Origin of the sequence: Sphingobium sp. B10D7B (assembly GCF_025961955.1) — a bacterium.
In the GTDB taxonomy this organism is placed as follows: Bacteria; Pseudomonadota; Alphaproteobacteria; order Sphingomonadales; family Sphingomonadaceae; genus Sphingobium.
Map to the genome: position 1 here is coordinate 1,072,002 of NZ_JAOQOQ010000001.1, position 56,437 is coordinate 1,128,438.

General features: G+C 65.5%; 53 protein-coding genes and 2 tRNA genes (2 of these 55 only partly in view). 28 read left to right on the top strand and 27 right to left on the bottom strand.

Going from position 1 to position 56,437, the window contains the following annotated elements; genetic code table 11:
* On the bottom strand, positions 1-271 hold the 5' portion of the coding sequence (locus tag M2331_RS05030) for a MarR family winged helix-turn-helix transcriptional regulator (RefSeq protein WP_181559262.1). Its footprint begins 230 nt before the window's first position; only the first 271 of its 501 coding nucleotides appear in the window; its start codon is at positions 269-271; its stop codon lies off the left edge, out of view.
* Positions 272-451: 180 nt separating this feature from the next.
* Between M2331_RS05030 and M2331_RS05035 the strand changes: the two genes are divergently transcribed.
* Positions 452-526 (top strand) — tRNA-Gln (locus M2331_RS05035).
* Between the two features lie 92 nt (positions 527-618).
* Here M2331_RS05035 and M2331_RS05040 read toward each other — a convergent pair.
* From M2331_RS05040 to M2331_RS05055, 4 genes are all read right to left on the bottom strand, one after another.
* A complete protein-coding gene (locus M2331_RS05040) occupies positions 619-1,512 on the bottom strand; it encodes an ROK family protein (protein ID WP_181559263.1) in 894 nt (297 codons plus the stop codon).
* A gap of 3 nt (positions 1,513-1,515) precedes the next feature.
* Positions 1,516-2,631, bottom strand: a complete 1,116-nt coding sequence (locus M2331_RS05045; protein ID WP_181559264.1) for a glycoside hydrolase family 68 protein — start codon at positions 2,629-2,631, stop codon at positions 1,516-1,518.
* Between the two features lie 253 nt (positions 2,632-2,884).
* Complete coding sequence (locus M2331_RS05050; protein ID WP_264569950.1) at positions 2,885-3,895, bottom strand: LacI family DNA-binding transcriptional regulator; 1,011 nt, start codon at positions 3,893-3,895, stop codon at positions 2,885-2,887.
* 116 nt (positions 3,896-4,011) lie between these two features.
* The gene (locus tag M2331_RS05055; RefSeq protein WP_264569951.1) at positions 4,012-5,280 is read right to left on the bottom strand and encodes an MFS transporter; all 1,269 of its coding nucleotides are present in this window, start codon (positions 5,278-5,280) and stop codon (positions 4,012-4,014) included.
* 262 nt (positions 5,281-5,542) lie between these two features.
* Here M2331_RS05055 and M2331_RS05060 point away from each other — a divergent pair, with 262 nt between their 5' ends.
* Both M2331_RS05060 and M2331_RS05065 read left to right on the top strand, forming a co-directional pair.
* Positions 5,543-6,553, top strand: coding sequence for an alpha/beta hydrolase (locus tag M2331_RS05060; protein ID WP_181559266.1), 1,011 nt, complete (start codon positions 5,543-5,545; stop codon positions 6,551-6,553).
* Positions 6,554-6,708: 155 nt separating this feature from the next.
* Positions 6,709-7,299, top strand: a complete 591-nt coding sequence (locus M2331_RS05065; RefSeq protein ID WP_181561369.1) for a PAS domain-containing protein — start codon at positions 6,709-6,711, stop codon at positions 7,297-7,299.
* A gap of 45 nt (positions 7,300-7,344) precedes the next feature.
* Here M2331_RS05065 and M2331_RS05070 read toward each other — a convergent pair whose 3' ends face one another.
* From M2331_RS05070 to M2331_RS05095, 6 genes are all read right to left on the bottom strand, one after another.
* Positions 7,345-7,938 (bottom strand): superoxide dismutase family protein, encoded by a 594-nt coding sequence (locus M2331_RS05070; RefSeq protein ID WP_181559267.1) that lies wholly within the window; start codon positions 7,936-7,938, stop codon positions 7,345-7,347.
* A 92-nt stretch (positions 7,939-8,030) separates the two neighbouring features.
* Entirely contained in the window at positions 8,031-9,122 is a 1,092-nt protein-coding gene (locus M2331_RS05075; RefSeq protein WP_181559268.1) for a YihY/virulence factor BrkB family protein, read from the bottom strand.
* Positions 9,119-9,349 (bottom strand): hypothetical protein, encoded by a 231-nt coding sequence (locus M2331_RS05080; protein WP_181559269.1) that lies wholly within the window; start codon positions 9,347-9,349, stop codon positions 9,119-9,121. The genes M2331_RS05075 and M2331_RS05080 overlap by 4 nt, the downstream gene beginning before the upstream one ends.
* Positions 9,349-13,611, bottom strand: coding sequence for a translocation/assembly module TamB domain-containing protein (locus M2331_RS05085; RefSeq protein ID WP_181559270.1), 4,263 nt, complete (start codon positions 13,609-13,611; stop codon positions 9,349-9,351). The genes M2331_RS05080 and M2331_RS05085 overlap by 1 nt, the downstream gene beginning before the upstream one ends.
* The gene (locus M2331_RS05090) at positions 13,611-15,767 is read right to left on the bottom strand and encodes an autotransporter assembly complex protein TamA (protein WP_181561370.1); all 2,157 of its coding nucleotides are present in this window, start codon (positions 15,765-15,767) and stop codon (positions 13,611-13,613) included. Before M2331_RS05090 ends, M2331_RS05085 begins: the two co-directional genes overlap by 1 nt.
* A gap of 221 nt (positions 15,768-15,988) precedes the next feature.
* The gene (locus tag M2331_RS05095) at positions 15,989-16,429 is read right to left on the bottom strand and encodes a hypothetical protein (RefSeq protein ID WP_264592299.1); all 441 of its coding nucleotides are present in this window, start codon (positions 16,427-16,429) and stop codon (positions 15,989-15,991) included.
* A 251-nt stretch (positions 16,430-16,680) separates the two neighbouring features.
* Here M2331_RS05095 and M2331_RS05100 point away from each other — a divergent pair, with 251 nt between their 5' ends.
* Both M2331_RS05100 and M2331_RS05105 read left to right on the top strand, forming a co-directional pair.
* Complete coding sequence (locus tag M2331_RS05100) at positions 16,681-18,120, top strand: FAD-binding oxidoreductase (RefSeq protein WP_181559272.1); 1,440 nt, start codon at positions 16,681-16,683, stop codon at positions 18,118-18,120.
* An 86-nt stretch (positions 18,121-18,206) separates the two neighbouring features.
* Positions 18,207-18,986, top strand: coding sequence for a SapC family protein (locus M2331_RS05105; RefSeq protein WP_181559273.1), 780 nt, complete (start codon positions 18,207-18,209; stop codon positions 18,984-18,986).
* A 258-nt stretch (positions 18,987-19,244) separates the two neighbouring features.
* Here M2331_RS05105 and M2331_RS05110 read toward each other — a convergent pair whose 3' ends face one another.
* Complete coding sequence (locus M2331_RS05110; protein ID WP_264592300.1) at positions 19,245-20,054, bottom strand: N-formylglutamate amidohydrolase; 810 nt, start codon at positions 20,052-20,054, stop codon at positions 19,245-19,247.
* A gap of 234 nt (positions 20,055-20,288) precedes the next feature.
* Between M2331_RS05110 and cpdR the strand changes: the two genes are divergently transcribed.
* Together cpdR and M2331_RS05120 are read left to right on the top strand one after the other, a co-directional pair.
* Positions 20,289-20,666, top strand: a complete 378-nt coding sequence (gene cpdR, locus M2331_RS05115) for a cell cycle two-component system response regulator CpdR (protein WP_181561372.1) — start codon at positions 20,289-20,291, stop codon at positions 20,664-20,666.
* Between the two features lie 53 nt (positions 20,667-20,719).
* Positions 20,720-20,794: transfer RNA gene (locus M2331_RS05120), tRNA-Val, on the top strand.
* A gap of 93 nt (positions 20,795-20,887) precedes the next feature.
* Here M2331_RS05120 and M2331_RS05125 read toward each other — a convergent pair.
* Positions 20,888-21,319, bottom strand: a complete 432-nt coding sequence (locus M2331_RS05125; protein WP_181559274.1) for a DOPA 4,5-dioxygenase family protein — start codon at positions 21,317-21,319, stop codon at positions 20,888-20,890.
* 187 nt (positions 21,320-21,506) lie between these two features.
* On the opposite strand from M2331_RS05125, the gene M2331_RS05130 reads away from it, so the two are divergent.
* The 3 genes from M2331_RS05130 to bioB are packed head-to-tail and all read left to right on the top strand — an operon-like array spanning position 21,507 to position 24,679.
* Positions 21,507-22,781: an O-acetylhomoserine aminocarboxypropyltransferase gene (locus M2331_RS05130; protein ID WP_264584772.1), complete on the top strand. Its 1,275-nt coding sequence runs from the start codon at positions 21,507-21,509 to the stop codon at positions 22,779-22,781.
* A gap of 31 nt (positions 22,782-22,812) precedes the next feature.
* Positions 22,813-23,631 (top strand): heme-dependent oxidative N-demethylase subunit alpha family protein, encoded by an 819-nt coding sequence (locus M2331_RS05135; RefSeq protein ID WP_181559276.1) that lies wholly within the window; start codon positions 22,813-22,815, stop codon positions 23,629-23,631.
* A gap of 16 nt (positions 23,632-23,647) precedes the next feature.
* Positions 23,648-24,679 (top strand): biotin synthase BioB, encoded by a 1,032-nt coding sequence (gene bioB / locus M2331_RS05140; protein WP_181559277.1) that lies wholly within the window; start codon positions 23,648-23,650, stop codon positions 24,677-24,679.
* 27 nt (positions 24,680-24,706) lie between these two features.
* On the opposite strand, the gene M2331_RS05145 is transcribed toward bioB, so the two are convergent.
* On the bottom strand, positions 24,707-25,390 hold the full coding sequence (locus M2331_RS05145) for a CDP-alcohol phosphatidyltransferase family protein (protein WP_181561373.1): 684 nt from the start codon (positions 25,388-25,390) through the stop codon (positions 24,707-24,709).
* Positions 25,391-25,569: 179 nt separating this feature from the next.
* Here M2331_RS05145 and M2331_RS05150 point away from each other — a divergent pair, with 179 nt between their 5' ends.
* The 7 genes from M2331_RS05150 to M2331_RS05180 all read left to right on the top strand — a co-directional run bounded on the left by M2331_RS05150 (position 25,570) and on the right by M2331_RS05180 (position 34,071).
* Positions 25,570-26,931 carry an exopolysaccharide biosynthesis polyprenyl glycosylphosphotransferase gene (locus M2331_RS05150; protein ID WP_181559278.1) on the top strand — a complete coding sequence of 454 codons (1,362 nt, stop codon included), beginning with the start codon at positions 25,570-25,572 and terminating at the stop codon, positions 26,929-26,931.
* 129 nt (positions 26,932-27,060) lie between these two features.
* Positions 27,061-28,200 (top strand): glycosyltransferase, encoded by a 1,140-nt coding sequence (locus tag M2331_RS05155; protein WP_181559279.1) that lies wholly within the window; start codon positions 27,061-27,063, stop codon positions 28,198-28,200.
* A gap of 66 nt (positions 28,201-28,266) precedes the next feature.
* Positions 28,267-29,007 carry a methyltransferase domain-containing protein gene (locus M2331_RS05160; RefSeq protein ID WP_181559280.1) on the top strand — a complete coding sequence of 247 codons (741 nt, stop codon included), beginning with the start codon at positions 28,267-28,269 and terminating at the stop codon, positions 29,005-29,007.
* Positions 29,008-29,023: 16 nt separating this feature from the next.
* Positions 29,024-30,364 (top strand): hypothetical protein, encoded by a 1,341-nt coding sequence (locus M2331_RS05165; RefSeq protein WP_181559281.1) that lies wholly within the window; start codon positions 29,024-29,026, stop codon positions 30,362-30,364.
* Entirely contained in the window at positions 30,361-31,545 is a 1,185-nt protein-coding gene (locus M2331_RS05170) for a glycosyltransferase family 4 protein (protein ID WP_181559282.1), read from the top strand. The genes M2331_RS05165 and M2331_RS05170 overlap by 4 nt, the downstream gene beginning before the upstream one ends.
* Before the next feature lie 5 nt (positions 31,546-31,550).
* Entirely contained in the window at positions 31,551-32,315 is a 765-nt protein-coding gene (locus M2331_RS05175; protein ID WP_181561374.1) for an FkbM family methyltransferase, read from the top strand.
* Positions 32,299-34,071, top strand: a complete 1,773-nt coding sequence (locus M2331_RS05180; protein ID WP_181559283.1) for an MFS transporter — start codon at positions 32,299-32,301, stop codon at positions 34,069-34,071. The genes M2331_RS05175 and M2331_RS05180 overlap by 17 nt, the downstream gene beginning before the upstream one ends.
* A gap of 9 nt (positions 34,072-34,080) precedes the next feature.
* Here the strand turns inward: M2331_RS05180 and M2331_RS05185 are convergent, their stop codons facing one another.
* Both M2331_RS05185 and M2331_RS05190 read right to left on the bottom strand, forming a co-directional pair.
* A complete protein-coding gene (locus M2331_RS05185) occupies positions 34,081-34,698 on the bottom strand; it encodes a YceI family protein (protein ID WP_181559284.1) in 618 nt (205 codons plus the stop codon).
* 115 nt (positions 34,699-34,813) lie between these two features.
* A complete protein-coding gene (locus M2331_RS05190; RefSeq protein ID WP_181559285.1) occupies positions 34,814-35,563 on the bottom strand; it encodes a sulfite exporter TauE/SafE family protein in 750 nt (249 codons plus the stop codon).
* Positions 35,564-35,845: 282 nt separating this feature from the next.
* Between M2331_RS05190 and M2331_RS05195 the strand changes: the two genes are divergently transcribed.
* The 3 genes from M2331_RS05195 to M2331_RS05205 all read left to right on the top strand — a co-directional run bounded on the left by M2331_RS05195 (position 35,846) and on the right by M2331_RS05205 (position 37,653).
* A complete protein-coding gene (locus tag M2331_RS05195) occupies positions 35,846-36,025 on the top strand; it encodes a hypothetical protein (protein ID WP_181559286.1) in 180 nt (59 codons plus the stop codon).
* A 3-nt stretch (positions 36,026-36,028) separates the two neighbouring features.
* Positions 36,029-37,030, top strand: coding sequence for a TerC family protein (locus M2331_RS05200; RefSeq protein WP_181559287.1), 1,002 nt, complete (start codon positions 36,029-36,031; stop codon positions 37,028-37,030).
* Between the two features lie 83 nt (positions 37,031-37,113).
* Entirely contained in the window at positions 37,114-37,653 is a 540-nt protein-coding gene (locus M2331_RS05205) for a mismatch-specific DNA-glycosylase (protein ID WP_181559288.1), read from the top strand.
* 58 nt (positions 37,654-37,711) lie between these two features.
* Here M2331_RS05205 and ilvC read toward each other — a convergent pair whose 3' ends face one another.
* The 6 genes from ilvC to miaA form a co-directional block, all read right to left on the bottom strand.
* The gene (gene ilvC, locus M2331_RS05210; protein WP_181559289.1) at positions 37,712-38,731 is read right to left on the bottom strand and encodes a ketol-acid reductoisomerase; all 1,020 of its coding nucleotides are present in this window, start codon (positions 38,729-38,731) and stop codon (positions 37,712-37,714) included.
* Between the two features lie 157 nt (positions 38,732-38,888).
* Positions 38,889-39,401 (bottom strand): acetolactate synthase small subunit, encoded by a 513-nt coding sequence (ilvN, locus tag M2331_RS05215; RefSeq protein WP_181559290.1) that lies wholly within the window; start codon positions 39,399-39,401, stop codon positions 38,889-38,891.
* A gap of 49 nt (positions 39,402-39,450) precedes the next feature.
* A complete protein-coding gene (locus M2331_RS05220) occupies positions 39,451-39,813 on the bottom strand; it encodes a hypothetical protein (protein WP_181559291.1) in 363 nt (120 codons plus the stop codon).
* Positions 39,813-41,558, bottom strand: coding sequence for an acetolactate synthase 3 large subunit (locus tag M2331_RS05225; RefSeq protein ID WP_181559292.1), 1,746 nt, complete (start codon positions 41,556-41,558; stop codon positions 39,813-39,815). The genes M2331_RS05220 and M2331_RS05225 overlap by 1 nt, the downstream gene beginning before the upstream one ends.
* A 243-nt stretch (positions 41,559-41,801) precedes the next feature.
* Positions 41,802-43,007, bottom strand: a complete 1,206-nt coding sequence (locus M2331_RS05230; protein WP_181559293.1) for a collagen-binding domain-containing protein — start codon at positions 43,005-43,007, stop codon at positions 41,802-41,804.
* Between the two features lie 129 nt (positions 43,008-43,136).
* Complete coding sequence (gene miaA / locus M2331_RS05235; protein ID WP_264592301.1) at positions 43,137-44,090, bottom strand: tRNA (adenosine(37)-N6)-dimethylallyltransferase MiaA; 954 nt, start codon at positions 44,088-44,090, stop codon at positions 43,137-43,139.
* On the opposite strand from miaA, the gene serB reads away from it, so the two are divergent.
* From serB to M2331_RS05255, 4 genes are all read left to right on the top strand, one after another.
* The gene (gene serB, locus M2331_RS05240) at positions 44,089-44,997 is read left to right on the top strand and encodes a phosphoserine phosphatase SerB (RefSeq protein ID WP_264592302.1); all 909 of its coding nucleotides are present in this window, start codon (positions 44,089-44,091) and stop codon (positions 44,995-44,997) included. The genes miaA and serB overlap by 2 nt on opposite strands.
* Positions 44,998-45,095: 98 nt before the next feature.
* Positions 45,096-45,803, top strand: coding sequence for a ParA family protein (locus tag M2331_RS05245; RefSeq protein ID WP_181561377.1), 708 nt, complete (start codon positions 45,096-45,098; stop codon positions 45,801-45,803).
* 14 nt (positions 45,804-45,817) lie between these two features.
* A complete protein-coding gene (locus M2331_RS05250) occupies positions 45,818-46,360 on the top strand; it encodes a hypothetical protein (RefSeq protein ID WP_181561378.1) in 543 nt (180 codons plus the stop codon).
* Positions 46,361-46,365: 5 nt separating this feature from the next.
* A complete protein-coding gene (locus M2331_RS05255; protein WP_181559294.1) occupies positions 46,366-47,811 on the top strand; it encodes an SPOR domain-containing protein in 1,446 nt (481 codons plus the stop codon).
* A gap of 21 nt (positions 47,812-47,832) precedes the next feature.
* On the opposite strand, the gene M2331_RS05260 is transcribed toward M2331_RS05255, so the two are convergent.
* The 5 genes from M2331_RS05260 to M2331_RS05280 are packed head-to-tail and all read right to left on the bottom strand — an operon-like array spanning position 47,833 to position 51,972.
* Positions 47,833-49,056, bottom strand: coding sequence for a dihydroorotase (locus M2331_RS05260; protein ID WP_181559295.1), 1,224 nt, complete (start codon positions 49,054-49,056; stop codon positions 47,833-47,835).
* Positions 49,047-50,036 carry an aspartate carbamoyltransferase catalytic subunit gene (locus M2331_RS05265; protein WP_181559296.1) on the bottom strand — a complete coding sequence of 330 codons (990 nt, stop codon included), beginning with the start codon at positions 50,034-50,036 and terminating at the stop codon, positions 49,047-49,049. The genes M2331_RS05260 and M2331_RS05265 overlap by 10 nt, the downstream gene beginning before the upstream one ends.
* 49 nt (positions 50,037-50,085) lie before the next feature.
* Complete coding sequence (locus M2331_RS05270; RefSeq protein ID WP_181559297.1) at positions 50,086-50,376, bottom strand: DUF1294 domain-containing protein; 291 nt, start codon at positions 50,374-50,376, stop codon at positions 50,086-50,088.
* A gap of 7 nt (positions 50,377-50,383) precedes the next feature.
* Positions 50,384-50,860: a Holliday junction resolvase RuvX gene (gene ruvX / locus M2331_RS05275; protein ID WP_181561379.1), complete on the bottom strand. Its 477-nt coding sequence runs from the start codon at positions 50,858-50,860 to the stop codon at positions 50,384-50,386.
* Complete coding sequence (locus M2331_RS05280) at positions 50,860-51,972, bottom strand: DUF3089 domain-containing protein (RefSeq protein ID WP_181559298.1); 1,113 nt, start codon at positions 51,970-51,972, stop codon at positions 50,860-50,862. Before M2331_RS05280 ends, ruvX begins: the two co-directional genes overlap by 1 nt.
* 177 nt (positions 51,973-52,149) lie before the next feature.
* Here M2331_RS05280 and M2331_RS05285 point away from each other — a divergent pair, with 177 nt between their 5' ends.
* The 4 genes from M2331_RS05285 to gatB all read left to right on the top strand — a co-directional run.
* Positions 52,150-53,970, top strand: a complete 1,821-nt coding sequence (locus M2331_RS05285; protein ID WP_181559299.1) for a DUF4153 domain-containing protein — start codon at positions 52,150-52,152, stop codon at positions 53,968-53,970.
* 33 nt (positions 53,971-54,003) lie between these two features.
* The gene (gene gatC / locus M2331_RS05290; RefSeq protein WP_181559300.1) at positions 54,004-54,291 is read left to right on the top strand and encodes an Asp-tRNA(Asn)/Glu-tRNA(Gln) amidotransferase subunit GatC; all 288 of its coding nucleotides are present in this window, start codon (positions 54,004-54,006) and stop codon (positions 54,289-54,291) included.
* Positions 54,291-55,772, top strand: coding sequence for an Asp-tRNA(Asn)/Glu-tRNA(Gln) amidotransferase subunit GatA (gene gatA / locus M2331_RS05295; RefSeq protein WP_181561380.1), 1,482 nt, complete (start codon positions 54,291-54,293; stop codon positions 55,770-55,772). The genes gatC and gatA overlap by 1 nt, the downstream gene beginning before the upstream one ends.
* Before the next feature lie 96 nt (positions 55,773-55,868).
* On the top strand, positions 55,869-56,437 hold the 5' end (the start) of the coding sequence (gene gatB / locus M2331_RS05300) for an Asp-tRNA(Asn)/Glu-tRNA(Gln) amidotransferase subunit GatB (RefSeq protein WP_181559301.1). The gene runs 934 nt beyond the window's last position; 569 of the gene's 1,503 nt are visible here — the first part of the coding sequence; it begins with the start codon at positions 55,869-55,871; its stop codon lies beyond the right edge, outside the window.

Here is a 56,437-nt window from a genome sequence, read left to right on the forward strand (position 1 = left end):
CGCGCTCGATCAGCTCATCGAGCACGCGCCCCAGCGACTGCTTGGTCACGCCAAGCAGCGCGATGAGCGCCGACACGCTGAGATTGGGCCGCCGCGCGATGAAGTAGAGCGCCCGTTGATGCGCGCGGCCGAGCCGATGCTCATCCAAAATCGGGTCCATGGCCTGCGCGAACGCCATATGACCAAATTGCAGCAGTTCGATCCCGCGACGAATCTCCTCCTCGCGCAGGAACAGGGGGGAAGCTGCGGGACTGGATGGGGCGTTGCTCATGCGCCGTTTCATAAGGCCTGCGGGCAGGCGATGGAACTTCGTTCCGCAGCCCGATTACCCCTTTCGCAAGCAAGGCGCACAGGGGGAGCATATTCGCCTAAAGAGATCGCCAAACCACCGTTTCTCCGGCTTGGCATTTGCGCCCGGCCCTGTATATGGGCCGCTCGCAGCGCGCGATGCTGGGGCGTAGCCAAGCGGTAAGGCAGCGGTTTTTGGTACCGCCATGCGGAGGTTCGAATCCTCCCGCCCCAGCCATATTTTCCAGATCAATTCATATGGGAAGCGCCAATGCGGCAGGCGAACGCAGCGCCAGCGTCATTGCGCGGCGCAAGCGCTCCGTCGGAAGCTCAGTCCTGCAGCGCGGCCATGGCGAGCGCGATCGCGCCCAGTGGGCCGGCTTCGTCGCCGAGGCCTGCGAGGCACAGACGTTGCTCGACCGTCTCCTGCGTGAGAAAGGGCAGATAGCCGCCCAGATCCCGCAGCAACGTGGCGCGCACGGCGGGCAGGAGCGCAGCGCGGCTGGTGGCCACAGTGCCACCCAGCAGGATTCGCTCGGCCGCCGTGGTGAGGAACAGCGTGGCGACGAGTTGCGCCAGGTCGGAGCCCACGAAATCCCAGCGCGGATCGTCATCGGCGACATGCTCGGGGCTGGTGCCGAAGCGGGCGGCGAGGGCGGGGCCGCTCACCAGTCCTTCGATGCAGTCGCCATGGAACGGGCAGGCCCCGGCAAAGCTGTCGCTTGCCGCGCGCCGCACATGGATGTGGCCGATTTCCGGGTGCATGGCGCCGTGCACCGGCTTGCCGTCAACGAGCAGGCCGCCGCCGAGCCCGGTGCCGATGGTGATATACCAGAAGCAATCGAGATCGCGACCGGCACCCCAGCGATGCTCGGCCAGGGCCGCGCCGTTGACATCCGTGTCGATGGCCATCGGGCAATCGAGGCCGCGCGTCAGCCCGCCGGCAATGTCGGCGCCCGCCCAGCCGGGCTTGGGGGTGGGCAGCATATGGCCGAAATTATCGGATTTGCGGGACAGAGCGATGGGGCCGAAAGATGCGATGCCGATCGCGGCAATGGGCGCATCCGCGTGCCAGGCGCGCAATTGTGCGTTGGCGGCGGCCAGCGTCTCGTCCGGCTGGGTGGTCGGAATGCGAACCCGCTCGACGATGCGATCACCTTGAGCGAGCAGGACGAAGGTCTTCGTCCCACCCAGCTCGACCCCGGCAAGGCGCGCGCTCGACATGGCTCAGTCGATAATCCGCGTCGTCTCGCCATCTAAGGCGAGGCGAAGGAACGGCGCGAAGGTGCCGGCAAAGCGCTTGGCGCCTTCGGCAGCCTCGCCACGGCCCCAATCGTCCGCGAAGGCGGTGACGGAGAGATCGGGCAGCACCAGCCAGCTATAAGCCTGACGCGGTGCTTCCAGCGGGTTGGCGATGACGAGGCCGGAACCGTTCAAGGGTTTCCACCCGTGCGTGATCTGCTTGGACACCATGCCGTAAAGGCCGGTCGGAGCGCGGGGGGCTTCCGGGTTAAACACATGGGTCTGTGTGGACCAGAACAGATAATAAAGTCCATTGGCCAGCACGATGTGCGGCCGCTCCAGCTCATTGTTGAGGCCATCGGCGCTGATGATCGGCGCGGTCACCTCCCACTGGCCGAGGGCGTCGGGCTTGGCGCGCGCCGCGCCGATCACGCCATTATAGGCAGATTGCGAGGTGGCCAGCGATCCCGTGAACAGCAGCCAATGCTCGCCGGTCGCCGGATCGAGGAGATAGCCGGGATCGCGAAAGGCCTTGATGGTGCCGAGGCCGCCACCGGCTGACAGCGGATCGGCATAAAAGCGCGGGTCGCGCGGGAAGGATTCGCGCAGATTGCGGCAATTCTCGACGGACCAGCCGCCATCCTCGCCGACCAGATCGGCCTCGACCTCGAACAGGCGTTGCTCGAAGCTGAGTTCGCTCTCGCCGCGAAAGCCGGCGGCGGTGAAATAGAGCGTCAACCGGCGCCCGTCATTCTCCAGATAGGCCGAGCCGGACCATTCCCGGCTGCCGGGCGAGAAGCCATCGGGCATCACCGGGCCATAATGCCGCCAATCATCCCCCCGCCGCTCGAACAAATGAATGCGGGCATGACCGTGACGGTCATCCGGGTCGGCAAACCAGGGCGAGGCCAGCGCCATCCACAAATCGGCCGGCGCCGGCGAACCGTCGCGCTGCAGGATGGGCCAGGCGTCCCACACGCACACTTCGTCACTGATCCGCGCCACATCGGCCTCGCCGATGAGCGGCGCCACGCAGGATGGGGTCAGTTTGAGGTGATTAAGCTGTTCGACCGTCCAGCGGGTCGTGCTGATATCGTTCATGGAGAGCCAGTTAGGTCAGAGAAAGAAGAGGGCGCGAGTGCGCAGGAGGCCGGGGCAGGCGATGTCCGGAAAGGAGGCGTTCGCAACTGTGTTGCAAGGCCATTGACCCCTCGCGCCATGCTGCAAATATGCGCGCGATTGCGCCTGAATTTCGATCATTGTCCCCGTTCCTCAAGTCCTCGCAACCAATACGCCATTGGCAATCGATTACAACCATTTTGGAACAGGGCTGTCGCAGCGGAAAATCGGTCCGTCAGGTGGAGCCGCGCACCACCAGAGCGGGGTTGAGAATGATCGAACCGGTCTGTCGGCCCTCGATGCGCTTGAGCAGGCAGTCGACCATCTGCGTGGCGCCGCTGGCGATATCCTGATGGATCGTGGTCAGCGGCGGCACGATGCTCTGAGCAATCGGGAGGTCATCGAAGCCGACGATTCGCACATCGTCGGGGATCGACATGCCCCGGCTGATGACGGTCTGGACGGCGGCGAGTGCGATCATGTCCGAGGCCGCGAAAATGCCGTCAGGCAGTTGATCGACCTGATCGAGATAGGCGTTGATGTCCGGCGCACTGAGCTCCGGCGCGAGGTGGGTCGGCACTTCGGTCAGCATCACCTCTGCCGCATGATCCTGCTGCACCGCGCGTGCGCCCTGCAGGCGCTGGGCGATCTCGATGGCGCGGGGATTGCCGAGGAACGCCACGCGCTTGCACCCGCGTTCGATCAAATGGCGCATCGCCATCTGGCCGCCGAGGAAATTGTCGGTGCCGACCGAGCAATGGCTTTGGCCCTGGGTGAATGCGCCCCAGGCGACCATCGGCAGATAATGGCCGGCGGCGGCGTTGAGCACGGCGGACTGGTCGGACTGGCCGATGATGATCAGGCCATCCACCCGCGCGGTCTTGATGATCCCCTCCAGCCAGTCGTCCCGGTCCGGAATGACCCGCGACAGCATCAGGTCAAAGCCGCGCTCGGTGAGTTCATCGGCCAGGAAACCGATGATCGTCATGAAGAAGGGATCGGAGATATGCTGGGCGCGCTCATGGCCAAGCGGGATGACCACGCCGATCGCCCCGGTCTTGCGCGTGCGCAGGTTGCGGGCGAGCGGGCTCGGCTGAAAACCATGTTGTTGCGCCAGCTTGCGGATGCGCTCGGCAGTCTCGGAATTGACCACGGCCTTGCCGGCCAGCGCGCGGGAGACGGTCGCGGCGGAGACACCGGCGAGCTCTGCCAGATCGTAGATTGTCCGAACCTGCTTGGGTTTCAACGCTCCTGTGTCCTCTCGCATCCAAAGGCCAAACAAATGGCATCTCTAGGGCGCAGGCGGGTTTTGCCAAAGCATTTTTCCGGCGCGGGCCGCAGCGTCGGTGCCGGGAGGGCCCGTCAGGCGGTCGGGCCGGTGTCGCCGATGATGACTTCCTTGCGGTAATCGGCGCTGTTGCGCTCGGCGAGACGGCTCGCAAACGGCTGCTTGCGCCAGTTCCAGATGCACTGGATGGCAAGGCCGGTCGCCATCAGCGCGCCGAGCGCGATGCTGTAGCGCGCGTCGCCGAGCCCGTCGCCGATCAGCGCCATCGCAAGCGGGGCGATGACAGCGCTGAGGCAGGTGAAGAACAGCAGCAGCCCCGCAACCGAGCCGTGGCGCGCCTTCTCGAAGCAGCTGATGCCGGTCGAGTTGATCGTGGGGTAAAGCACGGACATGAACAGGCCGGTGGCGGGCAGGGCGTAGATGGCGACGCCCCGATCCCCCAGCACGGCGATCCAGAACAGGATCGTCATTGCGACGGTGCACACGGCGAGCACGGCGGTCCAATCGTAACGGGCGAGCAGCCACACGCCGAGGAAGCGACCGGCAGCGCGAAGCACGAAGAAGATCGAGACGGCATAGACCGCGAGCCACGCGTTCGAGCCCTCGTAACTGGCGAGGAATGTCGGCGTCCACACGTAGATCGCGGCTTCCGCGCCGACATACAGCATCAAAGCGGTGGCGAAGAACATGGCGGTGGGATCGGTCATCATCCGGGCAGCATCGCGCGGATCGGCAGGCTTTTCATCGGCCCGCACCGGGGTCGGGAAGCGCGCGCCGAATGCGCCCAGCACGAGCAGGGCGCAGATGCCGGCGGCGAGGAAGTAGACCCACTTCCAGCTCAGCCCTTCCTGCAGCGACCAAGCGACGACGGCCGGGCCGACAATCGCGCCAGCGCCGAAGAAGCCCTCGACCAAGTTCATGATCGTCGAATGCTCGCGCGTCGAGCGGGAGATGTCGCCGATCAGCGCGAGCGCGCCGGCCTTGAAGATGCCGATGCCGATGCCGGAGATGAACAGCAAGGCGACGAAGAACAGAAAGTCATGCCCGGCTGCGAAGGCGACAGAACTGAGGCCAAAGAGCGTCAGGCCGATCAGGATCGTCGCCTTACGGCCGATGCGATCTGCCAGAAAGCCGAGCGAAATGGCCGAAATAGCGATGCCGGACATCGTCGCATATTGGAACGATCCCGCCGCCGTCATGCCCAGATTGAACTCGCGGATAATCTGCGGAATCACCGTGCCGACCGAATCGGTGGTCATCGCGAACATCGCGAACATCAGGAAGACCAGCCATTTCAGCAAGGCCGATGCGTTGCTCGGCTGGATGTGGGGGCGTTCCGTCACTTCGCGATCCTCTCGGCCTTATCGTTCCATGGCAGCTTTGGTCGAACCAAGCTGCCTGCAGATTATCATTCCGCAGCAAGGCGCGGCGGACGAAGGCATGGCTGTAATCGATTGCTTTCGCAATGTCGATTGGCTCAACGTCGGCAGATGTGGCGGGCGGCCCACACCAGCAGGGCGGCTTGCAATGCAATCGATTACCGCTAGTGTCCGCGGCGATGTGAACATAAGCCGGCTCAGCGGCGACGATGATGGGACAGGACTGATGGCGAAGGAAGACGGCGCACTGGATCGCAGGGGCTTTCTGGCGGCAGCGGGCATTGCGGCAGCCGTGGCCGGTGCAGGAAGCGTGCCGATGGCCGCTGCCCAGCCGCCGGCTGGGATGCCGCCTCGCGTCATTCCGCCTTCCTGGACTGCCGCGCCGATCATCGACCTGTGGACGGGCGCGCCGCCCGAGAACGGCTTTTCTGCACGTCCTCTGCCGATGGACAAGGCGCCGCCGGTTTTCATGCACAATGTCGACAAGCCCTATCTGCGCGTCTTCCGACCGGCCAAGTCTAATGGCCGCGCGGTGCTGGTCATTCCCGGCGGTGCCTACATCTTCATTTCCATCGATAATGAAGGGGCGGAAGTCGGGCAGGCGCTGGCGGAGCAGGGCTATACGGTCTTCGTCCTCGTCCACCGGCTGCCGGGGGAGGGCTGGACGAACCGGTCTGACGTACCGCTGCAGGATGCGCAGCGCGCCATGCGGCTCATCAAGTCGATGGCCGGGACCTATGGCATCGATCCTGATCAGGTGTCGGTGCTCGGCTTCTCGGCCGGCGGGCATCTAGCGGCGACGCTCATCACCGATTTCGCGCAGCCGGTTTACGCCCCGCGCGATGCCATCGACCGGCTCGATGCGAGGCCGCGCACTGCCGGGCTGATCTATCCGGTCATCAGCATGCGCATGCCGGATACCCACACGGATTCGCGCAAATATCTGCTGGGCGAGAAGCCCGATCCCGCATTGGTCGCCCGGCGGTCGCCGGCCGCCCATGTCGGGTCGCAGACGCCGCCCACGTTCTTGATGCACGCGTTCGACGATCCGGCGGTGCCGCCGTCGAACAGTCTGGAGATGCTGCAGGCGCTGCGTGTCGCGGGGCGGCCGGTGGAGGCGCATTTCTTCGAGGAAGGCGGCCACGGTTTCGGGCTGGGCTGGCCGCAACTGCCGGTCCGCCAGTGGCTGGGGCTTTTCGTGGCCTTTCTGGATCGGCACGCCCGGCCGGAGGGCTGAAGAAGGCTCACAGCTTGGCTCCTCTTCTGAAGAGGAGGGGAACGGGGCTGGCGGGCTAAAAGACTGCGATGAGGCGCGCAATAAAATGCGTCCGGACACCACCATTCTCCCGCCAGACCTTGGCGGTGCCTACCGCTTTTGATATCGCTGCCGGCATGGCGATAAGCGACATCATCGATGCCAGTTCGACCGCAGCGGTGATCAGCAATCCCCGGTTGCCCGATAACCCCATCATCGCCTGCAATGAGGCGTTTCTGCGTCTTACCGGCTATAGCCGTTCGGAAATTCTCGGACGCAATTGCCGCTTCCTGCACGGGGCGGAAACGGAAGCCGCATCAAGCGAATTGCTGCGCTCGGCGATCCGGCAGAAGAAGCCGGCCATTGTGGAGATCACCAATTATCGCAAGGATGGCTCGCCGTTCCGCAACGCGGTGATGATCGCGCCGATGTTCGACAGCGATGGCGGGCTGGAATATTTTCTAGGGTCTCAGGTCGAGGTTGCTGCCGTGGCATCCGCCGGGGCGGACAGCCGCAAGGGCATGGCGACCGCGCGCGTCTCAGCACTCACGGAGCGGCAAAGACGAATCCTGGTGCTGATGTCTGCCGGCAAGCTCAACAAGCAGATCGCATTCGACTTGGGCCTCAGTGAGCGGACCGTGAAAATGCACCGCGCCGCGCTGTTTCAGGCGCTGGGCGTCCGAACCGGAGCGGATGCCATCCGACTGGCTGTCGAAGCCGGTTACTGATCTCGCGATCAGCCCCGGCTTCGAGAAAATCACCTAAATGCGCGGTCAGGCGCCCGCCTGGAAGACGCCGCACGCAATGCGCCCGCCGCTATCGCCAGACGGATCGGTGCGCTGGTCGTCCGTGCCTTCATGCACGACGATCGCCGAGCCATCGGTGTCCATCAAGCCGGCCATCGTGGCGCCCTTGAGCGTGTATTCGAGCGTACCCCGGCCATCCTCGCCAATGTCGATGTTCGGCATGTCGCCGGCATGCTGACCCTGCGGGTTCTCCAGACCATGTTTGGTGCTGGCAGGATTCCAGTGACTGCCCGCCGTGGTGAAGTCGGGCGCATCGCACTTGCCGGTCATATGTACATGGACACCCTTGCTCCCTGAAGGCAGGCCCTGCAGGGCGAGCATGATCTGCAAGCCGCCATCCATGGCGCGGATGGTCGCGGTGCCGGCCGGCGCGCCCTGCGCCGTCTGCAGGGTCGCGGTGGCGCTTTCGCCGCTCGCCATATTGCCCGTGGCATTGCCCATCATGGCATTGTCGGCAACATTATCGGCCGGCACGGCGTTGTTCTGCGTGTGATCGGGGCTGCTACAGGCTGCCAAACCCAGCGTGGCGATTGCGGCCACGGCGTAAATCCTTGCAGTCACGGCATTACTCCCATTGCTTACGGATATAGAGCGAACACGAGAGGGAAGCGGATCGTTCCCGAAAAGATTGGCAGCGTCCCCGGCGACCCCGCTCAATGCGCCTTGTTGGCGGCCCGATCGGCGTCGCGCCTTCGCTTCTTTTCGAGCAATATGCGGCTGGCATCATTGACCGCCAGATTATCTGCCATCACCGCGCCGCGATGGCCGATCGGGCGATCCGGCCCGATGGTGGAATCGACCATTGTCTGCCGCTCCATCTCGCTGTTGACCTCTGCGCCGATCAACACTGCATAAGCCGAGAGGAACAGCCACATGAGGAAGATGACGACGGCGGCAAGCGAGCCATAGGTCGCGTTATAATTGGTCAGATTGGCGACGTAGAAGCCGAAGCCCAGCGTGATTCCTACCCAAAGCAGGGTGGAGAGCACCGACCCCACCGACAGCCAGCGCCATTTCGCGGCTCTGCGGTCTGGCGCATAGCGGTAGAACACGGCGAAGGTGAGGCTGATGAGCACGCCCGCGAAAATCCAGGTCGCCAACTGGATGATCAACGCCGAGCCGCTGCCGATGTAATCGGAGAGCACGCGCCCGGCATAAGTGAACAGCGAGATCGCCAAGGTGCCGATCACGCCCACCGCGACCATGCCGACGGTGATGCCGGCGGCCACGCCGGTGGTACGGAAGAAATTGCGCGTCTCATGCTCTTCATAGATGATGTTGAGGGCCGCGATCATCGCCGTCGCCGAGCGCATGGCGCCATAGATCGAAAAGGCGAGGGCCAGCAGCAGGCCGAAGCCCTGCGCCGCCTTGCTGGTCGTCACGATAGCGAGAAGCTGCTCTTCCAGGATCGTGAGTACCTCCTGCGGCACGAAGCCGCGCAGCAGATTGACATTGCTCGCGACGATCTGCGGATCGCCAATGAGGCCATACAGCAGAACGATTGAGGCGATGAGCGGCACGAAAGCCAGGAAGGAGAAGAAAGCGACCCCGGCGGCGAGCAGGCTGAGATTATGGAAGCCGATCATCACGTAGATGCGCTTGAGGATCGCCCACCACGCTTTGGGCGGCAGAGAGAACGGCGAATCGCCCTTTGCGCCAGGGATTTCTTCGGCAAGCACTTCGAGTTCCTGGGCAGAGATCGGGCGGTCCTCCTTGTCTTGGTCGGTGTCGGTCTGGCTGGTCATGGTTGGGCCGTGGCGTTGTCGGCCACATCATTTTCATCGATGGGGAGGGCGAGGCGGCCGGCCGCGGCAGAGGCATTGAGTTGCTCGTCGAGCTGCGCCTGCATATTGGCCGCCATGCCCTCGATCCGGTTGGATTCGGTAGCGTAGCGCTCATCGAAGCTCGGCTCCTTGCTGCACCCCGCCAGCCCGAGCACTGCCAGCATCGACAGGATCGTCACCGCGCGCATCAATAATCCTTCCGGTAGCGCAGGTTCACGCCGGACCCGCCGAAGTTGCTGACCGAACTCAACACCGAGAGCGCTTTCGAGAGGCTGATTTCCAGCTGCGTGGCGGTATGGCCGCGCGCATCGGTGATGATCTCCACATAGACATCATTGCTGATATACTGACCTACCGCGAGCGACGTGCCCCGGCCCGTCTCCTCGTCAGCCCCGAGCAGGCGCAGCCGATCGATGCCACCGGCCGATTGCAGCACGCCCAGCGGATTGAGGCCGCCCGAGCCGCCACGCAGCGAGTTGAGCGAGGCGGCCAGCTGCACGGCCTGGATGGCGCTCAGCTCGCCCACCGAATTGCCGAACAGGATGCGCGCCATCAGCTCGTCCTGCGGCAGGCTGGGCGTGGAGGTGAACGCGATCTGCGGGTCCTGAGCATTGCCGGTGATCGTGATGGTGATCGTCACGTCCTCGACTTCGCCGCTCGCAACGATGCGCAACTGCGGGTTGGTCATCTCCGGTCCGCTGAAGGTGATCCGGCCTTGCTGAAGCTCGAAGGAGCGCCCGGCAAAGCCCAGCGTGCCGCGCACGAGGTTGACGCCCCCTGTGATCTGTGGCGCTGCGCTGGTGCCAGCGACGCGCAAATCCGCCGCCCATTCGGACTCGAGGCCCATGCCGCTCACATAGATCTGGTTATCCGCCTGTACGCGCAGGTCCAGCCGCCAGTCAGAGGGGATGGTCTTCATCGGCTCCGGCGCGCCGGAGATGCGCTCGCGCTTGAGCGTCGGCTTGCGCCGCACGCCGGTTAGCGTCGGGACTTCCGCGCTGCCCTGGAAGACGATGCGATAGCGCGTCTCGGGCAGGGTGAGGCGCCCCGTGATCGTCGGTGGCTGGTTGGGGCCGTTGACCACCTGGATCTGGCCGGTCGCCCGCGCCTGCAGGCCATCGCTGCGCGCCAGCTGCGCATTGTTCATGTCGATGCCGAGCTGGATGGGGAAACCCTGATCGGAATTGAGCGAGACCGATCCGCTGGCGCTGACCGTGCCATTGCCGGCATTGGCGGTGAGGCTCTCGACCTCCAGCCGGTCGTTGGTGAAGCGTCCGCGCACGGCCATGTTGGTGAGACGGGTGCCGTAGCTGGTGTTCTCATAGGTGAGGTTGCTGGCCCGCACGACACCCGTGAGTTGCGGCGACCGGACCCGTCCGCTGAAATCGGCGGCGACCCCGACTGGACCCTTGAGGCTCTGGTCCGGCAGCGCGGCCAGCGAGAAGAGCACGTCGGCCGGTCCGTTGTAGCGCAAGCCGCCGGACAGAGGCGCGGCGAGCAGGCGGGTCGACCAGCTACCCGCGCCCGGCCCGAGCGGCTGGAGGCTGACCTTCATGCGGCCGATCGCGGCGCCGCGCCGGCGGATGAGCGCATTCGCCTCCCCACCTTGCGGGATCAGCCGGCCGGCGAACTGGATATCGACCGGTTCGGAGACGGCCGCGAGGCTGGTGCGGGTGAAATCGTCGATCGTCAGGCGGGCGTCGGCGGCGGGGAAGGCCGTCTCGCTGGCCTGGGTGAAATCGAGGCTGCCGGTGGCCTTTCCGCCGAGGCCAAGGCCGGGCATGAAGGGGTTGGCGATGGCGAGGTTGAGATCCTGCATCCGCGCCTGCACGGCCATGCCGTCGCCATAATGGCCGGCGAGGTGCAAGGTGCCTCCGCCGACCGTGAGCCGCGTCGGGGCGAGCGTATAGCGTCCGTTCGAGGGCACGATGCGCATCGGCGAGCTTGTCTTGACGTCGACGCCGTTGAAGCGACCGTCCAGCGCGAGCTGCCACAGGTCCCGCGCCATGCGGGCGTTGGCGGCCAGGCGGAACGGATAGCGCGTGCGGCCCTCGACCAACAGCTTCGCCTGACCGCCGCCGTCGCGATAGTTCAGCGTGCCGCGCGCGACCGCGATGGTGAGATCGCCCATCCGCGTGCCGGCAAGCTGCGCATCGGCAACGACCTGCGGCTGCTCGGTCAACAGAATGTCCGCCTTGATGAGCGCCTGCTCCACAGTGAGGCCGGCCTTGCCGGGCAGGCTGGCATTGCGCGCGTTGGCATCCACCAGCGCGCGCTGGACGGCACCCTGCGCGGAGAGTGCAACCCGCCCGTTGATGCCGGACCCATCGGCCAGCAATGTGCCCTCGAACGGACCGGCGCGGCTTTGCGAGACGCGCCCGGAGAGGCCGACGCCGCCGAAGCTCGTGCCTTGGCGCACGTCAACGGTCAAAGGCCCGCGCGCAGTCATTACAGCCAGATTGAGGTCCAGCGGTCCGTAGTCGGAGGCGCCTTCGCCCTGCACCAGATAGGTGCCGTTTTCGCCCCGCACGGTCGCCGTCAGATTGGCCAGGCCAATGCCAAGGCCCGGCCGCTCGGCTGCCAGCCGGACCAGCGGCCGATTGACCGTGCCTGTGACCTCGACGCCCAGCGGGCCATATTGATCCGAGCTTCCGCGCCCGGAGAAGCGCACGCTGCCATCAGCGCCGTAGCGACCGCGCGCGCCGGTCATGCGGAATTGTGGCGCCGAGACGTTCAGCCGCTCGACGCTGGCCACGCCATTGCTGTCATAGCCGACATCCGCGACGATCAATGCATTGCCGCCGAGGAAGCTTTGCAGCCCGTCGTTCAGCAGGCGTGTCGAGCGCGCGGTGACGCGGCCGCCGAGGCGGAAAGAACCGTTCTGGCCGGTTTTGAGGTCCATGTCGGTTTGGAGGTTGAAGATGCCCACGCTCTCGACCTGATAGCCATTCACCCGGCCATTCAGGGCGCCCGTGTAGAGCGCGGTGTTGAGGTCGGCCACGATCACGGCGGTGGCGTCGATCCGGTCGGACCGCAGCCGCATATTGTCCGAGAGGATGCGGCCATTGGCATAAGCCAGGTCGCCGTCCAGGCTGACATTGGTGAGCAGTGGCTCGATGCTGGCATTGACGCCGCTGATCCGCCGGGCGCGTCCCTCGACGGGGATCATCCAGCGGTCCTTATCCAGCGCGGCGCTCCCCGAGACGGCGAGACCCTCGATCAGTGTGGCGCCAAAGCCGATCTGGCGGGCATTCACGCCATAGCGGATCGTCGGCGCGACGAAGGCGCCGTTGAGCGTGGCGTTCATCGCGATGTCCGCGCCGCGCAGGTTTTCGGCGATCACGCTGGGCTTGGTGAGCCGGAAGGCGAGATCGAGATTCTCCATGCGGCTGGCACCCAGATCGATGAGGCCTTGGGCGCCGAAGGTGAAGTTGTCGCTGGCCAGGCCGCCACGAATCTGGGCGCGGCGGTCTGCGAGGGCAGCGGTCATGTCGATTTGCGTCACCGGCTCGAGCATGGCGCGAGCCGGGCCGGTGAGGAAAAGCCCGGGCCGCAAGGGGCCGCGCACCGTGAAGGTGCCGTCGCGGCCCGTGATCGCGACATTGGCGAGGCTTTCGCTGCCCATGCGGCCCGTCAGCTTGCCGGTCCAGCTCTGCCAGTCACCCTTGCCGGCCAGCGCGATGGCTGTCGGCTGCGCGATGCCGGTGTAGCTCGCCAGCAAGCCCTGCGCCGGGGCGGTCACGCGCAGATCGACCGCCAGACGGTTGGATTCCGGTACGGCATCGAGCATCAGCGCGAGCCTGTCGCCACCCGCAACGCCCGGCGCCACAAGGGCGCGCCCGTCCGCCTTGATCCGCGCGCGGCGGTCCGCAATGTGGACCGTCCCGGCGAGGCCGAGCAGGTGCTTGCGGCCGGTCACCGGCGCGTCGATCTGCAGGCGGCCGATGTCGAGCCGGTTCACGTCAATGTCGAGATCGGGCAGCAGCGGCCCATCGCTGGATGGCGTCGGCTTGAATTCCGGCGAGCGATGCAGCCGGGCGGCCGGGATCAACAGGGAGCGGATGTCGACATGGCTGCGCGCATAGGCCAGCGGCCGCCAGTCCATCTCGATGAGCGGCGCGCTCAGGAACACGCCCTTTGTGTCGCGCACCTCCACATTGCGCAGGCGCATGGCACCGAAGATCGAGCCGTCGATCCGCCCAATGCCGATCGACATGCCGTTCTCGAACTTTAGGCCGGTGATCTGTCGGGTGACAAAGCCCCGCCCACTGTCGCTGTTCAGCCAGGCATAGCCGCCAATGATCACGACCAGCAGCAAGGCGAGCAGTGCGCCGATACCGATCAGCACGCGGCGCGGCCAGCTCCGGCGGCGGACGATCACGGTGTCGGCGGTCGTCTGTTCCGGCATGTCCGAGGCGATCGGCGCGGGGGGTGGGGTCGGATCAGCCATCAGAAAGCCTGCCCGATGGAGACGTAGACGGAGATACGGGATTCTCCCGGCTGGCGGTTGATCGGTGTGGCGACATCGAGCCGCATCGGGCCGAAATTGGTGTAGAAGCGACCGCCTATGCCGACGCCGAAGCGCCAATCGTCAAAGCGGGGGACCTGGCTGGTATAGACCTGCCCGCCATCGATGAAGCCGACGATGCCATAATCGCCAAAGCGATAGCGCACTTCCGCGGCGGCCTCGACGAGGCTGCGGCCGCCGATGGGGCGGGCGTCGGGATCCTTGGGGCCGAGTTCCTGATAGCCAAAGCCGCGCACCGATCCGCCGCCACCGCCGTAGAAGCGCCGCGAGGGTGCGATCTGCTCGCGCGCCGCGCCACCAATCATGCCGACGCGCGCGCGGCCGGCCAGCACGAAGCCGTCCGAGATGGGATAGTAGCCCGTGCCTTCCAGCAGGGCGCGGGCGTAGGTCTGCGCGCCGCTGCCGAGCGATGCCTCCGGCGAGAGCCAGGCGGAGATCCGGAAGCCACGGGTCGGGTCGAGCAGGGAGTTGGATGTGTCGAACGTCACCTGACCGGGCAGCGCCGCGACATAATAGGTCCGCCGGCGCAGCTCACCGGCGTCGAAATTATAATCCTGCTCGTTCGAGCCGAGCAGCTCGAAGCCGAAATTATAGGTCAGCCGCTTCTGCCAGATCGGCGTGCTTTCGTAGGCGATGCGGCCATAAAGACGGCCCGTAAACGCCTCGAACGCGTCGAAATTGCTGTGGCGTGCATCGATGCCCAGTTCCACGCTGCGGTCCCGCTTGCCGGCATTCGAGCGACGGAAGGACACGCCAAGGCCTTGCTCCAACGTCCCGGCCGTGCCCTGAACGATCAGCGCGCCCTCGGGCGGGAACATGTTCCGGTGCGTCCAGCTCCCCTCGACCTTGACGCCCTGGCCCGTGCCATAGCCGGCTTGGGCGGCGAGGGTGCGGGCGGGGCCGGCCTCCTGATTGACGATGAGGGTCGCATAGTCCGTGCCGTCGCCCGCGGGCTCGCCGCTCGGGCGGGGCGTCACGGATCCCACGGAGAGCAGGCCGGTGGCGATCAGCGCCTGGCGAAGATCATCGATCTTGCGGCTGTCATACAGCTCCCCTTTGCGGAAGCGGGCGATCTTCTGGATATGGTCCGGCTCAAACACCGGCTTCTCGCCCTCGACCACGATGTCGCCGAAGCTGCTGCGGGGGCCGGGGGTGATCGGCAGCGTGTAGTCGCCAGCCTCCGTTTCCGGATCGAGCACGATATCACGCTGGCCGACATTCACGAACGGATAGCCGTTCTCCGGCAGGGTGACTGCGATATTGGCTTCCGCGCCGAGAATGCGCTCCGCCACGATGGGGTCGCCAGTGCGGGGCCGGAAGGCGCGGGTGATGAGGTCTCCGGGCTGCACCGGCGGCGCATCGAACCGGATCTCGCCCAGATGATAGCGCGGGCCGGGCGTGGCCTGCAGGATGACCGTAATCGGCCCCTTGCTGTCCTGCTCGGGAAGCTCCAGCGAACCCCGCACCGTGGCATCGAAAAAGCCCTGCGAGGAGAGGATATCGACCAGCAATTTCTGGTCTTCCTCCAGCCGGGCATTGATCATGGCGCCATTGTCGGCCTTGCCATCGCCATCTTCGAGGGCGGAGAGCGACTTGAACTGGCTGACAATGTCTCCGCCATCGACGGGCAGCACCGGGCCGGTACCGTCCAGCGCGGAGAGACCCTCGATCTTGTAGCTGTAGCGCAGCGAAGGCGCGGGCCCCTCGTCAGCCTCGGTATACTGGCTCTCGTCGAAGGTTTCGACATCGAAGGCGTTAAGCGGGGTGAGGGGCCGGTCGAGTTCCTTGTCCAGTTCGGGCGGAGCAGGCAGGCCATTATCCTCCGATTGTTCGGTGGTGGTCGGCTCGGCGCTCACGCTGGCATCTCGGCCGGTGCTGGCCGCGCGCCGGTCTGCGTCGGCTTCCCATGCCTGGACGCTGCCAAGGGGCGCGCTTTCATCAATCGGTGGAATGCTGGCGTCGAACTCTTCGTCTGAAATGATCGCCTCAACAGGGGCCGCGTCTGAATTTCGGGTCGGCTGCGTCTGCTCGGTCGCTGGGGCCTGGGCGTGTGCGGCATGCGCGAGAAGGCACAGCATCCCGGCACTCGCCAGCAAGCTTCCACGCCAGGCTTTTCCAAAGTTCTGCGTGCTTGGCTTCAAGCCTGCCTTCAGTAATCTTAGTCGCAACGACGGCTCCCCTGTCGCGATTGACGCGACGTCCGCGAGCCTTGAGGCTCCCCGTCATGATAATGCTGCGGCGGCGATATGGTTTCTGGCCTCGAACGCGGGAAGCGAAATTCCGCCCCGCTTATCGGCAGTTATCGATCAGATCGCGCGCGTCTTTGGTCGTCATCAGGATCGGCGCGCACGACCTGGGGCGTGAGGCGCGAGAAGCGCTCGATCTCGCAGGCAGAGCCATTGCGAGCATGGAGCATGTCCCGCCCGGCGCACAGGACGCCATCCTTGTCGGGCGAGATGTAGAAGCCGGAATAGAAGTCCGCCGCCCGGCAGGCCCGCCCCAGATGCGCGCGGTAGCGCTCGGTGTTGCTCACCACCATCGTCACGCCATCGGCATGCGTCACCACCGCCGCGCGGATCAGGTTGAGCGGCAGGCAACGCGGGCCGCGGCCTTCCTTCCACTGGATGACCGGGGGCGCCGGTGCGGCTGTTCGGGGTTGCGCCGGCATGGTCGGGATGCGGATGATCACTCGCTGTTCGATGGAGAGCTGGGCGAACTGGACCTGTCCCATGCGGGCCATCGGGCTCATCTCTGGGCTCGCCACGCGCTGCTCGGCCTCTACGGCCTGCGATGCTCCCAAAAGCAGGAGCGGCAGCAAAATGGTTGGCGACGATGCTGGCAATGAACTGACCCCAGGGGAGGAAAATGCCCTAACCCTTACCGCTTGAACAGCCGATTAATTGTATGATCAACAACGAAGACGCGCGCTTCGCAAGCATTTTTGCGCGCAGATGGTGGCCATGCGGCGGCGCAGAGGGCATATAGGCGGGCATGATCTCCGAGACAGTTCTGGACGCCTTTCGTGCGATTGCTGGTCCCCGTGGCCTGATAGAGGATCGCGATCTGATCGTGCCCTGGCTGGGAGACTGGCGCGGCAAATATCATGGCGAGGCGGTCGCCATTTTGACGCCACGCTCCACGCAGGAGGTGGCCGCGATGGTCCGCTGCGCGCACGATCATGGCGTCGCTCTGGTGCCGCAGGGCGGGAATACCTCCATGGTCGGCGGCGCCACGCCCCCGGCCGATGGCAGCGCCCTCATCCTTTCGCTCCGCGCGATGAACCGGATTCGCGCGATCGATCCTGCCGCCAATCTCGCCGTGTGCGAGGCAGGTGTCATTCTCTCGACCCTGCATGAGGCGGCAGCGGCGGTCGGCCGGCGGTTTCCGCTGAGCCTCGGCGCCAAGGGGTCGGCGACAGTGGGTGGGCTGGTCTCCACCAATGCCGGCGGGACGCAGGTGCTGCGGCACGGGACCATGCGCGCGTTGGTGGAAGGTATCGAGGCAGTGCTGCCGGATGGCACGATCCATGATGGGATTGCCGCGCTTAAGAAGGACAATCGCGGTTACGATCTCAAGCAGCTGCTCATCGGGGCGGAAGGAACGCTGGGGATCGTGACGGCCGCGAGCCTTCGTCTGGTGCCGGCGATCGCCGATCGGGCCGTGGCCTGGGCCGGCGTGGAAGACCCCGCGCAGGCGCTGGCGCTGCTACGATTTCTCGAACGGCGCCTCGGGTCCGTCGTCGAGGGGTTCGAGGTGATGGCGCGCGACACGCTCGGCCATGTGCTCGATGTGATTCCCGACACCCGCGCGCCAATCGAGACCCGCACGCCGTGGAATGCGCTGATCGAGGTGGATCTGGACGCGGCCGACGAGCAAGAGAGCGCGGCTGCCCGGCTGGAGGCCGCTCTGGCCGAGGCCTTCGAACAAGGTCTGGTCGTCGATGCGGCCATCGCCGCCAGCGAGGCGCAGGCCGAAGCGTTCTGGAAACTGCGGGAAAGCGGATCGGAGGCGGAGCGGGCGCAGGGGCCTGCGCTGCAGTTCGATGTGAGCGTGCCGATTGCGGACATGCCCCGCTTCATGATCGAAGCGGCAGCGGCGTGCGAGGCGCGGTTCCCGGGGGCGACGGCTTCGTCCTTCGGGCACCTTGGCGATGGCAATGTGCACTTCCATGTCCGCGCGCCAGCCGGCACCGGCCCAGGGCAGGGGGCGGATTGGCTCGGCACGCACGGGGAAGAGGCGACGCGCTTCGTCAACGATATCGTCGTGGCGATGCACGGATCGATCTCGGCCGAGCATGGGATCGGCCAGATGAAGATCGCGGAGTTTGCGCGTCTTACGCCACCCGCCCAGCTGAATGCGGTGCGGGCGATCAAGCGGGCGTTCGATCCACAGGGCCTATTCAATCCCGGCAAGCTTGTGCCCCTTGCCTAGGCCCGAGCGGCCCTTTATGGCCGGGCGTCATTCAGCCGGCCCATCGGGAACGGGCTGATCCATGTCCGTTTCAGGAGACCGATGTCATGGCCAGCGCGCCACAAGCCCAGAATTTGCCTCTGCTTTATAACGACCTGGTGCCGCTCAATGTCGAGCAGCACGGCAAGTACACGCTGCGCAACTATGACACCGCGCCGCATATCGTGGGCGTCCACGCCGTCCCGCTGACGCTCGACGAGTTCGCGCAGGCCCAGCGTTTCCTGCCGATCGTCTTCTCCAGCGGCCCCAATCCCGTGCCGCTGGCGCTGATGGGCCTCAACGAGGGCGTCAACACGCTGGTCGACAGCGAGGGCAAGCTGCGCCGCGAGGACGGCTATGTTCCCGCCTATATCCGTCGCTACCCCTGGATGCTGGTGCGCCTGCGTCCGGATTCCGATGAGCTGTCGCTGTGCTTCGATCCGACCAGCGAAATCGTCGGTGAGTATGAGGACGGTCGTCCGCTCATCGAAAATGGCGAGGCCAGCGAGCTGACCAAGGAACTGCTCGCCTTCTGCCAGCAGTTCGAGGAAGCGGCGATGCGCACCGGCCAGTTCGTCAAGGAACTGCAGGAGCAGGAGCTTCTGATGGACGGCGAGCTGAGCATCCAGATTCCGGATCAGGAGCAGCCCTTCGTTTATCGCGGTTTCCAGATGGTCAATGAGGAAAAGCTGCGCGAGCTGCGCGGCGACCAGCTGCGCAAGTTCAACCAGAGCGGTGCGCTTCCGCTCATCCATGCGCATCTGTTCTCGCTGCAGGGCATGCGCGAGCTGTTCTTCGCTCAGCGCGCCCTCGGCCTTGGCCCGGTGCCGGCTTACCAGATCAGCTAAATCGCGCCCCTCGCTCAGGCGCTCGATTTTTTCGGCGGGGCGAGGCGATAAGTTGAAAAAATCATCTACCTCTTGCGGCCCGGGCTTGAAAAGGCTCGGGCCGTGCCTTAACTTCAAAATACGCAATGGCTTGTTCCCCCTTTCGAGCCGTTGCGTGGGCGTCCCGCCCTTTCGGGACGTCTCCTCCCTGAACCTGGGCCACCCTGTGCATCGCACGGGGTGGTTTTTTATGGTTAAACGAAGATGGCTCGGGTTGCGCTATTCGGCCGCCAGCGGCCGGGTAAAGTCAATCAGCTCGCGCGAGAGGTGCTCGGCCAGTGTCATAAGCAGGCCCTGCACATCGGCAAGGCCAGGCCCCGGTTCGGCCATTGCCGCATCCAGATAGAGCGACCGATCGAATTCGATCTGAATGGCGTGAACGTCCCGCTCGGGCCGGCCATGTCGCTCAAGAATATGGTTACCCGCATAGGGCGCGTTGATCGCCACCGGCAGCCGGTGCCGGCGGATGACGTCCGCACACAGGTCGGTCAGCCGATCCGTTGCGCTCCGCCCGAATCGGTCGCCGATCACCACGCGCGGAGTCGGTATGTCGGCTGTGGTTGCCTTGAGCGGTGGCATGGAATGAATGTCGAGCAGCAGCGCGATGCCATAGCGACGGCGCGTCACGTCAAGCGCAGCCGCCAGCGCGGCGTGGTAGGGGCGATGGACCTGCTCGATATGCTGGCACAGGACAGCGTAGGGCAGGGGATCGCGCCAGAGACCGCCCGTCGTGGCCAGTCGTTCCGGGATCAGGCCCAGGCCACCGCGCAATTTTGCGCTGCTTTGGCCACGAAAGCTCCATGGCGCCCCCTGGATGCCTCGCAGATCGACTTCCCGCTCGTCGCGATTGAGATCGATCAGGGCGCGGGGCTGGCGCGCGATCAGCACATGATGGCCTTGCTCGATGAGCCTTTCCACCAGCAGATCGGCATAGCGGTCCTCCAGCCCCTGCAAAGCCTTTTGCGAGACGCGGGCCCGCGCGAGCAGGGCGGGGGAATAGTCCCGCCCCGCGTGAGGGACGGCGAACACCAGAGGACCGCAATCACCGGCCACGCCATAGTGATGAAACGCGTCATGACTCCGGGCAGGCTTGGGTCGCAATGGTCCTCCACAGGGCCGCTTGCGGCTGCGAAATTTTCCGCAATTGGCCGCAACTGATGGAAATTCTTAATCGCTTTTCGCATAAAGCAAGGGGTGACGCCAAGGCCTATCAGGCTTTATGGCGGTGTGATCGACGAGTATCCCGGAGGCTTCGGCACGCGCATGTTTCGCATTTTGTTGGCGGAAGACGATGACTCGATGCGGCAGTATCTCGTTCGTGCGCTCGAACGCTCCGGCTATGAGGTCGTGGCGGTGGACCGGGGCACGGCGGCGGTGCCGATCATCGAGGCCGAGCATTTCGATCTGCTGCTAACCGATATCGTGATGCCGGAAATGGACGGCATCGAGCTGGCCCAGCATGTCGCGTCCGTCTCGCCGCATACGCGCGTGATGTTCATCACCGGCTTTGCGGCGGTGACCCTGCGCGCGGGCCGCGTCGCGCCGGAAGCCAAGGTTCTCTCCAAGCCGTTTCACTTGCGCGATCTGGTGATGGAGGTTGATCGCATGTTCAATCGGACCAGCGCAGAGAACCTTCTCTGATATTTGCGCTTGCGCCGCCCTCGCACGTTGCGTAAGGGCCTCTCCTCTCAAGTGGGCGTGTAGCTCAGTGGTAGAGCACTGTGTTGACATCGCAGGGGTCGCAAGTTCAATCCTTGCCACGCCCACCATGGAAAACCCCGCCAGGTTCAACGACTTGGCGGGGTTTTTCTATGTCTGTCGCATGGCTCCGACCTGTGCTGCGGCGAAGGGATACTGCCTCGCTAGATGGTGACTCCGGCAACGGGCGCGGAATTGATCTCACCGACATCATTCGGCTCTGCGCCCTCGGTTGGCAGGCGGTCGCCAAGGATCGCCTGCGGGGCGCCGATCCACAGCGCGTCCTCCAGATGATCGCGCCGCTGGTTCAGCGTATTGGGGTGGATGAGAATGCTCAGTCCACCATGGTTGAGCATCAGCCACGGCACCAGCGTGTCGAACAGGCTGCAAGCAAAGGCGATCTGAAACATGGATTGCGTGTGCGGCCCGACCAGCCGATCGTGCCAGCGCCCCAGCCGAACGGAAAATCGATCGGACACGCCTGCGCGCAGGCGCTCCGCCACCGGGCGCGTCGCGGCATCATAATAAATATGCGCGTGATAGCTGCCGATCTCGGCGATCTGGCGGGGGCGGGGCGTGGAGTCCTGAATGTGCATGGCGTGTCCTGTCTGTGGTGCCTAGTTGGCGATCGGGAGCGATCTCTGCAAGCAGGTGGAGGATCATCGGTCTGTGGGCGCGCGCTGGCGGTAGGCTTTGCGCCGGTGAGGCGCTAAGGAGCCTTTCTGTATGGCGGTCCATGCCGCTGTCGGTCACGCTTCGCGCAAAACAAAGGAGAGCAGCCCCGTGAGCCAGAAGATCGATACCCTCGCTGTCCATGCCGGAACCGAGCCCGACCCGACCACCAAGGCGCGGATCACGCCGATCTACCAGACCGCATCCTATGTGTTCGACGATGCTGATCACGCCGCGCGCCTGTTCGCGCTGCAGGAGTTCGGCAACATCTACACGCGAATCATGAACCCCACCAACGGTGCGCTGGAAGGCAAGATTGCCGCGCTTGAGGGCGGTGCTGCCGCGCTGGCCGTGGCCTCGGGTCATGCCGCGCAGTTCCTGGCGTTCCACACGCTGCTCGAAGCCGGCGATCACATCGTCGCGGCCAAGAAACTCTATGGCGGCTCGCTCAACCAGATCGGTCATAGCTTCAAGAAGATGAGCTGGGGCTCGACCTTCGTGGATGCGGACGATCCGGCCAATATCGCCGCGGCGATCACGGACCGCACGCGCGCCGTGTTCATCGAGAGCCTCGCCAATCCCGGCGGCGTGGTGCAGGATATCGGGGCGATCGCGAAGATCGCGCACGACGCCGGCATTCCACTGATCGTGGATAACACGCTGGCGACGCCTGTGCTGTGCCGCCCGATCGAGCATGGCGCAGACATCGTGGTGCATTCGGTCACCAAGTTCCTCAACGGCCATGGCAATTCCATCGGCGGCGTGATCGTGGACGCCGGCAAGTTCGATTGGGTGAAGTCCGGCAAGTTCCCTGCGCTGACCCAGCCGAACGACTCCTACCACGGCGCCGTGCTGAGCGACGCGGTAGGACCGATTGCCTTCATCATCGCCTGCCGGGTGCTGGGCCTGCGCGATCTGGGGCCTGCGCTGGCGCCGATGAATGCCTTCCTCGCGCTCACTGGCATGGAAACCCTGTCGCTGCGCATGGAGCGGCATTGCGATAACGCGCTGGCGCTGGCGCGGTGGCTCCAGAAGCATCCCAAGGTCGAGTGGGTGCGCTATGCCGGTCTGCCGGACGATCCCTATCATGCGCTCGCGCAGCGTTATCTGGGCGGCAAAGGCGGCGCCGTGTTCACCTTCGGCGTGAAGGGTGGGCGCGAGGCTGGCATCAAGCTCGTCTCCGGCGTCAAGCTGTTCAGCCATCTGGCCAACATCGGCGATACCCGCTCGCTGATTATCCACCCTGCTTCGACCACCCATAGCCAGCTGTCAGAGGCGGAACTGGTCGCAGCTGGCGCCGGGCCGGACGTGGTGCGCGTGTCGGTTGGCATCGAGCATATCGATGACATCATCGCGGACATGGCGCAGGCGCTGGACGCGCTCTGAGGATGGCAGCCGGGCACGGAGGCGGGGCGGCATGACGCTTGGCTTCTCCGTGCCCGATCTGCTGGCCGCCGCGCGAATGGGCCGGGCGATGACCATGGGCCTGCGCCGCGTGCCGGAGGAGGACTGGCTCTGGCCGGACTTCGACCGCGCCGCCCGCGCCGCCGTGTTCGATGCGCACCCGGCGGCGGTGCAGACGCTGCCCGGTGCCTATGGCGCCATCCGCGAACTCGGCGCGATGGTCGGCATTTCAGGAGAGCTGGTCGATATCGCGCGCGGCTGCTGGGAAGATCTGTGCATCATGCAGCAGGCGGAGCCTGGCGGGCCGTGGCAGCTTACCGCCGCTGCGGTGGGCTTCCCGACCGACTGGCGCATTGCGGACAAGATCCGCCGACCGATGGCGCAGATCCATGCGCCCATCCATGGCTATGCCGAGCAATTGGCGCCCGGTGTCGATCATTTCATGAATGGGCTGAAAGCGGGGCCAATTTTCGCGCGGGCCAACTGGTTCATCGTGCCGTCCATGGAGTGGCGCTATCTCCCGACCGTCGATGAGGCCGCCGCGTTTGCGCATGTCACGCCGGACAATGCCGGGCAGACGCTGATCGTCCGCTGCGAACGGCAAACGCTGAGGCGCCTGCCGGAGAGCCGTGCCATCCTCTTCACCATTGGCATCGCTCGAGAGCGGCTGGGCGATCTGCAGGGAGAATGGCCTGTGCGGCTGAGCGCGGCGCTTGCTGCGATGCCCGCCGACGAACAGGCGCGGCGGCTGGTCGGGCGTTATGCGGATGCGCTCAGGCGCTATGCGGATGCCGCCAATGGCAAGAGTGGCTTTTCAAGCGGCTCGGCCTAAGGCAGAGGGGCAGGCTATGACACAGCTTTCATCCGCAGCCGCGCCGGTGACCACCGCCCCCCGCACCGACTGGACGCGCGAGGAAATCGCCGCGCTGTTCGATCTGCCGTTCATGGATCTGCTCTATGAGGCGCAGGGCGTGCATCGGGCCAATCATCCGCGCAACGAGGTGCAGCTCTCGACGCTGCTCTCGATCAAGACCGGCGGCTGCCCGGAGGATTGCGGCTATTGCAACCAGTCCGTCCATGCAGAGACGGGCCTCAAGGCCACCAAGCTGATGGACGTGCGCGCCGTGCTGCAATCCGCCGCGCAGGCCAAGGATGCCGGCTCGGGCCGCTTCTGCATGGGGGCAGCCTGGCGCAACCCCAAGGACCGCGACATGCCCGCCCTCATCGAGATGGTAAAGGGCGTGCGCGAGATGGGCATGGAAACTTGCATGACGCTGGGGATGCTGACGCCCGGTCAGGCGCAGATGCTCGCCGAGGCAGGGCTGGATTATTACAATCACAACATCGACACCGCGCCGGAAAAATATGGCGAGGTGATCACGACGCGCAGCTTTGCCGACCGGATCGAGACGCTGGAAGCCGTGCGCTCTGCCGGGATCAACGTCTGCTGCGGCGGCATTGTGGGCATGGGCGAGACGCGAGAGGATCGCATCGGCTTCATCCACGCGCTGGCGACGATGCCGCATCCGGAGAGCGTGCCGATCAACGCGCTGGTCCCGGTGAAGGGCACCGTGCTCGGCGACATGCTCGCCGATACGCCGCTCGCCAAGATCGATGAGATCGAATTCGTCCGCACTGTGGCGGTGGCGCGGCTCGCCATGCCGCAGGCGATGGTCCGCCTTTCAGCGGGGCGGGAGAGCATGAGCGAGGCCTGTCAGGCGCTCTGCTTCATGGCTGGGGCCAACAGCATCTTCACCGGAGACAAGTTGCTCACCACACCCAATGCCGGCGACGACAGGGATGGCGCGCTGCTCGCCAAGCTCGGCATCGTGGCGATGCAGGCTGCGTCGCATGGTCATCTGGAAGAGGCCGCCGAATAAGGCAGGCTGCGTCGGGCGCCGCGCCGTTTAGCCGCGCCGGGCGTTGTCCGACCGGGACAGTTGACGGCCCGCAACGAGCGTCTGGCTGACGAACAGCACCACGAAGATCACGCCCACGCCGCCAACGATCATGTCGAATGGCGAGATGGCCGGCGCTTTGGTGGGGTCGGTGAGCATCATGCCGATGGTCATGCCGATCAGCACGAAGCGCAGCTCCGTCGGCCCGGCTATGCCATAGGAGAGCTTGAATTCGCCCATCACCCGAGCCGCGAGATAGGCGTGGATGGAGAGCAGCAGATAGCCGACGACCGCGAACATCGCGACGTCCACCCGGACATAGGGGCTGAACCCCATGCCGCCCAGAATGAGCAAGGTCACGATGCCGTCGCAGCTATGGTCGATGAAGTAACCGTAGGATGGCCGCTCAATGTGGCGATAGCGGGCGAGGCTGCCATCCAGCGAGTCGCCGAACCACTGCAACACATAGCCGGCCATCGCCAGCCACAGCCATTGGTCGCCAAAGCTGCTGCCGGCATAACCGACGAAGGTGGCAAGCCCGCCCACCACGCCCAGCGTCGTGAGCATATCGGGCGTGACCCAGCGGGGCATGATGCTGCACAGCCAGTTCAGCAGACGTCTCTCCGGCGCCGCAAGCAGGTTGTTTTGGATCCTGTTCACGGCTGGCGCTGGTCTGTTGGGGCTATGCTGCATCATCTCTCCGCGGCGTTCTAGGGTGGCCGTCATAAAAGGGTCATACACGATATTCCAGCGATGATCCCGAAATCCTGCCCCGGCGCGGGACATATGTTGCTGGAACTGCGACGGATGCCACCGCGCCGCCCACGCACAATCTCGTTGACGGCCCCCGCGCAGGGGCATAGCGCGCGGCCATGGCAGCCAAACCCGCGCAGTCGAAGGAAGCAGCACGCCTGCGCCTCTATCTGCTGAGCATCATGCTCGACATGCTGGTGCTCGGGCTGGCCTTTGCCTTGGCCAATCTTCTGGTACTGGGGTCCCTCATCGGCGAGCCGGGCAAGCCGCATGGCTTGGTGATGGCGGCAATGATCGTGCCCGTCTACGTGCTCATTGCCGTGCATGGCGGCGTCTACGGGATAAGGATGATCGGCAATCGTCGGGCGAGCGCCGCCAAGGCGGTATGGTCGCTGGCGCAAGCGGTGATGTTGACCCTGTTCATCATCTACCTCGGTAAGATCGCCGAGCAATTGTCGCGTCTCACCTTCATGGTCGGCCTCGCTTTGTCTGCCGGCGGGCTGATCGCGGTGCGTCCGCTGATCGACCGGCTGGCAATCTGGCTGGTCGGCACGGTGCCGCACATCACGGTGCTGCTGGTCGATGGCGTCGAGATCGAAACGCCGCGCGATGCCTGGCGGGTGGATGCGCAGGCGATCGGCTTCGATCCCACCGCGCGGGATGCCAAAATGGCCGAGCGCCTCGCCGATGGTGTCGGTGGTGCCGAGCGCGTGGTCGTCGCGTGCCCCGCCGAGCGGATCGCGGACTGGCGCATCGCGCTTACCTCCCTGTCCGCCAAGGGAGAAATCCTGGTGCCGGAGATGCGCCAGTTCGTGCCCGCGAAGGTGAGCGCCTTTGCCGATCATCCGACGCTGGTGGTTGCGGGTGGACCGCTGCTGTTCCGGGACCGGCTGTTGAAGCGCCTGTTCGATCTGGCGATCTGCGTGCCGGCGATCCTGGCGCTCTCGCCGATCCTGATTTTCGGCGCGTTGGCGGTGAAGCTCTCGGGGCCGGGGCCGGTGTTCTTCCGCCAGCAGCGGCTGGGGCGCGATGCGCGACCGTTCATGATCCTCAAATTCCGCACCATGCATATGGCGCTGAGCGACCTCAAGGCGGACAAGCTCACCGAAAAGGACGATCCGCGCGTGACCCGCATCGGCGCCTTTCTGCGGCGCACGAGTATCGATGAACTGCCGCAGCTTTTCAATGTGTTGAAAGGCGATATGAGCATCGTCGGTCCACGCCCGCATGCCCCGGCGGCGAAGGCGGCGCAGAGCCTCTATTGGGAGGTCGATGAGCGCTATTGGGCGCGACATTGCATCAAACCGGGCATGACCGGTCTGGCGCAGGTGCGTGGCCATCGCGGCCCGACCGACCGGCATGAGGATCTCATCAACCGGCTCCAGTCCGATCTTGAATATGTGACTAACTGGTCGATCTGGCGGGACTTGCGGATAATTGTCGCGACGCTGCGGGTGCTGGCGCATGACAATGCATTCTGAGGATGGGCGTTTTGCAGAGGGGCGTTGTGCTCCTGCGAAAGCAGGAGCCCAGGGCGGCAAAGTTCATCTGCTGCGCCCTGTGCTCCTGCTTTCGCAGGAGAACAGGGAAGCCCGGAGGGGACACATGCGATGACGCCCGTCGATGTGATCCTCGCCCTCATCATCGTGCTATGTGCGGTGCTGCTGGTCTGGCCGTTCCTGATCTATCCGCTCATCCTGCGGTTGCTGCCGACCAAGCCGGTCCAGCACGCGGGCGGCGCGGTCCCGCCTACCGTCTCGCTGCTCTTCTGCGCCTATAACGAGGCCGCATCGCTGCCCACGAAGATCGAGAATCTGCGTGCGCTCAAGGCGCGGCATCCGGCATTACAGATCCTCGCCTTCGACGATGGCTCCGGCGATGGCACGGGCGACCTGCTGGGCCAGGCTCAGGACGTCCTCACGCTGCTGCGCGGTCCGGGTCGCAGCGGCAAGGCGCACGGGATGAAGCAACTCGCGGCCATGGCCACGGGCGATATTCTCGTCTTTACCGACGCCAACGTGCTGCTCGACGCAAACGCTATCGATGCGCTACTGCCATATTATGCCGATCCGCAGGTCGGCGGCGTGCTGGGCTCGCTCCGTTATGATGGCGCGGATCGCAGCGCGTCGGCGTCTGTGGGCGCGTTTTACTGGCGGCTCGAGGAGCATCTTAAGGATCTCGAGTCGCGCACCGGCAATGTGATGGGGGCGGACGGATCGATCTTCTCGATCGGGCGCGCGCTGTATCCCGATTTTCCGGATAGCGTGCTGGACGATCTCACCGTCTCCATGGCGGTTGTCTTCGCCGGCCGCCGACTCATCAAGGCCAAAGACGTCATCGCCCGTGAGGCGATGGTAGCCCAGCGCGCCGACGAATATCGTCGCAAGGTGCGCATCGCCGCCCGCAGCTGGCACACGCACCGGCATTTGCGGCCGGGATTGCGGCGGATGAGCAGGCTCGACCGATTCAAATATGGCTCCCGCAAGATCGTGCGCTGGTTCGGCGGGTTATGGATCGGGCTGGCGGTTCTCGCGGCGCTGGCGCTGGCCTGGCGGATCACGCCTGTTGCCGCAGTCGCGCTGGTGGCGGCCGGGCTAGTGCTGGCGATGCTGGGCGCGATGGCGCGGCGCGGGCCGCTCGCAGCGATCTTTGACCTGTTGCTGGCCTATATGGCGACTTTGAAGGGCGTGATGCTCGCCATGCGCGGGCAGACCTTCACGCTGTGGACGCCCGCCAAGTCCCGCGACTGAGGCCGTGCACGCAAAGATGTGCGGTTCCTCTCGCTTTCGGGGTGCAGCATTGTATAGGCTCGCGCCATGATCACCATGCAACGCGTGCGCAAGGCCGCAGGTAAGCATCTCTCGAGAGCGGAACTGGCCGTGCGGTCAGCCTTCGGCGCTGCGCGTGACCGGCATTGCCCGGCCTGCCGGCACGACGTGGTGGGCTTCTTCCGCTATGGCGATGAAGCGGAGTGGGGATGCCTCGATTGCGGCGCATCGCCACGCGAACGGCTGATGCACCATCTTCTTGATGAAGGCGTCATCGCCTTGCCGGCCTGGAGCGCGGTGCTGCATTGCGCACCGGGCGAGGCGAGCTTGATCGAGCGTTTCCGCGCCCATGCCGGCGACTATGTGCCCGCCGATATCGACCCCTCACGCTATGCTGTCCCCGGTGTCCAGCACCTGGACCTGATGGCGATGACCGACGAGTCGCGCTACGACCGCATTTATGCCAGCCATGTGATGGAGCATGTGCCGGACGACGCCGTGGTGCTGCGCAACCTGCTGCGGGCGCTCAAGCCTGGGGGCGAGGCTTGGCTGCTTGTGCCGCTATGGGATCGCCCCAGCGAGGATGGCCCGCCGGATCTCTCTGGCCGCGAGCGGGAGCGGCGCTTCGGCCAGTGGGACCATGTCCGCCAATATGGCCGTGACTTTGCCGAGCGCATCCGCGCGGCCGGCTTCGAGGTGGACCTGATTGATGCCGCGTCCCGCCCGCCCGAGGCGGTGAGGCGGGAGGCGCTGGCAGACACGCTGTTCCGCGCCCGTCGTCCGGCATGATGAGCCTGCGGGGGTGATGGCCGGCCTGATTGCGCTGGCGGGGCGTCTTGAGCGTCATTCCGGGCTGCTCGGGCTGGTGAAGCTGGGCAATGTGGCCCTCGCCATGCTGTGGGGCTTCGTCGTCACCTTCGTGTTCGTGCGCATTCTCCCCCTTGAGGAGTTTCGCGGCTTTCTGCTGCTGGTCGCCTTCGCCAACTTCACCGTGTCCGCCGAGCTTGGCCTGAGCGCCATCGCCTATGCCCGGTTGCGGCGCTTGCGGGTGAGCGGGGAGGGCGCGTTCGATCCCGCCGAGCTGGTCGCCCTGCTGTGGATTCTTGCTGGTCTCGTGGCCTTGGGCGCCGTGCTGATCGGTGGCGCCATCGCGACGGGCTGGCTCAAGACCGACTATCCGGCGCTGTTCATCACCTTCTATCTCGTCGCAGCCTTCAATCTGCTCACCCTGCTGGCGCGGCGGGCGCTGGCGGCGGTCGATCACAATCTCTGGTGGGAAGCGCTGGACAGCATCCGCCGTATCTCCGGCCTCGCGCTGCTATTGGCCGCACTCGGGCCGCTGCCCATCCTCGCCTCGGTGCTCATTCAGCTGGTTGTCGCGCTCGGGGTGCTGTGCACCGGGCTTGCGACCTTTCATGCGACATTGGCGATGCGGCGGCGCGACTGGATCGTGCTGGGGCCAGGGCTGGCGGTGGTGCGCGCGCATTATCTCTCCGATTTCGGTCGGACCGGCGTTCTCACGCTGTGTGATGTGGGCGCCTATAACGCACCCTATTTCACCATCGTGGCGGTGACGCCGGACCCACGGCCGCTGCTGCTCTTCGATTTGGTGTTCAAGCTGTCCCGCTCGCTGTCCGCCGTCATTCGCGCTCTTACGGAGACCGTTCTTCCCGGCCTGACCCGCGCGGCCTATCAGGGCGATGGCGCGGGCGTGCGGCGCGCGGTGCTGCGCTGCCTGGGCTGGTCGCTGGGCGCCACAATGGCCGGCAGTGCCGCGCTGCTGGTCGCAGGAAAGCTGGTCGCCCACATCATATTTAATGGCAATCTCGACCTCCAATATTCTGAAATTGCGATGATGATCGCGCTGCTCCTTGGCCTCAGCTTCATTTGCGTCTCGGTCTATCTGCAATGGGGGTTGGGGCGGTTCGGCGCCTTGCTGCGGCCTTCGATGCTGCTGTTGCTCGGCAGTGTGCTGGCGGTTCCGCTCGCCATGCCCGTGCATGAGAGCCTCGGCTGGACTCTCTCCGCCGGGTTTCTGGCTCTCTACGCCGCTGTTCATGTATCCCTCGGGCTGGTTCATGGGCGTATGCTGATGCATCTGACGGAAGCGCGGAGCGCAGAAGCGCAGGCAAGGGGCAGCGTGTGAAGATTTCGATGATCGACCCCTCGCTGTTCACGCCGCGCTATGATGATGGGCTCTGCGAGGCGCTGGCCGCGCGCGGCAATGAGGTGACGCTGATCGGTCGGCCGATGCGCGAAACCGATGCCATCGTGCCCAAGCGCTACCGCTATGAGCCCCGCTTCTTCCGGATTGGCGAGCGGCTACGGCCGGTGTTGGGCGATGGCCGCGCCGGGCAGATCGCCAAGGCCGCCGATTATGCGCTGGATGCCCGGCTTGGCCGTTTGGGTTCGCTGGCAGGCGATGTGGCGCATTTCCAGTGGTTGCCGCTGGCGATGGTCGACAAGATCTTGCTCGATCGCCTCGCAGGCCGGACGGCGCTGGTCCACACCGTCCACAATGCCCGCCCGTTTCACGGTGAGGATCGCTCCGGCGTGCAGGGGCGCGGCTATGAGGCGCTGCTGCGGCAGTTCGATCTGCTGATCGTCCATGGCGAGCAGACGCGCGAGACGCTGCTCAAGCAGGGGATCGATCGTTCCGACATCGCACTGGTGCCGCATCCGCCGATGACCTTGCGGGAGGCGACGGCGGAGGACCTTGCCGCCGTCCCGCGCGGAACCGTGCCGCGGATCCTCTTCTTCGGCACGATTCGGCCCTATAAGGGGCTGGATTTGCTGGTGCAGGCCTGTCTTGATCTCTGGCGCGACGGGCTTATTTTCGAGCTGGCCATTGCCGGCAAGCCGTTCATGCCGGTGGAGGCGTTTCTGCAAGCCATTCATGGCGGCGGCTTCAGCGAGCGGCTGGTGACCGATCTCGGCTTCCTCACCGAGCATCGGCTCGATGCGCATCTGCGCGCGGCGGACATTCTGGCGTTTCCCTATCGCGAGATCGATTCGAGCGGTGCCTTCCTCTCCGCGCTGCGCTATGGCGCCGCCATGGTAACCAGCGATGCCGGCATGTTCGGCGACCTTCCCGATGCCGTGGCGACGCGCTTTCCGGCGGGCAATGCCCCAGCGTTGGCGGTGGCCCTGCGCCAGCTCATCGTCGATGCGCGCCGTCGGCAGGAGGCGGGCGAGGCCGCGCGCGCCCATGGTCAGGTGATGACGGGATGGGATGTCGCCGCCGCGCAGACGCAGGAGGCCTACCAGGTCGCGCGTGAGCGCTTCGCGGCCAAAACCGGCGGCTCGACCGCGGAGAGCGCGGCATGATCGACCTGCGCCGCTACCGTCGCGAACTGCGCGACCGCTGGCTGGCCGTGCGGCTGAGCCTTGTCGGCCGCCAGCATCAATATGGCGAGATCGTCTCGCTGCGCCGGCTGATCGCGCATTTCGGCATCGATTGCGTGATCGATGTCGGCGCCAATGCCGGGCAATATGCCACCATGTTGCGCAAGGATGTCGGCTTTCGCGGCACGATCCTCTCGTTTGAGCCGCATCCCGAGGTCTGCGCGAAGCTGGTGGAGATCGCCGGCAAGGATGCGCAATGGCACGTCCATAATATCGCCCTGTCGGATCGAGACGGGGAGGCGACCTTCCACCTGATGGCGGCGGACCAGTTCAGCTCGCTCAATGCTCCGCAGGATGGCCTTGAGCAGATTTTTGCCGAGCGCAACAAGGTCACGCGCACCGTCCATGTGCCCTGCGCCCGGCTGGATACGCTGCTGCCCGATCTGGAGCCGGCGCGCGATGCCAAGGCAATTCTGCTCAAGATGGATACGCAGGGGCACGACGCGCAGGTCTGGTCCGGGGCCAGCGCGGTTGCTGCGCGCATCACCGCCGCGCAGACCGAATTGTCGGTGCGCCCGCTCTACGATGGCGCGACGGACTATCGCACGATGATCGCGCTTCTGGAGCGCGGCGGCTTCGTGCCCAATGCCGTGTTCGCCAATAATAAAGGCCATTTCCCGTTGCTGGTGGAAATGGACGGCCTGTTCATTCGCGCAGATCTGGCGCGTGAGGGCAATGTCCCGATCGTCTGACCCGCAGCGCGGGCGCCCGCTGGCTCTCGCAACGGCGCTGGTGGCGGGCGGTCTGCTGTGCCTCGCGCTGAGCTGGGGCACCTGGATGTGGCATTTGCGCGGCCAGCCCGGCCGGAGCATTTCCGAATATCTGTTCGCCCGGCAGGATATGTGGATGCTGGACGCGCAGGCATTTGGCCTTTTGGTCGCGGGTTTTATCGTCGGTCTTCGGGTGCCGCGCGGTCGGCTGGCTGACCAGCGCGTAAGTGGCGGCACCTTTGCCGGGAGGGCGCTCGTTCCCGCCGGCATCCTCCTCGTCGTTCTGCTCGCCTGGCTGGGGCGGACGTGGGTTTTCCATGGCTACAGCGTTTCGCGCGACGAGGTGATGGTCGAGCTGACGGCAGGCGCGCTCGCCCACGGTATGATCGGCTGGCCGATTCCCGAAGCCTGGCTGGAATTCCGCCATGCCATGCAGCCGGAATTCTACAGTCCCTACGGTTCGGATACGCATTGGACGTCGATCTATTTGCCGGTCCATGCCGCAATCCGCAGCCTGTTTCAGCGCGTCGGGCTGGCCGATCTCGCCGCCCCGGTGACCCTCGGCGCGGGCCTCGTCGCGCTCTGGCATATCGCGCGGCGCCTCAACCCGGATCGGCGCGATGCTGCGCTGGTGACGATGGTTATGGCGCTCACCTCCGCGCAATTGCTCGTCACCGGCATGACGCCTTATGCGATGACGAGCCATTTCGCGTTCAACATGATCTGGCTGGCGCTGGTGTTGCGCGGCGGTGCATTGGGACATGGACTGGCCGCATTGGTCGCGATTCTGGCCGCCGGGCTGCATCAATGGCACTTCCCGCTGCTGTTTATCGCGCCGTTCATCCTGTGGATGGCCGCCAATCGCCGCTGGGGTCCGGCGCTGTTCCATATCTGTGTCGCGCTCGCGCTGATGGTGATCTGGGCCCGGCTGTGGCCGATGGCGCTGGCCGAGCTGGTCGGCCCGGCACCGCCGAGCGATGTCCACCGCACCAACAGCATCGTCGACAAGCTGATCAGCCTGTTCGGCCGGCTCGATGATCTCCAGCCGCTGCTGAACATTTCGCGGCTGATCGCCTGGAACAATCTGCTGCTCCTGCCGCTCGCCGGCCTGGCAGTGTTGGGCGTGCGCTGGCGGAGTGTGTGGCGTGACGTGCCGGTGACTGTACCGCTGCTGCTGGGCGTGATCGCCGGTCTCTGCCTTGCGCTGTATCAGGGCTATGGCTGGGGTTTCCGCTATATGCATGGCCAGATCGGCGCGCTGTGCCTGCTTGCCGGGCTGGGCTGGCGCGCCGTCGTACCGCGCGATGCGCGCTACGGCCGGGCGCTGCTGGTGGCCGGTGCTCTGTTCGCGCTGCTGGGCACGCTCTGGCAGGCGCGCGATACCGAGCACTATGTGCGGGGCTATGCCAAGACGATGGCTGCGATCCGCGCGTCTGACGCCGATGTGGTGCTCGTCGATATTCGCGGTGGCTATTTCATGACCGACCTCGTGCGCTTCGGTGCCGATGGTGCGCCCGGCAAACCGGCAGTGATGGCGCTGCAAATGCTGAAGTCCACCGATCTGGCGGCCCTGTGCGCACGCTATGATGTGGCGGTGATGGATTTTCGGCAGTTCCAGCCGCTCGGCGTCTATCCGCTCTCGCCAATCTTTAAGGGGGATGACGGGATCGTCGCGCGGCGCGCCCATCTTGCGCGCATGGGCTGTGACCGGCCGGTGATCGCCTCACCGGCCGGATAGTCTCAGCGCTTACTTGGTGAAGCCGGCGACGATCTCGAGCTTAACCTCGTCACCCACCATCGGCAGGCCGTAAGCAATGCCAAAGTCGCTGCGCTTGATCGAGCCGGTGGCGGTGAAGCCGACATTCTCCTTGTTGCCCATGCCCATGCCGGCACCATAGAAGCGCGCGTCGAGCGTGACCGGCTTGGTCACGCCGTTCAGCGTGAAGTTGCCGGTGATCTTGGCAGCCTGACCGTCCACGACGACGCTGGTCGAGACGAAGCGGGCGTCGGCGGGCGTCGGGCCGAAGAAGTCGGCAGCCTTGCCGTCCTTGCCGGCGCGCAGCAAGTGAGCCGTCAGGCCCGCGCTGGCAGTGGTGACCTTGGAGACGGGAATGGTCACATCCACCTTGGCCGCCGAAGGGTTTTTGGGGTCGAGCTGGAGCGTGCCGGTGATGTCACCGAAAATGCCGAAATAGGGCGTGAAGCCCAGATGATCGACCTCCCACTTCACCAGCGTGTGGCCGGGATCGGCGGTATAGGTGCCGCCGGAAATCGCGGCGGGGTCCGGCTTGCCAGGCTGTGCGACCAGCCCGCCGGTGATGCCGGCAAGAAGAAGAGCGGGAAGGGCAGCGTGAATGAGGCGCATATCTGTGTCTCCTGATCGTCTGCGAGGGGGATTGAGAACGATACGCCTTAGCATAGCGTACCGCTCGCCGCTGTCATCAGGGGAATGCAAGGGTGCGGCCCGGAGCGCGCCGGATTTACATCAGCGCATCGGCGAGCAGTTTCACGCCGAGCAGGATCATCAAGACATAGATCAGCACATAGAAGCGCTCCGGATCGACCTTGCGGACCAGCTTCACGCCCAGCATCGTGGAGATGAGGGCGAGGGGGATCAGCGCAGCGGTTGCGAGCAGATTGGCGTGGGTGAACTGGCCGAGCGCGGCATAGGCCGGCACCTTGATCCAGTTCATCACCGCAAAGGCGATGGCGGTGGTGCCAACGAGCGTATCGCGCGGCAGCTTGCGCGGCAGCACCCACATCTGGAAGGGTGGCGAACCGGCATGGGCGACGTGGCTGGTGAAGCCCGATGCGACGCCGAACAGCACGCCCAGCCACGCCGGTGAATTGGAGGGCAGGGTGATCGCATGGCCCCGCTCGACCCACAGGCGCTGCAAGCCGAACAGGATCGAGATCGCGCCGAGCACGCCCAGCACCACATCCGCCGAGACCTGCGCGGAGAAGAAATAGCCCAGCGCCACGCCAATGGTCATGCCGGGGATCATCACCGCGAGCACATGCCCATCCCAGGTGCGGCGGAACGCCCAGACGCCCACCACGTCCTGCACGATCAGGATCGGCAGCAGGATGGCCGCGGCGCGCACCGGATCGATGGCGAGCGCAAGAATGGGCATGGCCAGCGAGCCCGCACCGGAAAAGCCACCCTTGGCAAGGCCGGAAATCACCACGGCGACCACCGCGCACAGAATGTAGAGGGGATCGAGTGGCATGGGGATCGAGACCTCGGGCTTCGCGGCCCGGCAGGCGCGATGTGATCTGGCATAGCGCCTCGGTCGCCGCTCGACGCAAGTTTTTTCGCATCGCCCTCTTGAAACCTGCCGGGATATCTCCAAAATGCGGCCTGCGGACCGGGCCCCTCTGGCGCAGCGCTTAAAAAAATGAGCGCGTCGCGATGTCGGACCGCATCGGGTGATACCGGTGCAGGTTCGGCTTTTCAGGCTCAGGCATCCAGTCATCCGATCACGTGCAAAGCACTTTGGAGGATGACGTTCATGAATATCTTCACGTTCAACTTGATGATCCTGCTGCAACGCGTCGATGATGCGCTGTCCAGTGAACGCGGCAAGGCGCGGCCCGATGGTCGCCTCGTCGCGCGCTTGCGTCTGCGCCGCGACGTGCTGATGAGCCGCCTGCGGCGCTCGCTGGCCGGTCCCCGGGTACTGGGGGCCTGACGCATGGAATTTCTGGATATTCTCTGGCTCGGCAAGCCGGCCTGGATGTGGCTCATGTTCATGGGCCTCGTGCTGGCGCTGCTGGTCTTCGATCTGGGCGTGCTGCACAAGGAGGAGAAGGAAATCGGTGTGCGCGAGAGTCTCGCCATGTCCGCCTTCTACATCACGCTCGGTCTGGCCTTTGGCGGCTGGATCTGGTGGCAGCTTGGGCCGACGGCGGGCCTGAATTACGTCACGGGCTTCGTGGTCGAGAAGAGCCTGGCGATGGACAATGTCTTCGTCATCGCGATGATCTTCACCTATTTCGGCATTCCGCGCCTGTACCAGCACCGCGTGCTGTTCTGGGGCATTCTCGGCGTCATCATCCTGCGCGCGATCATGATCGGCTTCGGTGCCGCCGCCGTGCAGCGCTGGGATTGGGTGCTGTATGTCTTTGCGGCCTTCCTCATCTTCACCGGCATCAAGATGTGGCGCAATGCAGAAGCCGAGTATGAGGTCGGCAACTCGCCCGTGCTGCGGTGGATCAAGCGCCGCTTCCGGGTGACGGAGGAACTGCACGGCAATCACTTCTGGGTGAAGCTGCCCGATGGCGCGACCGGGCGGACGGTGCGCTACATGACGCCGCTGTTCCTGGCGCTGCTGATGGTCGAGTTCGTCGACGTGGTGTTCGCGGTAGACTCGGTGCCGGCGATCTTCGCCATCACCACCGATCCGTTCATCGTCTACACCTCGAACATCTTCGCCATTCTGGGCCTGCGTGCGCTGTATTTCGCCCTGGCGGCGATGGTGCATCGCTTCCATTACCTCAAATATGCGCTCAGCCTGTTGCTGGTGTTCATCGGCTCCAAGATCGTCCTGGCCGATGCGCTCGGCATCGCCAAGATCCCGCCGGTGGTGTCGCTCAGCGTCACCTTTATCATTCTGGCAGGCGGCGTGTTCTACTCGCTGTGGAAGACGCGCGGCGAGCCGGTGGTGGTGCCCAATCCGAGCATTACGAACGCGTGATGCGAATCAAAAAACGCCGCTCCGCATGACGGGGAGGCGTTTTTTGGTCTTCTACCCCCTCAGCGCACGCTTACATGAGAGCCATGACGCTATTGCCCAGATCAGGTCCGTTGCCGGATGACTTCACCGTGCCGGACCTGCTGGCACCTGGCCTGCGGCTGGTCTTCTGCGGAACGGCGCTCGGGCGCCAGTCGGCGCAGGCGCGCGCTTATTATGCCAATCCGACCAATTTGTTCTGGCGCACGCTGCATCAGGTCGGGCTGACACCGGAGCGGTTCTCGCCGAGCGATTATCCGCGATTGCTGGATCTGGGCATCGGCCTCACCGATCTTTCCAAAGGTCATTTCGGCAATGACGCCGAGCTGCCGGCCGACGCGCTGGACGGCGCGGTGCTGCGCGAAAAAATGCTGTGCTATCAGCCCGCTGTCCTCGCCTTCACCAGCAAGACCGGCGCCAGCCGTCTGCTCGATCGCCCGACGGGCCGGATCGGGCTGGGCGAACAGAGCGAGCGCATTGGGACGACGCGGCTGTTCGTGCTGCCTTCGCCATCCGGCTCGGGGCGGCGTTACTGGGATATCGCGCCATGGCAGGCGCTGGCCGATCTGGTGAGTGGCAGCTCGTAACAGAAAGGGCGGCGAACCAACGGTCCGCCGCCCTATATCTGGACTATGCCGGAAAGGCTTAGTTCTTGGCCTGATCCACCAGCTTGTTGGCGCCGATCCAAGGCATCATGGCGCGCAGCTGGGCGCCGGTCTGCTCGATCGGGTGGGCGGCAGCGGCCTTGCGGCTGGCCTTCAGCTCCGGCTGGCCGGCGCGGTTGTCGAGCACGAAGTTCTTGACGAAGCGGCCGGACTGGATGTCTTCCAGCACCTTCTTCATCTCCCACTTGGTCTCTTCGGTGATGATGCGCGGACCGGTGGTGATGTCGCCATATTCGGCCGTGTTGGAGATCGAGTAGCGCATGTTAGCGATGCCGCCCTCATACATCAGGTCGACGATCAGCTTCACCTCGTGGAGGCACTCGAAATAGGCCATTTCCGGCGCGTAACCGGCTTCCACCAGCGTCTCGAACCCGGCCTGAATGAGGTGGGTCAAGCCACCGCACAGCACAGCCTGCTCGCCGAAAAGGTCGGTCTCGCACTCTTCCTTGAAGTTGGTCTCGATGATACCCGAGCGACCGCCACCGACGCCCGAGGCGTAGGAGAGGGCGATGTCATGGGCATTGCCGGTCGCGTCCTGATGAACGGCGATGAGGCACGGGACGCCGCCGCCCTTCACATATTCGCCGCGCACGGTGTGGCCCGGGCCCTTCGGCGCGATCATGATCACGTCGACATCTGCCGGCGGCTCGATGAGGCCGAAGTGGACGTTGAGGCCGTGGGCGAACGCCAGCGCGGCGCCGGGACGGAGATTGCCCTTGATGTCATTCTCGTAGATCGCGGCCTGATGCTCGTCCGGCGCGAGGATCATCAGCACGTCGGCCCATTTGGCAGCATCCGCATTTGCGAGCACCTTGAAGCCGGCGCCTTCTGCCTTGGTAGCCGAGGGCGAGCCGGGACGCAGCGCGATCGCGACTTCAGCAACGCCCGAATCGCGCAGGTTCTGCGCATGGGCATGGCCTTGGCTGCCATAGCCGAGGATGGCGACCTTCTTGCCCTTGATGAGGCCGATATCGGCATCGCGATCGTAATAAACACGCATTTCCCAGAACCCTTCTCTTTCAGTTCGTCGGGCCGACCTGTGTCGGCATCCATGTAAAAAATCTCGTGTCGGCCCCCGCCGGCGGACCGCTCCTGCACGTTTCGGCTCACAAAGCCAAGCCGGTGTCGCGGTTTTCTGCGGGGTGGACTGGCTAAATTCAGGCGGCGGCGCCCCGCAGCATCCCGACAACGCCGGTGCGGCCCACTTCAACGAGCCCCAGCTCGCGCATCAGGCCGACGAACGTATCGACCTTGCTGCTCGGCCCGGTGATCTCGAAGACGAAGCTCTCCAGCGTGGTGTCGACCACCTTGGCGCGGAACACGTCCGCCAGCCGCAGCGCCTCGATGCGCGCCTCGCCAGTGCCGGCGACCTTCACCAGCGCCAGCTCGCGCTCCACGAAGGGGCCGATCTCGGTGAGGTCGGTCACCTTGTGCACCGGCACGAGTCGCTCGAGCTGGGCAATGATCTGGTCGATCACGCGCGGCGGCCCGTTGGTCACGATGGTGATGCGGCTGACCTTATGGTCCGCGCTCACGTCCGCGACGGTCAGGCTCTCGATATTGTAGCCGCGTGCCGAAAACAGACCCGCGATCCGCGCGAGAATGCCTGCCTCGTTGGTGACCGTGACGGACAGCACATGGCGTTCGCTGTCCTCCTGGCGGATGTGCATCACTCTTCGTCCTCGTCAAGAAATCGCAATGGGTTCAAAATCAGGTCGGTCAGAGACCGGTTGGATTGTCTGGCGTCCCGGCCGGGCCGTCACTGGCTGGCGGCGCGACCGAGAGCATGCCCGTCATCGCATAATGCCAACCCTCGGGCGTGCGGTGGGCGATGCGCACCGGTTCGCCCAGCATCGCATCGAACACCCGGCGCAGCGGCTCTCCAACATAGCGGGGCGACACCAGAACGCTGTCATAATCCCGCTCGTTGAACTGAAACCGGCTTTCCAGTTCGATCACCCACTCGCTCGCATCCTCGTCGCCATGGTCGCGCGTCGTGCCGAACAGGTCGGCACTCTCATTGTGCCGCTCGAAATCGAACGGTTCGCTGACATGGAGGCGAAGGCGGACGGGCTGGGTCATCAGACCAGTGCCCTGGCCTCGTCGTCCATCGTCCCGGACACCTGGCTGGGGTCGAGCAGCATGTCGGTATGCGCCGCACCAGACGGGATCATCGGGAAGCAGTTGGAGAGCTTGGCCACCCGGCAATCGACAATGACCGGGCCCGGCGTGTCGATCATCCGGCGGATGCCGGGGATCAGTTCGTCCATAGTCTCGATGCGAATGCCGGTCGCGCCATAAGCTTCGGCCAGCTTCACGAAATCGGGCAGGCTGTCCGAATAGCTGTGCGAATAGCGGCTCTCATAGGTCAGTTCCTGCCACTGGCGGACCATGCCCATATATTCGTTGTTCAGGATGAAGATCTTGACCGGCAGGCGATACTGGATCGCCGTGCCAAGCTCCTGGATGTTCATCTGGATCGAGGCATCGCCGGCCACGTCGATCACCAGCGAATCGGGATTGCCGAGCTGGGCGCCGATCGCGGCCGGGAAGCCATAACCCATGGTGCCGAGCCCGCCCGAGGTGAGCCACTTGTTCGGTTCCTCGAAATGATAGTGCTGGGCCGCCCACATCTGGTGCTGGCCCACTTCGGTCGTGATGATCGTGTCGCGGTCGCGGGTCGCATTATAGAGCTCGGCGATGGCCCGCTGCGGCATGATTTCCTCGCCGGTCTCGACATAATCGAGGCTCTTGCGTGCGCGCCACTCACCGATCTGCGACCACCAGCCGCTATAATCGGGCTTCTTGAACCCGCGCGCCTTGAGGCCGGCGATGATCGCCTCGATCGCGCGGCCGACATCGGCAACGACGGGCACGTCCACCGGCACGATCTTGTTGATCGAGCCGCGGTCGATATCGACATGGATTTTCTTGCTGAGCGGGGCGAACGCATCCAGCCGGCCGGTCACGCGGTCATCGAACCGCGAACCCAGCGCCAGAATGAGATCGGCCTTGTTCATCGCGAAATTGGCTTCGTAGGTGCCATGCATCCCCAGCATGCCCAGCCATTGCGACGAGGAGGCGGGGTAGGCGCCCAGGCCCATGAGCGTCGAGGTGACCGGCGCGCCGAGCATATCGGCCAGCGCCCGCAGCGCTTCGCTGGCGGCGGGGCCGGAATTGATGACGCCGCCGCCCGTGTAGAGGACTGGCTGCTTGGCATCGAGAATGAGCGCAATGGCCTTGTCGATCATCTCCGCATCCGGCTCGGTTTGCGGCCGGTAGCTGGGATGGGCATTAAGCGAGGGCTTCTCATAGGCGGCGGTGGCAACCTGCACGTCCTTGGGAATATCGATCACGACCGGGCCGGGGCGGCCGGAGGTCGCGATGTGGAACGCCTCGTGCACCGTCGCGGCCAGATCGGCCGGGCTTTTCACCAGATAATTATGCTTGGTGCAGTGGCGGGTAAGGCCGACGGTATCGGCTTCCTGGAACGCGTCCGTGCCGATCAGTGTCGTCGGCACCTGCCCGGTGATGACGACCATCGGGATGGAATCCATCAGCGCGTCGGTGATGCCGGTGATCGCGTTGGTCGCGCCGGGGCCGGATGTGACGAGCACGACGCCGGGCTTGCCGGTCGAACGGGCATAGCCCTCGGCGGCGTGGGCCGCAGCCTGCTCGTGGCGGACGAGAATGTGCTGGATCTTCGGGTGATCGTAGATCGTATCATAGATCGGCAGCACCGCGCCGCCGGGATAGCCGAACACGGTGTCGACCCCCAGATCGAGCAGGCATTGAACCAGAATGTCGGCGCCGCTTCTCTCGGCCACGGGAAACTCCTTGAAAACCATTAGCAACGCCCTTGGTCGAAAGGAGCTGCCCTGACAAGGTTGGTGCCTCTATGGATTATAAAATGCCGTGTCAAATCAATAATGAGTAATAAAATTACAATAACGGAAAAATTTGCAACATTTTATTCGACGGGCATGCTCCCGCCAGCGGCCCAAATGGAAACGGCGCCGACCGAAGTCAGCGCCGTTCCAGCTTTTCAACGGTGACGAAGATCGTGGCCGTCAGGCGAAGGCGACGGTCTTCGCGCGGCGACGCATCGCCAGACCGGTCAGGCCCAGGCCCATGATCATCATCGCCCAAGTGGAAGGCTCGGGCACGGGCACCAGATTGAGGTTGCCGTTGAAGGTGCCGAGGTGGATCTCGCCGCCATTGCCATCAGTATAGCGCCCGACCACGACCGAACCTTCGATCGGGGTGTGGATCAGCAGGCTGGCGCTGGGCGCCAGGACCGAGCCATAAAAAATGTTGCCGGAGAAGTTGAGCGTCTCTGCGTTCACGAAGTTCCAGATGACCTGCTGGTTGTTCGCCTGATTTGCGCCGTTGGAGTTGAAGCCTAGGTTCACATCGGTGCCGAACACATTGATGATGACCGGCGTCGTGCCCGAGAAGTTGTACTTCAGGCTGTTGATCGATGCGAAGTCGGCCGCATTGAAGGAGAACAGCGCATAGCCGGCGCCATTGTCCACGGCGTTCAGCGTCATGGCCGTGCCGGTAATATCGAAGCCGCTCGGATTGCTCGCCATGTTGAGCGAGGCGAGCGCGGTGGAGAGCGCGCGCACATCGTCGGAGACCTTGGTCACGGTAGCCGTGATGGGTGCCGAGACTGAGGCCGCATAGCCGGAATTGCCGGAGGCGAGATTGAAGTTGCGCGTGCCGCCGTTGAAATTGCCCGACGCGGTGCCGCCGACATTCAGCGTGCCGCCACTCTGGTTGATGGTCCCGCCGGAGAAGCTGCCGCCGATCGTATAGACGTCGCCATTGCCGATGTTGGGATTGCTGCCGGTGAAGTTGCCGCCAACCGTCACGGTGCGGGGCGTCGAGTTCATCGTCAGCCAGCTGTTGCTGACATTGCCGGCGACCGAGGCACTGCCGCCGCTGGCGATGGTGCCGACGCCGCCATTGGACCCGTTATGCACCTTGATGTCGGCATTGGTGATATTGCCGCCTACTGTCAGAACGGGAATACCGGCATTCTTTGTCTGGCCCTGGCTCGAATTGCCGATGCCGACTTGGCTCGCGCCGGTCAGGTTGCCGCCGACCAGCATCTTGCCCTCGACATCATGCTTCAGGTTCACGTCACCCAGCACGATGAGATTATAGTTCTTGAGCGCTTCAAGGCCCGCAGCGGCATCGCCGGATGCGAGGGCGGGGGCGCTGGCAAACGCGGCGAGGCCGAGCGCGATGGCAAGAGACGAACGCATGAGCATGAACCAGGTCTCCGTCGGTGCGGGATAGCGAAAGATGAACGGCCTTTATACCATTTATCAGAGCGTTGAAGCGTTCATCTGGCACGTCAAAAGCCCTGTCCGGTTTTGGCACAGGCGAACAGGTGGCCGTTAATGGCCCTCCGGCGCGATGATGTTGAAGTCTTCGATGGTCACCGCAGCCTGCGGATCGATGGTCGTCCAGCCGGCTTGCCGGCCCCGAGCCCATGTCCGCTGCCGCTTCTGATAGGCGATGGTCTGCTGGAGGATGGCCGCCCGTGCTGTCGCCAGGTCGATTTGGCCCGCCAGCATCGCGGCGAGTTCGCGGACCCCGAGTGCGCGCAGCACCGGTCGATCAGGCGGAATGTCCCGGCGAACGAGCGCTTCGACCTCCTCGATGGCGCCATGCGCCAGCATGAGGTCCAGCCGTTGCTCGGCGCGTTCGGCGAGCACCTCGCGCGGCAACATCACCACCGCACTGTGAATGCGCATGTGTCCCGCAAGGCCGCCTTCGCGCCGGGCCTGCCATTGGGGGAGCGGCGTCCCGGTCGAGCGGACGACCTCCAGCGCGCGCGCGACGCGCGAGGTGTCCGCCGGATTGAGCCGGGCCGCGCTGACCGGGTCTTCCAGTTCCAGCGCGGCATAGCTTTGCGCCACCGGCAGCGCGCGCACGGCCTCGCGGATCGCCGGATCGATGGCCGGCACCGGCGCGATGCCATGCAGCAGCGTGTGCAGATAAAGCCCGGTGCCGCCCACGAGAATGGCCGGAACACCCTTTGCATGGGCGGCATCGATTTCTGCCTTGGCCTCCTGCGCCCAGCGCGCGGCTGAGCAATCTTCCATGCCGTCGATATGGCCAAAGAGGCGGTGCGGGGCCTGCGCGAGGTCCTCCTCGGGCGGGCGGGCGGTCAGCACATTGAGGTCCGCATAGACCTGGCTGGCATCGGCATTGATGATGATGCCGCCCGTCGCTCGCGCGAGCCGCATCGCGACTGTGCTCTTGCCGCTGGCGGTCGGCCCGGCAATAAGCGCCACCGGCGGCCGCTCCCGGTCGCGCATTTCGGGCAGGGAATCAGGATCAGGCATGGCTGGCGGCATTTCGGACGGACGGGACATGATTGCGACCTTAGTCGCGCATGACGGACTTGGGCAGGGGGACGTGACCGCCGCGCGCGATGCGCTGGCGCAGGCGGGTCTCGATGTCGCTGCGCCGGTCTGGATCGAGGCGGGCGAGGCTGTGGACCTGCCCTTCGCCGGTGACCGGGCCGTCGCACGCGCCGCGCTGGAAGCGCTGGCGCCGCCCGCCGACCTGTTCGTGCTCGCGGGGGCGAACCGCGATTGCCGGCTGTTCGTGGCCGATATGGATTCGACGATGATCACCGTCGAGTGCATCGACGAGCTGGCCGATTATGCCGGCCTCAAGGAAGAAATCGCGGCGGTGACCGAGCGGGCGATGCGCGGCGAACTGGATTTCGCGCAGGCGCTGACCGGCCGTGTCGCGCTGCTCAAGGGACTGGACGCGACCATGATCGATCGCTGCCGCGCCGAGCGGGTGCGGCCGATGCCCGGCGCCCGGGCCCTGGTGCAGACCCTGCGGTCGCGCGGTGCACGCACGATCCTGGTGTCCGGCGGGTTCGTGCCGTTCGCCCAGCCGGTGGCGCAGGAGATCGGGTTCGATGTCGCCATTGCCAACACCCTGCACATCGCCGACGGCAAGCTCGCTGGCACGGTCGGCGAACCGATTGTCGATGCCGCACGCAAGCGCGCCGAACTGCTCGGGGCGGCGGAGCAGGGCGGATTGTCGCCCGCGCAATCCATCGCCATCGGTGACGGGGCGAACGATATTCCGATGATCGAGGCGGCCGGGCTAGGCGTTGCCTATCATGCCAAGCCCAAGACACGGGCGGCTGCCGATGCCGCCATCGAGCGGGGTGATCTCAGCGTCCTACTGCATGCCCTGGGCATCGCTCGCGCGCAGTGGGTGATGGGCTAGCGCTGTCTCTCCCGCGCGGGCGGGCAGTGCACTTAACCGAATCTTAGAGAGAAGCGTGAGATTTCCTTGCCCGATCCATGATCGAGCGGGGGAATGTCGTGCGGATATTGGCGCTAGCATCTCAGAAGGGCGGTTCGGGAAAGACCACGCTGTCTGGCCATCTTGCGGTTCAGGCGCAGCGCGCTGGCGCGGGGCCGGTCGTCCTTATCGATATCGATCCGCAGGGCTCGCTCTCCGATTGGTGGAACGAGCGCAGCGACGATTATCCGGCCTTTGCCCAGACAAGCGTCGCGCGTCTCGCCGGCGATCTTGAGGCGCTGCGCCAGCAGGGCTTCAAGCTGGCGGTGATCGATACGCCGCCCGCCATTACCATGGCCATTCAGAGCGTCATCGGCGTCGCCGAGCTGATCGTGGTGCCGACCCGGCCGAGCCCGCACGATCTGCGTGCGGTGGGTGCGACGGTCGACCTGTGCGAGCGCGCCGGCAAGCCACTCATCTTCGTGGTCAATGCGGCAACGCCGCGGGCGCGCATCACCTCGGAAGCCGCGATTGCGCTTTCGCAGCATGGCACGGTGGCACCCGTCACCATTCACCAGCGCACCGATTTTGCGTCCTCGATGATCGATGGGCGCACGGTGATGGACTTCGATCCCAAGGGACGCTCGGCGCAGGAGGTCGAGCAGCTCTGGAGCTATGTGGCCGATCGGCTCGAGCGGAATTTCCGGCGGACGGTGTTCTCGCCCACGCATGTCGCAGCGGCCATGTCGCGCCAGACGGGCTTCGGTCGTCGGGTGGTGCAGGGATGAATCGCGATAATTCCATGACCGAGCCGCGCCCTGCGGCATCGCTGACGGCGAGCCTGCTCGCGCGGCGGGGCACTGCGCGCCCGGCCATGCGTCGCCCGGCGCTGCCGGGTCTTTCGACTGCCCCGACCGTCCATGATGACCTTGGCTGGAATGACATGGGGGAGGGCGCTGTCCCTCACATGACAGCGCCGACCACCGGGACGGACGCTGCGGTGCCCATCAACGCCAATGTGTCCGTGGCTGCTGAGAGCGACCCGGCGCCGGTCTCCCCGGCCAAGCAGCAGATGCTGGCTCTCGCCGAGCAAATCAGCCTGCGCGTCACGCCGCCGAAAGTCACTTCCAAGCGCCCGGCCAGTCTGGCGGGCGTCGGCCGCAAGGCGGCGTTCACGCTGCGGATCGATAGCGAGAGGCACCTGCGCCTACGCTTGCTGAGCGCGGTCTCGAAGCGCTCCGCCCAGCAGCTTCTCATCGAGGCGCTGGACCGGATGATTGCCGCCGACGCGCATGTGCAGGCGCTCGCCGAAGAGATTGAATCCAGTTCGGGACTGGAGGCGTGAGGCATATGGCGCGCTCGGTAAAAATGCCTTTGCTGCTGGTGACGGTGGCGCTCTCCAGCGTGACGCTGGGCGGCTGCGCACAGCTGGGTCTCCAGTCCCATAGCGCGCGCGCGACGCCCTCGGTTGCGCAACTTTCGCCCAAGATCGAGTCAGCGCTCGCGGATCGCAAGTTCGCCCACGCGCTCGACCTTGCCGAGGCGCTGGTCGCCGCCGACCCGGCTACTGCAGGCCATCGCGTCTTCCTGGGCCGTGCCTATCTCGCCAATGGCCGCTATCGCTCGGCACAGGCGGCGTTCACGGACGCCATGGCGCTGGGCAACAGCGATGTCCGCACGATCATCAGCCTGGCCTTGTGCGAGACCGCGCTGGGCAATGACAGCACGGCCCAGGCTTTGCTCGCCGACAACGCTGCCACGCTGCCCGCCTCGGACTATGGTCTCGCCATGGCCATGGCTGGCGACGTGCAGGAGGGCGTGCGCGCGCTCGTTTACGCCGCGCGCCAACCTGACGCCTCGGCACAGACGCGGCAGAACCTCGCCTTTGCCTTGGCGCTGGGTGGCGCCTGGGGGCAGGCACGGCTGATCGCCGGGCAGGACCTGCCCGCCAAAGAGGCCGAGCAGCGCATCGGGCGCTGGTCTCGGGTTGTGGCGCAGGCTGAACCCGGCGCGCGGGTGGCTGCCCTGACTGGGGTTGCGCCCCGTGCCGACGATGCCGGGATGCCGTCTCGCCTCGCGCTGCGCAGCTTCGAGCTCCCCGCCGTTGCGGAACTGACGCCCCCAAAGGCTGTCGCCCCGTCGCCGGCGAAGACGGTTGAAGCGGCTGCACCAGCGGCAGCGGCCGATGCAGCGCGCGCAGCACCCGCCGTTCAATCGGTCGCGATCCCGCCCTCGAGCCGGTCCTCAGACCCCGCTGGCCCGGCAAAAGCCAATCCTCCCATCGCGTCCCCGGCGAACGCGCCCTACGGCGCGCCGTCCGCCGAACTCCTCTCAGCAGCGCCTTTGCTGGTCCTGCAGCCAGCGCCAAGGGCGCCAAACATCGCTCAGATGGCCTTTGCGCCGGCTGCATCCAGCGCCTCGATGGGGGTGAAGATCGCCGGTGCGTCTCGCGCGGTGCCGATCCTGCCGACCAGGCCAAGCCCTGCTTCGGGTGACTGGGTGATCCAGCTTGGCGCCTTCGACAGCGCCACGATGGCGCGAGTGAAGTGGCAGGATATGCGCCGCAACCCGCGCTTGGCGGGCTATCGCGAGATCGTCACCGCCGCGAGCGTCAATGGACGCACCTTCCATCGCGTGGCGGTGGGTGGCTTTGCGAGCCGGGGCGCTGCCGGCTCGCTCTGCCAGACTCTGCGCGGCGAAGGGCAGGCCTGTTACGTGCGCCGCGATGACAGCAATGCATCGCGCATGGCGCGCGCTGGCGCCTCGGCCGGCGGGTCGCAATTCGCATCGCGGTGATGGGGCAGGTGGGCGATCCGCTCAGCGGATCACGCCGCCTTTCATGATCATCCGCGCCCGGCCCTGAACCGGCAGCTTGTCGAACGGCGTGTTGCCGGCCGCTGCTGCCATTTTCGCCGAATCGACAATCCACGGCGTATCGGGCGCGATGAGAATGAGGTCCGCCGGCGCGCCCGGCGCCAGCCGTCCGGCATCGAGGCCGAGGATCGCGGCGGGGTTGGCCGCGAGCAGGGCCATCATCCGCGTCTCGGTGATCTTGCCTTCACGCACCAGATTGAGGGCAAGCGGCAGAAGCGTCTCGGCGCCGGCGATGCCGGGCAGGGCGTCCGCGAAGGGCAGGCGCTTGTCTTCCGGGCCGCGCGGATCGTGGCCCGAGCACAGCACATCGACGGTGCCATCCGCGACCGCCTCGATCGTGGCAAGCCGGTCCCGCTCGTCGCGCAGCGGCGGGGAGAGCCGCGCGAAGGTGCGGAAATCGCTCACCGCCGCATCGTTGAGGAAGAGGTAGGAGGGGCTGGTGCCGCAGGTCACCTTCAACCCTTCAGCCTTGGCCGCGCGAATGAGCGCGAAGCCCGCCGCGGTGGTGACGAGGCGGACATGCAGGCGCGCGCCCGCCTCCCGCGCCAGCGCGATATCCCGCGCAATGGCCATCGCTTCGGCGCTGGCGGGGGCGCTGGGAAGGCCGAGGCGCGAGGCCGTTTCGCCATCCGTCGCCACGGCATTGGCCGTTAGCCCGCCATCTTCGGCATGAGTGATGACGACGAGGTCGAGCGCGGCGGCATAATGCAGCACGCGCAGCATCACGCCCGAGTCCGCGATCCAGCGCCGGCCCGTCGCGATGGCCCGGGCGCCAGCGGACTTCATCAGCGCCATTTCCGCCAGTTCGCGTCCCTCGAGGCCGCGCGTCGCGGCGCCGAGCGGATGCACCCAGAAGTCCGGCTTGCCGGCCCGAGCGGCGTGCTGGATCAGCCCCGGCTCATCGAGAACGGGCGACTGGTCCGGCATCAGCGCGGCACGGGTGATGCCGGCGAAGTGGAAGGCCGGCTTGTCGGTGCGGAACACGCCCAGATCGATGATGCCCGGCGCGAGGATCATGCCCTTGGCATCGACGATTTCGGCGCCGTCAGGCACCTTTACCGCGCCGACGGCTGCGATCGCCGCGTCTTCAACGAGCAGCGTGCCTTCGGAGAGGGCGCTGGCGGTCGGATCGCACAGGCGTGCGTTGATGATTGCGGTCAGGCCCATCCTTCGACTCCCCGGGCTGTGCGGGTGAGGACATCGAGGCAGGCCATGCGCATAGCGACCCCCATCTCGACCTGCTCGGTGATCGCCGAGCGATCCGGATCGTCCGCCACGCTGCTGACGATTTCCACGCCCCGGTTCATCGGGCCGGGGTGCATGATGATCGCGTCGGGCTTGGCGCGCTTCAGCCGCTCGGGCGTGAGGCCATAGAGTGCGTGAAATTCGCGCGCGGAGGGGATGAAGGCCCCGTCCATTCGCTCATTCTGAATGCGTAGCATCATCACCACATCCGCACCTTTCAGCGCGGCGTTGAAATCATGGAAGGGCGTGACCCGATAGCGCTCCACCGCCGGCGGCATCAGCGTCGGCGGCGCGCAGACGCGCACCTGCGCACCCAAGGCAGTGAGGCAGAGCATGTTGGAGCGGGCGACGCGGCTGTGGAGGATGTCGCCACAGATGGTGACGATCAGCCCCTCGAAGCTGCCTTTGCGCCGCCTTATGGTCAGCGCATCAAGCAGCGCCTGCGTCGGGTGCTCGTGGCGGCCATCGCCGGCATTGAGCACGGGGCAATCCACCATGTCGGCGATCAACTGCACGGCGCCCGAACTCATATGGCGGATCACCATCACGTCGGCGCGCATCGAGTTGAGCGTCACGGCGGTGTCGATCAGCGTCTCGCCCTTTTTCACGCTCGATTGGGCGGCGTGCATGTTCACCACGTCCGCCCCCAGCCGCTTGCCCGCCACCTCGAAGGAGAGCAGCGTGCGCGTGCTGTTCTCGAAAAAGGCGTTCATCTGCGTGAGGCCGGCGAGGCGCCCGTCATGCTTGCGGCTGCCGGCACGGTTGAGCGAGGCCCATTGCTCGGCTTCATCCAGCAAGAAGCGGATTTCATGCGGCGCCAGATTGGCGATTCCCACCAGATGCCGGTGCGGAAAATTGTCCCGGCCGATGAGGCCGGTGGCGGGAGAGGGCGATATTGTCATTAAAGCGCCTCGTTAGTGGAGCGGCGGGGCGGACTCAAGCGCTGATGTATCAGGCGGACGGCGTCCAGACGTTGAGATCGAGCAGGATGATCAGCGCGCACTGCGCGGCGGCGATGAGGAACAGCGCGCGGGAGAAGTCCCGCTTGCGGGTCTTGTGCCGGAAGAGCCGCATGGCGAGCCAGGCGCCAATCGTCCCGCCGATCGCCGCCAGGGTCAGCAGATCGCGCTCGCGCATGCGCGGTCCCCCGGCAATGGCGCGCTGCTTGTCATGGCGGAAGGCGGCGAGGGTGATGAGGTTGATCAGCACCAGCCAGCCCCAGATGATGTGCGTTTCCGTCATGCGCAGGTCAGCCCATCGTCAGGCCGTCAATGGCCCCCTGCAGGATGAGGGCGGCGGCGTGGGCGTCGATCTTTTCAGCGCGCTTGGCCCGGCTCATGTCCTGCGCGATCATCGCCCGCTCGGCAGCGACGGTCGACCAGCGCTCGTCCCACAGCAGCACGGGCAGGCCGAGCACGGCGATGTTGCGGGCAAAGGCGCGTGCAGCCTGGCTGCGCGGGCTCTCGCTGCCATCCATATTGAGCGGCAGGCCGATGACGAGGCCCTTGACCGACTGCTGGGCGATGAACTGGGCGAGCACGTCCCGGTCCTTGCTGAACTTGCCGCGCTTGTGCGTATGGGCGGGGCTGGCGATGCTCCAGCCGGCATCGCACAGGGCAAGGCCGATGGTCTGGGTGCCAAGGTCCATGCCGAGCAGGCGTCCGCCCGCCGGCAGCGCCTGCGCGAAGGACGCCTTGTCGAGCGTGATCAGCGTTTCCCCGACCATCAGCGCTGCCATGCCGCCAGTCGGCCGAGCGCATCGGCACGGATGTTCGCCCAGAACAGGGGATAGTCGTAGACGTGGTAATTGTTGCCCGGGAGCACGAAGGTGCCGAGCTTGGGCGCGCTGTCCAGCATCAGGAAGCCACGGCCAGCGCAGCGCGCGCCGATCTCGCCGGGCGTGAGCAGCACGGTCGACGCCGCCTCGCCATCGCCGCGCAACACGCCCAGATTGGCATCGCCCGGCGCATCGGGCGCCGCGCCGCCATTCAGGGGATTGGTGCAGAGCATGGCCGACCCGGCGCGCGATTGGCCGTCCAGTCCGCGCTCGCGGTCGAACGACGCTTCCACGGCTGACGTGTCTGCCGGCGCGGCAAAGCTCTGCCAGCTCATCACGCAGCCGGTCGTGCCCGGCCCCGTGCAGGCGGGCAGGCCGAGAGCGGGCAGATCATGCTCTACGGAGACTGGCCAGCCGACGACATAGGCTGCGACCAGCCGCGTCTTGAGTGCAGTGTTGCCGGCCTCCTCATGGAGCAGCCGCAGCAGGTGGCGACTGCCCTGGCTATGGGCGGCCAGAATGATCGGCCCTTGCGGATTGGCAGCGAGGAACTGTGCGAAGGCGGCCTTCACGTCCGCATAGGCTCGCTCAAGCGCCAACGCGGCGTCTGCCTTTTCGGTGAGGAAGGCACCGAACACGGCCTGCCGGTAGCGCGGCGCCCAGATGTTTCCGGCTGCCGCGAAGGCGCTGGCCTGAATGCGCACGAACCGCGCGGCCTGCGCTTTTGCGATGCGGTCGTTGATCGGCGCGTTCCAGTGGAGCGTCTCGAACGAGCTGGTGGGGTGGACGAAGAAGATCGCCGCCTTCTGGGCAGGCGCCGCCTCTGCAAGCTTCCCGGCCGGTTGCCAGCGGGCGGGATCGTCGCGGCGCCCGTCCGGCCGGCTGATCCATCCATCGCTGCCCGCATAGAAATTGGCGGGGAGGGCAGGCGGTTCGCTGAACCCGACATGCGGCACCAGTGCGCTCTGCATCAGCCGGGGGCCGAAGAAGGAGAAGGCGATCATTCCCGCGATCGCCAGGGCTGTGAAAAACGCGACGACATACAGGAACTTCCGGGCCAAAGGGGCACGACTCCATCTCTGTGGCAAGCTGGGCAGTGGCATGGCTCATGCCCGCTTGGGTTCCGCGAGGCAAGCGAAGGCAGCAGGCGAAGGTCCAACAGGCGAAGGTCCAATTTGCCTTGCGGGCGGATCGTGATAGGTCGGACGCGTTCAGGAACGGACGCGGCGGGGAGCAGGATGATGGCCAGCAACGCATCGACGGCGCAGACGGTATGGCCGCTGCGCACCTGGGTGCTGTGTGTGCTCGGCGCGCTTGTCGGTCTGGCGATCGACCGGTTTTCCGATCCCGCGCCCATCGAGCCCGAGTTTCTGCGGCGGGTGATCGCCGCGCTGCCCATGTTCCTTTCGACCGCCGCTCTCGCCTTTGGCCTCGGTTGGCGCCGGCGGCGACCGGTCGCGGCTCTTGTCGTGGCGCTGATCTGCGGTCTCATCGGCGGCGGCGTCTTTCTGTGGAACGGGGTGCCCGGCCATGGATCGAGCGTCGATCTCTGGCATCTCGTCTGCGGCGCCATTGCGGCGGCTGCGCTGCTGGTGCTGTTTCAGGCAGCGCAAGATCGCAGTCTGGCCGGCGGCGCGCCCTCCGCGCCGGCCGGCGTGTCGCCGCGCGCCGTGCGGGCATGGTCGCGCCAGGCCATCCATTATGAGGATGTTCACGGCCATTTGTGGACGAATGCACTGCTGATCGGCGCGAGCGCGCTGTTCATGCTGCTCAGCTTCGGCATCGCGCATTTGCTGGCGCAGATGTTCATGCTGGTGAAGCTCCCGTTCCTCCGCGATGCCTTGCGCGAGTCTGCTGTGGTCGCCATGCTGTGCGGCGCCGCGTTCGGCGCGGCGCTTGGGCTGTTGCAGGATCGCGGGGCGATCATCGCCGCCCTGCAGCGCGTCGCCATGCTGGTGCTGCGCGTGCTGGCGCCGGTGGTGGCGCTGGCGATCGGCATCTTCCTGGCGGCCTTGCCTGTCACCGGCCTGGCGCCGCTCTGGGCGACGGGCGGCACGACGCCGATCATGCTGGCCGGAGCGGTGCTGGCGCTGTTTCTCGCCAATGCGGTGGTGGGCGATACGGCGCTTGAGGAAACCCGCTCAGTGTTGCTGGGTGCCAGCGCGGCGGCGCTCGGCCTGTTCCTGCTGCCGATGGTGGGTATTGCGGTCTTCTCCTCGGGCCTGCGCATCCATCAACATGGCCTGACGCCAGAGCGGCTGTGGGCGCTGGCCTTTCTGATCGTGGCGAGCATCACCGCCATTGCCTATGCCGTCGCCATCCTCGGCGCACGCGGCTGGTTCGCCCGGCTGCGGCGGACCAATCGCATGCTCGTATTCGTGATCGCCGGCATCGCGCTGCTGCTCTCCACGCCGATCTTCGGCTTCGAGCGGATCGCGACCGCGCACCAGCTCCAGCGCCTCGCGGGCGGGCAGGTGGCGCCAGACAAGTTCGACTACCGTGCCTTGTGGTTCGATTTCGGGCCGGAGGGGCGGGCTGCGATTCGACGGCTGGCGAGCGGCTCGGCGGACGCGACGATCCGCCGTCATGCCGCCGAGACGATGAAGCTGACCGACCGCTGGGCCGTGCCGCCTATGGTCGTCGCCGCGCGCAGTGGCGAATTGCTGGACGAGCGGCTGACGATCCTGCCCATCCCGGTCGAATTGGCGCCAGCGCTGCGCAAGCGGCTGGTGCAATATGATGCCTGCGAGGAGACCGGCCCGTGCCTGCTGCATTATGTGCCGGGCGAGAATCTGGCGATCGTTGTGAAGCTGCCCGCCCCGGAATGCGGCGATTGCGCCCCAACCGTGCGCCTCATCCGGCGGGAGAATGGCCAATGGACCAATGAGAGCCGCTATCTTGCCCAAGGCGATGCCGCTCGCCGGCTGGTCGCGCAGATCCGCGCCGGCGCCGTTGACCTCCGCCCGGTAATGGCGCGACAGCTCTACATCGGTGGCGAACCGGTCGGCGAACCGCTGTCAATAGCCGCCAACGGGGGCGAAACGGCGGAAGCGCCTTGATGACCGCCGGAGCCAGTGCTAGCGCGCGCTCCCATGAGCGTAGACCTGACAACCGTAAAAAAGATCGCCAGCCTCGCGCGCCTCGCTGTCAGCGAGGATGAAGCGCAGGCGTTGGTGCCCGAACTCAACGGCATTCTCCACTGGGTGGAGCAGCTGGGCGAGGTGGATGTGACCGGCGTCGAGCCGATGACCGCCGTTATCCCCAACGCGCTGCGCCTGCGCGAGGACGCCGTGACCGACGGCAATGTCCGCGACAAGGTGCTGGCCAATGCGCCTCAGGCCGAACATGGCTTTTTCGCGGTGCCGAAGGTGATCGAATGATGACCGATCTGACCAACCTCACTGTCGCGCAGATCCGCGATGGCTTCCGTGCTGGTGACTTCTCCGCGCGGGAAGTCGCCGAGGCGTTCAACGCCAACGTCGCCGCCGCCAAGGCGCTCAACGCCTTCATCGTCGAGACGCCCGAGCATGCGCTGGCTGCTGCCGATCAGGCGGACAAGGACCGCGCCGCCGGCACGCTCAAGCCGCTTTCCGGCGTGCCCATCGGCATGAAGGACCTGTTCTGCACCGAGGGCGTGCAGACGACCGCCGCCAGCCACATGCTGGAAGGCTTCACGCCGACCTACGAGTCCACCGTCTCGCAGAAGCTGTGGGACGCCGGCGCGGGGATGCTCGGCAAGCTCAATCTCGATCAGTTCGCCATGGGGTCTTCCAACGAGACGAGCTATTTCGGCAATGTGATCTCGCCCTGGCGGCGCAATGACGGCAACAATGCCGCGCTGGCACCGGGCGGTTCCTCGGGCGGCAGCTCGGCGGCGATTGCCGCGCGGCTCTGCCCCGCGGCGACCGGTACGGACACCGGCGGGTCGATCCGCCAGCCGGCGGCCTTCACCGGCATTTCTGGCATCAAGCCGACCTATGGCCGCTGCTCGCGCTGGGGCATCATCGCCTTTGCCAGCTCGCTCGATCAGGCCGGGCCGATGGCGCAGGACGTGCGCGACTGCGCGATCCTGCTGGAGAATATGGCGGGATTCGACGCGAAGGACTCCACATCGCTCAACCTGCCGGTGCCGCAGTGGCAAGCTGGATTATCCAGCGATCTCAAGGGCAAGCGCATCGGCATTCCCAAGGAATATCGCGTCGAGGGTCTCGATGCCGATGTCGCGCGGGTGTGGGACGATGGCATTGCCTGGCTGAAGGACGCCGGCGCCGAGATCGTCGAGGTCTCGCTGCCGCACAGCAAATATGCCCTGCCGGCTTATTACATCATCGCCCCGGCGGAAGCCTCGTCGAATCTCGCGCGCTATGACGGCGTACGCTACGGCCTGCGTGATCTGCCCGATGGCGCGAACCTGCAGGATATGTATGCCGCGACGCGCGCCGCCGGCTTCGGCCCGGAGGTCAAGCGCCGCATCATCATCGGCACCTATGTGCTCTCGGCGGGCTTCTACGATGCCTATTACACGCAGGCGCAGAAGGTGCGGGCGCTGATTGCACAGGATTTCGCCAAGGCTTTCGAGGCCTGCGACGTCATCCTTGCGCCCACTGCGCCCAGCGCAGCCTTTGGCCTCGGCGAAAATGTCGACGATCCGCTGAAAATGTATCTGAACGACGTGTTCGCGGTGCCGGCCTCGCTGGCGGGTCTCCCCGCCATGTCCGTGCCCGGCGGGCTCAGCAAGGATGGGCTGCCGCTCGGCCTGCAGATCATCGGCCCGGCCTTCGATGAGCAATCCGTGCTGAATGCCGGCTTTGCCATCGAGCAACGGGCGGGCTTCACCGCCCGGCCTGAGGCGTGGTGGTAAGTGTTTCGTGCTCCTGCGCAGGCAGGAGCCCAGGGCAGCCAAGGGCTGCACTCCCCTGGATTCCTGCCTTCGCGGGAATACTGTAAGGACTGAAGAATGACTGAGACGAGCTATCGCATTCGTGGCGCCACCGGGGACTGGGAGGTCGTCATCGGCCTTGAGGTTCACGCGCAGGTGGTGAGCCAGGCCAAGCTGTTCTCCGGTGCGGCGACGGCCTTCGGCGCGGAGCCGAACACGCAGGTGAGCCTTGTCGATGCCGCGATGCCCGGCATGCTGCCGGTGCCCAATCGCGAGTGCATCCGTCAGGCAGTGCGCACCGGCCTTGCGATCAATGCGCAGATCAACAAGTGGAGCCGGTTCGACCGGAAGAATTATTTCTATGCGGACTTGCCGCAGGGCTACCAGATTTCCCAGCTTTATCATCCGCTTGTCGGCGAAGGTTCGCTGACGATCGAAGCCGACGAGAAGGCCGGCATTCCCGCCGACAAGGCCATTGGCATCGAGCGCATCCATGTCGAGCAGGATGCCGGCAAGCTGATGCACGATCAGCATCCGACGCGCTCCTATGTCGATCTCAATCGCTCGGGTGTGGCGCTGATGGAGATCGTCAGCCGCCCGGACATGCGCTCGCCTGCCGAGGCCGGGGCCTATCTGCGCAAGCTGCG

Excerpts from the sequence above, each read along its gene's own strand:
- M2331_RS05040 (WP_181559263.1), bottom strand. The coding sequence starts at position 1,512 with ATGTCGAGCGCGCGCCTTGCCGGGGTCGAGCTGGGTGGGACGAAGACC.
- M2331_RS05045 (WP_181559264.1), bottom strand. The coding sequence starts at position 2,631 with ATGAACGATATCAGCACGACCCGCTGGACGGTCGAACAGCTTAATCAC.
- M2331_RS05060 (WP_181559266.1), top strand. The coding sequence starts at position 5,543 with ATGGCGAAGGAAGACGGCGCACTGGATCGCAGGGGCTTTCTGGCGGCA.
- M2331_RS05065 (WP_181561369.1), top strand. The coding sequence starts at position 6,709 with ATGGCGATAAGCGACATCATCGATGCCAGTTCGACCGCAGCGGTGATC.
- M2331_RS05075 (WP_181559268.1), bottom strand. The coding sequence starts at position 9,122 with ATGACCAGCCAGACCGACACCGACCAAGACAAGGAGGACCGCCCGATC.
- M2331_RS05080 (WP_181559269.1), bottom strand. The coding sequence starts at position 9,349 with ATGCGCGCGGTGACGATCCTGTCGATGCTGGCAGTGCTCGGGCTGGCG.
- M2331_RS05085 (WP_181559270.1), bottom strand. The coding sequence starts at position 13,611 with ATGGCTGATCCGACCCCACCCCCCGCGCCGATCGCCTCGGACATGCCG.
- M2331_RS05090 (WP_181561370.1), bottom strand. The coding sequence starts at position 15,767 with ATGCTGTGCCTTCTCGCGCATGCCGCACACGCCCAGGCCCCAGCGACC.
- M2331_RS05095 (WP_264592299.1), bottom strand. The coding sequence starts at position 16,429 with ATGGCCCGCATGGGACAGGTCCAGTTCGCCCAGCTCTCCATCGAACAG.
- M2331_RS05100 (WP_181559272.1), top strand. The coding sequence starts at position 16,681 with ATGATCTCCGAGACAGTTCTGGACGCCTTTCGTGCGATTGCTGGTCCC.
- M2331_RS05105 (WP_181559273.1), top strand. The coding sequence starts at position 18,207 with ATGGCCAGCGCGCCACAAGCCCAGAATTTGCCTCTGCTTTATAACGAC.
- cpdR (WP_181561372.1), top strand. The coding sequence starts at position 20,289 with ATGTTTCGCATTTTGTTGGCGGAAGACGATGACTCGATGCGGCAGTAT.
- M2331_RS05125 (WP_181559274.1), bottom strand. The coding sequence starts at position 21,319 with ATGCACATTCAGGACTCCACGCCCCGCCCCCGCCAGATCGCCGAGATC.
- M2331_RS05135 (WP_181559276.1), top strand. The coding sequence starts at position 22,813 with ATGACGCTTGGCTTCTCCGTGCCCGATCTGCTGGCCGCCGCGCGAATG.
- bioB (WP_181559277.1), top strand. The coding sequence starts at position 23,648 with ATGACACAGCTTTCATCCGCAGCCGCGCCGGTGACCACCGCCCCCCGC.
- M2331_RS05145 (WP_181561373.1), bottom strand. The coding sequence starts at position 25,390 with ATGCAGCATAGCCCCAACAGACCAGCGCCAGCCGTGAACAGGATCCAA.
- M2331_RS05150 (WP_181559278.1), top strand. The coding sequence starts at position 25,570 with ATGGCAGCCAAACCCGCGCAGTCGAAGGAAGCAGCACGCCTGCGCCTC.
- M2331_RS05155 (WP_181559279.1), top strand. The coding sequence starts at position 27,061 with ATGACGCCCGTCGATGTGATCCTCGCCCTCATCATCGTGCTATGTGCG.
- M2331_RS05160 (WP_181559280.1), top strand. The coding sequence starts at position 28,267 with ATGATCACCATGCAACGCGTGCGCAAGGCCGCAGGTAAGCATCTCTCG.
- M2331_RS05165 (WP_181559281.1), top strand. The coding sequence starts at position 29,024 with ATGGCCGGCCTGATTGCGCTGGCGGGGCGTCTTGAGCGTCATTCCGGG.
- M2331_RS05180 (WP_181559283.1), top strand. The coding sequence starts at position 32,299 with ATGTCCCGATCGTCTGACCCGCAGCGCGGGCGCCCGCTGGCTCTCGCA.
- M2331_RS05185 (WP_181559284.1), bottom strand. The coding sequence starts at position 34,698 with ATGCGCCTCATTCACGCTGCCCTTCCCGCTCTTCTTCTTGCCGGCATC.
- M2331_RS05190 (WP_181559285.1), bottom strand. The coding sequence starts at position 35,563 with ATGCCACTCGATCCCCTCTACATTCTGTGCGCGGTGGTCGCCGTGGTG.
- M2331_RS05195 (WP_181559286.1), top strand. The coding sequence starts at position 35,846 with ATGAATATCTTCACGTTCAACTTGATGATCCTGCTGCAACGCGTCGAT.
- M2331_RS05200 (WP_181559287.1), top strand. The coding sequence starts at position 36,029 with ATGGAATTTCTGGATATTCTCTGGCTCGGCAAGCCGGCCTGGATGTGG.
- M2331_RS05205 (WP_181559288.1), top strand. The coding sequence starts at position 37,114 with ATGACGCTATTGCCCAGATCAGGTCCGTTGCCGGATGACTTCACCGTG.
- ilvC (WP_181559289.1), bottom strand. The coding sequence starts at position 38,731 with ATGCGTGTTTATTACGATCGCGATGCCGATATCGGCCTCATCAAGGGC.
- ilvN (WP_181559290.1), bottom strand. The coding sequence starts at position 39,401 with ATGCACATCCGCCAGGAGGACAGCGAACGCCATGTGCTGTCCGTCACG.
- M2331_RS05220 (WP_181559291.1), bottom strand. The coding sequence starts at position 39,813 with ATGACCCAGCCCGTCCGCCTTCGCCTCCATGTCAGCGAACCGTTCGAT.
- M2331_RS05230 (WP_181559293.1), bottom strand. The coding sequence starts at position 43,007 with ATGCTCATGCGTTCGTCTCTTGCCATCGCGCTCGGCCTCGCCGCGTTT.
- serB (WP_264592302.1), top strand. The coding sequence starts at position 44,089 with ATGGCTGGCGGCATTTCGGACGGACGGGACATGATTGCGACCTTAGTC.
- miaA (WP_264592301.1), bottom strand. The coding sequence starts at position 44,090 with ATGCCTGATCCTGATTCCCTGCCCGAAATGCGCGACCGGGAGCGGCCG.
- M2331_RS05250 (WP_181561378.1), top strand. The coding sequence starts at position 45,818 with ATGACCGAGCCGCGCCCTGCGGCATCGCTGACGGCGAGCCTGCTCGCG.
- M2331_RS05255 (WP_181559294.1), top strand. The coding sequence starts at position 46,366 with ATGGCGCGCTCGGTAAAAATGCCTTTGCTGCTGGTGACGGTGGCGCTC.
- M2331_RS05260 (WP_181559295.1), bottom strand. The coding sequence starts at position 49,056 with ATGGGCCTGACCGCAATCATCAACGCACGCCTGTGCGATCCGACCGCC.
- M2331_RS05265 (WP_181559296.1), bottom strand. The coding sequence starts at position 50,036 with ATGACAATATCGCCCTCTCCCGCCACCGGCCTCATCGGCCGGGACAAT.
- M2331_RS05270 (WP_181559297.1), bottom strand. The coding sequence starts at position 50,376 with ATGACGGAAACGCACATCATCTGGGGCTGGCTGGTGCTGATCAACCTC.
- ruvX (WP_181561379.1), bottom strand. The coding sequence starts at position 50,860 with ATGGTCGGGGAAACGCTGATCACGCTCGACAAGGCGTCCTTCGCGCAG.
- M2331_RS05285 (WP_181559299.1), top strand. The coding sequence starts at position 52,150 with ATGATGGCCAGCAACGCATCGACGGCGCAGACGGTATGGCCGCTGCGC.
- gatC (WP_181559300.1), top strand. The coding sequence starts at position 54,004 with ATGAGCGTAGACCTGACAACCGTAAAAAAGATCGCCAGCCTCGCGCGC.
- gatA (WP_181561380.1), top strand. The coding sequence starts at position 54,291 with ATGACCGATCTGACCAACCTCACTGTCGCGCAGATCCGCGATGGCTTC.